At 69.6% G+C, this 47,437-nt stretch carries 40 protein-coding genes (1 of these 40 running past the window's edge); 11 read left to right on the top strand and 29 right to left on the bottom strand.

All coding sequences use genetic code 11. The features are described 5' to 3' along the window. Nucleotides 1-416: 416 nt before the first annotated feature. Nucleotides 417-1,172 (bottom strand): SAM-dependent methyltransferase, encoded by a 756-nt coding sequence (locus ACZ6QQ_RS09250; RefSeq protein ID WP_465875414.1) that lies wholly within the window; start codon nt 1,170-1,172, stop codon nt 417-419. A gap of 341 nt (nt 1,173-1,513) precedes the next feature. Between ACZ6QQ_RS09250 and ACZ6QQ_RS09245 the strand changes: the two genes are divergently transcribed. Next, on the top strand, nt 1,514-2,299 hold the full coding sequence (locus ACZ6QQ_RS09245; RefSeq protein ID WP_465875412.1) for a hypothetical protein: 786 nt from the start codon (nt 1,514-1,516) through the stop codon (nt 2,297-2,299). Between the two features lie 35 nt (nt 2,300-2,334). Here the strand turns inward: ACZ6QQ_RS09245 and ACZ6QQ_RS09240 are convergent, their stop codons facing one another. The 4 genes from ACZ6QQ_RS09240 to ACZ6QQ_RS09225 all read right to left on the bottom strand — a co-directional run bounded on the left by ACZ6QQ_RS09240 (nt 2,335) and on the right by ACZ6QQ_RS09225 (nt 4,731). Further along, complete coding sequence (locus tag ACZ6QQ_RS09240; RefSeq protein WP_465875410.1) at nt 2,335-2,523, bottom strand: DUF397 domain-containing protein; 189 nt, start codon at nt 2,521-2,523, stop codon at nt 2,335-2,337. Beyond that, nucleotides 2,495-3,196: a DUF5753 domain-containing protein gene (locus ACZ6QQ_RS09235; protein ID WP_465875409.1), complete on the bottom strand. Its 702-nt coding sequence runs from the start codon at nt 3,194-3,196 to the stop codon at nt 2,495-2,497. Before ACZ6QQ_RS09235 ends, ACZ6QQ_RS09240 begins: the two co-directional genes overlap by 29 nt. Nucleotides 3,197-3,272: 76 nt before the next feature. Then, the gene (locus tag ACZ6QQ_RS09230; protein ID WP_465875408.1) at nt 3,273-3,803 is read right to left on the bottom strand and encodes a hypothetical protein; all 531 of its coding nucleotides are present in this window, start codon (nt 3,801-3,803) and stop codon (nt 3,273-3,275) included. Nucleotides 3,804-4,008: 205 nt separating this feature from the next. After that, a complete protein-coding gene (locus ACZ6QQ_RS09225; protein WP_465875406.1) occupies nt 4,009-4,731 on the bottom strand; it encodes a DUF4232 domain-containing protein in 723 nt (240 codons plus the stop codon). A 129-nt stretch (nt 4,732-4,860) separates the two neighbouring features. On the opposite strand from ACZ6QQ_RS09225, the gene ACZ6QQ_RS09220 reads away from it, so the two are divergent. Both ACZ6QQ_RS09220 and ACZ6QQ_RS09215 read left to right on the top strand, forming a co-directional pair. Beyond that, nucleotides 4,861-6,051 (top strand): hypothetical protein, encoded by a 1,191-nt coding sequence (locus ACZ6QQ_RS09220; RefSeq protein ID WP_465875404.1) that lies wholly within the window; start codon nt 4,861-4,863, stop codon nt 6,049-6,051. After that, nucleotides 6,048-7,535, top strand: coding sequence for a hypothetical protein (locus ACZ6QQ_RS09215; protein ID WP_465875403.1), 1,488 nt, complete (start codon nt 6,048-6,050; stop codon nt 7,533-7,535). Before ACZ6QQ_RS09220 ends, ACZ6QQ_RS09215 begins: the two co-directional genes overlap by 4 nt. Nucleotides 7,536-7,618: 83 nt before the next feature. On the opposite strand, the gene ACZ6QQ_RS09210 is transcribed toward ACZ6QQ_RS09215, so the two are convergent. Together ACZ6QQ_RS09210 and ACZ6QQ_RS09205 are read right to left on the bottom strand one after the other, a co-directional pair. After that, on the bottom strand, nt 7,619-8,959 hold the full coding sequence (locus ACZ6QQ_RS09210; protein ID WP_465875402.1) for an ice-binding family protein: 1,341 nt from the start codon (nt 8,957-8,959) through the stop codon (nt 7,619-7,621). Nucleotides 8,960-9,279: 320 nt separating this feature from the next. Beyond that, nucleotides 9,280-9,870 (bottom strand): helix-turn-helix transcriptional regulator, encoded by a 591-nt coding sequence (locus ACZ6QQ_RS09205; protein ID WP_465875400.1) that lies wholly within the window; start codon nt 9,868-9,870, stop codon nt 9,280-9,282. Between ACZ6QQ_RS09205 and ACZ6QQ_RS09200 the strand changes: the two genes are divergently transcribed. Then, nucleotides 9,759-10,109 (top strand): epoxide hydrolase N-terminal domain-containing protein, encoded by a 351-nt coding sequence (locus ACZ6QQ_RS09200; RefSeq protein ID WP_465875398.1) that lies wholly within the window; start codon nt 9,759-9,761, stop codon nt 10,107-10,109. The genes ACZ6QQ_RS09205 and ACZ6QQ_RS09200 overlap by 112 nt on opposite strands. A 9-nt stretch (nt 10,110-10,118) precedes the next feature. Further along, on the top strand, nt 10,119-10,961 hold the full coding sequence (locus ACZ6QQ_RS09195) for an alpha/beta fold hydrolase (RefSeq protein WP_465875397.1): 843 nt from the start codon (nt 10,119-10,121) through the stop codon (nt 10,959-10,961). Nucleotides 10,962-11,082: 121 nt separating this feature from the next. Here ACZ6QQ_RS09195 and ACZ6QQ_RS09190 read toward each other — a convergent pair whose 3' ends face one another. Continuing rightward, on the bottom strand, nt 11,083-12,165 hold the full coding sequence (locus ACZ6QQ_RS09190) for an epoxide hydrolase family protein (protein ID WP_465875395.1): 1,083 nt from the start codon (nt 12,163-12,165) through the stop codon (nt 11,083-11,085). A gap of 112 nt (nt 12,166-12,277) precedes the next feature. Between ACZ6QQ_RS09190 and ACZ6QQ_RS09185 the strand changes: the two genes are divergently transcribed. After that, nucleotides 12,278-12,757 carry a MarR family winged helix-turn-helix transcriptional regulator gene (locus ACZ6QQ_RS09185; protein ID WP_465875393.1) on the top strand — a complete coding sequence of 160 codons (480 nt, stop codon included), beginning with the start codon at nt 12,278-12,280 and terminating at the stop codon, nt 12,755-12,757. Between the two features lie 189 nt (nt 12,758-12,946). Here the strand turns inward: ACZ6QQ_RS09185 and ACZ6QQ_RS09180 are convergent, their stop codons facing one another. The 4 genes from ACZ6QQ_RS09180 to ACZ6QQ_RS09165 form a co-directional block, all read right to left on the bottom strand. Continuing rightward, nucleotides 12,947-13,876 carry a hypothetical protein gene (locus ACZ6QQ_RS09180; protein ID WP_465875392.1) on the bottom strand — a complete coding sequence of 310 codons (930 nt, stop codon included), beginning with the start codon at nt 13,874-13,876 and terminating at the stop codon, nt 12,947-12,949. Nucleotides 13,877-14,089: 213 nt separating this feature from the next. Beyond that, a complete protein-coding gene (locus ACZ6QQ_RS09175; RefSeq protein WP_465875391.1) occupies nt 14,090-15,130 on the bottom strand; it encodes an enediyne biosynthesis protein in 1,041 nt (346 codons plus the stop codon). Then, nucleotides 15,127-17,100, bottom strand: coding sequence for a CRTAC1 family protein (locus ACZ6QQ_RS09170; RefSeq protein ID WP_465875389.1), 1,974 nt, complete (start codon nt 17,098-17,100; stop codon nt 15,127-15,129). Before ACZ6QQ_RS09170 ends, ACZ6QQ_RS09175 begins: the two co-directional genes overlap by 4 nt. Before the next feature lie 490 nt (nt 17,101-17,590). Further along, nucleotides 17,591-18,241: a MerR family transcriptional regulator gene (locus tag ACZ6QQ_RS09165; protein WP_465875388.1), complete on the bottom strand. Its 651-nt coding sequence runs from the start codon at nt 18,239-18,241 to the stop codon at nt 17,591-17,593. A gap of 685 nt (nt 18,242-18,926) precedes the next feature. Here ACZ6QQ_RS09165 and ACZ6QQ_RS09160 point away from each other — a divergent pair. Continuing rightward, nucleotides 18,927-19,727, top strand: coding sequence for a helix-turn-helix domain-containing protein (locus ACZ6QQ_RS09160; RefSeq protein ID WP_465875387.1), 801 nt, complete (start codon nt 18,927-18,929; stop codon nt 19,725-19,727). Between the two features lie 106 nt (nt 19,728-19,833). On the opposite strand, the gene ACZ6QQ_RS09155 is transcribed toward ACZ6QQ_RS09160, so the two are convergent. From ACZ6QQ_RS09155 to ACZ6QQ_RS09085, 15 genes are all read right to left on the bottom strand, one after another. Continuing rightward, nucleotides 19,834-21,192 (bottom strand): cytochrome P450, encoded by a 1,359-nt coding sequence (locus tag ACZ6QQ_RS09155; RefSeq protein WP_465875386.1) that lies wholly within the window; start codon nt 21,190-21,192, stop codon nt 19,834-19,836. A 26-nt stretch (nt 21,193-21,218) separates the two neighbouring features. Further along, complete coding sequence (locus ACZ6QQ_RS09150) at nt 21,219-21,734, bottom strand: flavin reductase family protein (RefSeq protein WP_465875385.1); 516 nt, start codon at nt 21,732-21,734, stop codon at nt 21,219-21,221. A gap of 22 nt (nt 21,735-21,756) precedes the next feature. Continuing rightward, complete coding sequence (locus ACZ6QQ_RS09145) at nt 21,757-22,200, bottom strand: acyl-CoA thioesterase (RefSeq protein ID WP_465875525.1); 444 nt, start codon at nt 22,198-22,200, stop codon at nt 21,757-21,759. Nucleotides 22,201-22,205: 5 nt separating this feature from the next. Next, entirely contained in the window at nt 22,206-28,007 is a 5,802-nt protein-coding gene (locus ACZ6QQ_RS09140; protein WP_465875384.1) for a type I polyketide synthase, read from the bottom strand. A 69-nt stretch (nt 28,008-28,076) separates the two neighbouring features. Next, nucleotides 28,077-29,051 carry a DUF1702 family protein gene (locus tag ACZ6QQ_RS09135; protein WP_465875383.1) on the bottom strand — a complete coding sequence of 325 codons (975 nt, stop codon included), beginning with the start codon at nt 29,049-29,051 and terminating at the stop codon, nt 28,077-28,079. Nucleotides 29,052-29,232: 181 nt separating this feature from the next. After that, nucleotides 29,233-30,219, bottom strand: a complete 987-nt coding sequence (locus ACZ6QQ_RS09130) for a DUF1702 family protein (RefSeq protein ID WP_465875382.1) — start codon at nt 30,217-30,219, stop codon at nt 29,233-29,235. Between the two features lie 225 nt (nt 30,220-30,444). Next, nucleotides 30,445-30,969, bottom strand: a complete 525-nt coding sequence (gene tpx / locus ACZ6QQ_RS09125; protein ID WP_465875381.1) for a thiol peroxidase — start codon at nt 30,967-30,969, stop codon at nt 30,445-30,447. A 37-nt stretch (nt 30,970-31,006) separates the two neighbouring features. Then, nucleotides 31,007-32,194 (bottom strand): acyl-CoA dehydrogenase family protein, encoded by a 1,188-nt coding sequence (locus tag ACZ6QQ_RS09120; protein WP_465875380.1) that lies wholly within the window; start codon nt 32,192-32,194, stop codon nt 31,007-31,009. Nucleotides 32,195-32,393: 199 nt separating this feature from the next. Next, nucleotides 32,394-32,873, bottom strand: a complete 480-nt coding sequence (locus tag ACZ6QQ_RS09115; RefSeq protein ID WP_465875379.1) for an SgcJ/EcaC family oxidoreductase — start codon at nt 32,871-32,873, stop codon at nt 32,394-32,396. A gap of 82 nt (nt 32,874-32,955) precedes the next feature. After that, entirely contained in the window at nt 32,956-33,411 is a 456-nt protein-coding gene (locus tag ACZ6QQ_RS09110; RefSeq protein ID WP_465875378.1) for an SgcJ/EcaC family oxidoreductase, read from the bottom strand. Between the two features lie 33 nt (nt 33,412-33,444). After that, nucleotides 33,445-33,912 (bottom strand): SgcJ/EcaC family oxidoreductase, encoded by a 468-nt coding sequence (locus ACZ6QQ_RS09105; RefSeq protein WP_465875377.1) that lies wholly within the window; start codon nt 33,910-33,912, stop codon nt 33,445-33,447. 344 nt (nt 33,913-34,256) lie between these two features. Next, a complete protein-coding gene (locus tag ACZ6QQ_RS09100; protein WP_465875376.1) occupies nt 34,257-35,414 on the bottom strand; it encodes an epoxide hydrolase family protein in 1,158 nt (385 codons plus the stop codon). An 86-nt stretch (nt 35,415-35,500) separates the two neighbouring features. Next, nucleotides 35,501-36,682, bottom strand: coding sequence for an acyl-CoA dehydrogenase family protein (locus tag ACZ6QQ_RS09095; protein WP_465875375.1), 1,182 nt, complete (start codon nt 36,680-36,682; stop codon nt 35,501-35,503). Nucleotides 36,683-36,947: 265 nt separating this feature from the next. Next, nucleotides 36,948-38,405, bottom strand: coding sequence for an aldehyde dehydrogenase (locus ACZ6QQ_RS09090; RefSeq protein ID WP_465875373.1), 1,458 nt, complete (start codon nt 38,403-38,405; stop codon nt 36,948-36,950). Between the two features lie 294 nt (nt 38,406-38,699). Beyond that, nucleotides 38,700-39,395 carry a winged helix-turn-helix transcriptional regulator gene (locus ACZ6QQ_RS09085; RefSeq protein ID WP_465875372.1) on the bottom strand — a complete coding sequence of 232 codons (696 nt, stop codon included), beginning with the start codon at nt 39,393-39,395 and terminating at the stop codon, nt 38,700-38,702. A 185-nt stretch (nt 39,396-39,580) separates the two neighbouring features. Between ACZ6QQ_RS09085 and ACZ6QQ_RS09080 the strand changes: the two genes are divergently transcribed. Both ACZ6QQ_RS09080 and ACZ6QQ_RS09075 read left to right on the top strand, forming a co-directional pair. Next, nucleotides 39,581-40,237: a DUF899 domain-containing protein gene (locus ACZ6QQ_RS09080; RefSeq protein WP_465875371.1), complete on the top strand. Its 657-nt coding sequence runs from the start codon at nt 39,581-39,583 to the stop codon at nt 40,235-40,237. A gap of 254 nt (nt 40,238-40,491) precedes the next feature. Further along, nucleotides 40,492-41,922, top strand: a complete 1,431-nt coding sequence (locus ACZ6QQ_RS09075; protein ID WP_465875370.1) for a DHA2 family efflux MFS transporter permease subunit — start codon at nt 40,492-40,494, stop codon at nt 41,920-41,922. 195 nt (nt 41,923-42,117) lie between these two features. On the opposite strand, the gene ACZ6QQ_RS09070 is transcribed toward ACZ6QQ_RS09075, so the two are convergent. Next, on the bottom strand, nt 42,118-43,416 hold the full coding sequence (locus tag ACZ6QQ_RS09070; RefSeq protein WP_465875524.1) for an NAD(P)/FAD-dependent oxidoreductase: 1,299 nt from the start codon (nt 43,414-43,416) through the stop codon (nt 42,118-42,120). A 407-nt stretch (nt 43,417-43,823) separates the two neighbouring features. On the opposite strand from ACZ6QQ_RS09070, the gene ACZ6QQ_RS09065 reads away from it, so the two are divergent. Beyond that, nucleotides 43,824-45,410 (top strand): GMC family oxidoreductase, encoded by a 1,587-nt coding sequence (locus tag ACZ6QQ_RS09065; RefSeq protein WP_465875368.1) that lies wholly within the window; start codon nt 43,824-43,826, stop codon nt 45,408-45,410. A 70-nt stretch (nt 45,411-45,480) separates the two neighbouring features. Beyond that, a complete protein-coding gene (locus tag ACZ6QQ_RS09060; RefSeq protein WP_465875523.1) occupies nt 45,481-46,845 on the top strand; it encodes an aminotransferase family protein in 1,365 nt (454 codons plus the stop codon). A 112-nt stretch (nt 46,846-46,957) separates the two neighbouring features. On the opposite strand, the gene ACZ6QQ_RS09055 is transcribed toward ACZ6QQ_RS09060, so the two are convergent. Next, on the bottom strand, nt 46,958-47,437 hold the 3' portion of the coding sequence (locus ACZ6QQ_RS09055) for a MerR family transcriptional regulator (protein WP_465875367.1). Its footprint extends 174 nt past the window's final position; 480 of the gene's 654 nt are visible here — the last part of the coding sequence; its start codon lies off the right edge, out of view; it ends in the stop codon at nt 46,958-46,960.

Below are 47,437 nucleotides of genomic sequence, written 5' to 3'. Positions count from 1 at the left end.
GGTTTTGGGGGGGGCTGTGTGGGTGGGGGGGTCAGGTGACTTTCTTCGGGGGGGGGGGCGGGGGTTGTGTTCTCCCCCCCCCCCCCCCCCCCCCCTTTCCCCCCCCCCCCCCCCCCCGCCCGTGCTGCGACGTGGTGCCGACGTGCAGCAGGTCATCGGTGCAAAAACACGGCAGGGGCCGCTGTTGAGGCGTGCGCTGCGGCGCAAATTGCACTCGTCGGGACAACTATCCGCCGTCAGCGGTGGCTGATGGTCAGCCCGAGCGGCAAAGAAGACGGCGGCACGTCGGATGTGCGTTGTCGGGATGTCTGCCGTCCTACCTGTCCCAACACGAAGAGTGACGCGTCACCCTGGCGTAGAGCGGACCGGTGGGCAGCACCATCGCGTGGGAGTCGACGGTGGACCGCCGGTCCGCGCTACCGGCCCGGTGCGAGAGTCGGACGGAGCACGAAGACGCCCCAACCGAAGTAGCGGCGGCCGTACTCCAGGTGCCAACGGCGGGACAGGTCGCGGAACTCGCGTACCTGCTGGGCGCGCGGGTCGTGCGGGTACGCCCGCAGCCACTCGGTCAGCGTCCACCACTGCTGGGCCACGTACCGGTCCCAGCTGTCGGCGTCGGCGAGCACCACCTCGACCAGGTCGGTGCCGGCGGCCTCGAACCGGTCCAGGGTGCCGCCGAGCGAGGTGAAGTCGTCCAACCCGAACCCGTAGGCCGAGTACGCCCCAGGCGGCGGCGGGTCGATCCAGTACGGTTCGCCGACCAGCAGCAGCCCGTTGGGGCGGACCGCGCGCCGCATCAGTTCGATGGTGCCGGCCAGGCCACCGCCGATCCAGGTCGCGCCGAGGCAGGAGACGATGTCGTAGCCGGCGGGCTCGGCCCGGTATTCGGCGGCGTCGCCGTACTGGAAGCTGACCCGGTCGCTGACCCCGAGTTCGGCCGCGCGTTTGCTGGCGGCGGTCAGGAACACCTCGCTGATGTCCACCCCGTGTCCACGGATGCCGTAACCCTGGGCCCAGCGGCAGAGCAGTTCGCCCTTTCCGCACGCGAGGTCGAGGACCCTGGTCTGCGGGCCGACCCGACTGGCCGCCCCGAGCAGCATCAGCTTCTCGTGGGTGAACGGGTTGAGGATGCGGTGTTCCGCCTCCGACAGCTCGTGCAACCAAAGCGACATCGGGCCAGGATTACCCGTTTTCTGGGTCGTGTCGAGCCCCATCTTTCGGGCCAAGATCAAGTGCGATCGGCGTACGTCACTCCGGCAGCACCGACCGAACCGTTCCGGTGCGACCCGCCCGCCCGCGACCCGCACCGTTTGTGCAGGTCAGAGCCAGAGCATCGGGTACGCCGAGCGCGCCCGTCACCGAGCCGTGAATCGCACAGACTAGACCGGCTTCGATTCGTCACGGCAAAAACCGCGCCGGCCGTCGTCGCGTGGTGGGAAAGTTCACGGCGCCGTCGGTGTCCGGCGCCCAGGTGGGTCGACACAACCGTCCCCGGTCGGGCAGGCTGTCCGCCGTGCAGCCCGAGGTGTTCATCGCGATCGGATCGGCGGTCGTCTCTCTCCTCAGTGTCCTGTTCACCACCCTCTCCGCGCGACGGGTGACGGTGTTGCAGTACCAACTGGAGGAGCAGCGGCACCGGCAGAGCAAGGCGGAACTGGCCGAGCAGTTGCTCAGCCGCTACCGGGAACCACTGCTCTGGTCCGCGCACGCGTTGCAGGGCCGGATGTTCAACGCCGTACGGCCGGGTTTCCTCTCCGCGTACCTGCACTGCGGTGACCCGGACGACGAGCGGTACACCCGCGACTACACCGTCTACACGCTGGCCGAGTACCTGTGCTGGGTGGAGATCATCCGCCGGGACCAGCAGTTCCTCGACCTCGGCGACGTCGAGCGGAACAAGCGGTTCTTCGGCTACCTCGACCGGATGACGCAGATCGTCGCCGCGCTGGACACCCCGCCGCCGCTGCGCCTGTTCCGGGGCCAGCAGCGCGCAATCGGCGAACTCCTGCTCGTACGCGTCGAGGACAGTGCCGGCACCCGGTACGAGTCGATGGGCTACGCCGACTTCTGCGCGCGGCTCGACACCGACGACCGCTTCAGGTCCTGGTTCATCCGGCTCCGGGCCGACGTCGATGTGATCGCGACCTCGGACTTCGACGGCAACGCCCGGCTGGTGAAAATACAGCACGAGCTGATCGCGCTGATCGATTTCCTGGACCCGGACCGGGCCCGGTTGGCCACCCCGAACCGGGCCCTGATCGACCGGGACAAGATGGGCAAGCACATCAGCGAAACCTGAGCGGCCCGCCCCCGAACCCGACGAGGGGTCTGCTGTCAGTGCTGCTTCGCGAGCCCCACGAACGCCCGCCACGCCATCGGGCCGAAGGTCAGTGTCGGGCCGGACCGGTCCTTGCTGTCCCGAACGAGGACACGACCAACGATGTTGTCGGCAACCTCGACGCAGTTCCCGCCGCTCTGGTTGCTACGGCTCGACTTACCCCAGGTCGGCCGCTGTGTCGTCATGATCATCCACCAGCCTCAGGATAAGGTCTCTTGACTGGTCGCAGGGCAGCGCGACCGAGTTTATAGCGCGCCACGTGTGGTCCATGGCGGTTACCCGGGTGGGCTCCACTTCCACCCTGTCTTCGAAGAAGTCTTCCAGAAGACCGACCATGCTCCCGCCCTCGATGTTTGCCAGGGTGATGGAACCGCTGCGGCCCGCGTGCATCGCGGCGTGGTCGGGAACGACGTGGACGAAGATGTTCGGTCGGGCTCCTACGTCGGCCAGGTGCGGCAACTGCTCTTTGGCGATCTCGGGAGGGCCGCACCGTAGGGTGGCGGCATCCAGAATGAAGACAAATTTGGGGCGGTCCCCTCGGTCGAGGATCGCGGCTTGCCGCTCCATCCGTGAGGCGACCATGCTCGCCACCTCTTCATCCGTGTGCAGACCCGTGCAGGTGAACATCGCGGCGGCGTAAGCCTCTGTTTGCAACAGGCCGGGGATCAGGGTTGGTTGGAAGTAGCGCAGGGCTGCCGCCGTCTCTTCCACCTTCCGCCAGGGCAGGAACCAAGTTGGCGCTGGGCGCCGGTTCTTCCGGGCCTCGGTCGACGCTCGCTGAATCTCGTCCCCGGTCCCGAAGTACTCGTCCAGCGACTCGTAGGCACGGATGACCGACCTCGTGAAGGTCGCCGTCAACCTCGACCCTCGTGCGGTGGATACGATCGAGTCGGCCAATGCGGGTAGGGAAAGTGCGTTCCCGCTCGCCCCGGCGTCATCCCAACTGGCCGTCCGAAGGCGGGCGTCGATCGCCCGTGGTGGGAGCATCGCCGGGCCGGCCGGTCAGGAGCCGGTCGGCGCGGCGCAGCAGGGCCCAGCGCTGGGCCGCCAGCGTGACCGCGAGATAGAGCAGGAGGCTGACCGTGCCGAGGTCGGTGGCGGCCGGTGCGACCGCTTCGAGCGCAGCGTCGCTGGCGATGTGGATGCCCAGACCGATGATCCACAACGAGACGGTGGTCCAGTTGCCCTGCCGGACCAGGATGCCCCGGTCGCGCCAGAGGTGCGTGAGGCGGGCCCGAGCCACCCCGAACCCGGCGCCGACCAGCAGGCTGACCACCAGCAGCCCGTACGCGACGGCCGGGACGCTGGTCCGGCCGGCGTAGCCGCTGATCTGCACCACGCCAATCACCCCGAGGATCAGCGCCAGCGAGTACGGCCGACGTTCCCGGACCGGACGTTCCCGCAGTTGCCGGCTGATCAGCCAGCCGACGATCAGGATCGCGACGACGATGTTCATCGCGCTCATCGCGGTCCTCCCTCCGTTGTCACCGCCCGGTTGCCCCCTGGCCGACCCGACGACCGCGTGGCAGACCAATCCGCTCGCCATCCTCGTCCAGACATATGCCACCTGGCTCGGCGATCGCCGAGTTCGGGGACATTGCTTTCCTCGCCGGGCCCGACGTGGAGACGGAGTTCGCTCGGCGGTTCGATCCGTCCGGCGCAGACCCGCGTCAGGAGGTGGTCCAGGCGTGTACCTCCAGCCGGCCGGTGGTGCCCAGGTCCAGCCGCTTCGCCACGACCTGGGTCGGCCGTCCGGCGGCCGGGGCGACCTCCAGATATTCGCCCTGCGCGGCGTCGCCGTCGGTGACCGTGTTCCGCCAGCGCACCGACGCGTGCGCGGTGCCGCCCGGATACACCGTGATCTCCTTCGGGCCGGGGTCCTCGCCGGTCGACCGGGAGCCGTTCTCGACCCGCACCGGAAGCGGCTCGCGCTGCGCGTCGAGTACGCGTACGACCGGGTAGCCGTACAGCGAGAAGGGTTTGGTGCCGCAGTTGAACAGGACGATGCCCATTCCGCGCAGCCCCATCGCGGCGTCGGTCGGGCTGGTGCTCAGCAGGACACCCGACGCCGGGCAGTAGGCGGCCTCACGAGCCCCGCCGGTCGCGGTCGCCACCGGAAGACCGGTGCCGGACGGCGCGGGCGAGCCGGTCGCGGGTCCGCTCGGAGCGCCCTGCGAGGGCAGGTCGGTGGCACCCGTCCAAGGGCCGGCGGTCCCCGGGGGCAGGGGCGCCTGCCGGGTGGCGTCCGGCGGGGTCGGCGCCGGTAGGACGATCGGCTGACCGGGTACGGGACCGGTGCAGCCGGCGCCGAGCAGCAGCGCCACGGCGATTGTGCCGACCAGTGGGCCGAGCCGGCGCAGGGAAGGGTGGCGGCGAGCGGGGTACGTCTGCACCCGGCGATCCTCCTACACCGCTCGGTCCGGCGGAGAACCGTCAGCGGGTGCCGTGGAGAGCGTGTGTGCGAGTTGTGTTCGCGGGTGGCGATCGCCGGTGATCCGACCGTGAGCTTGTACGCTGCGTCGATGCCGGATTCCAGGTTGATGCGGGATTCCACCGAGCGTTGGTTGGAGCGGCTGCGTGGCGCGGTCGCACCCCGGCGCCACAACGCCCGTACGATCGCCGCCCTGACCGGCAATCCCGGCTGCCACCGGCGGTCGGTGCTGGACGCGGCCGGGGTCGACAAGCTGCGGCTGGCCGAGCACGTCGGCTTCCCCGCCCGGTTCGGTCAGTCCCGGTTCGCCATCACCCGGGGCAACTCCTTCGAGCGGCAGGTCAAGGCGGACGGCGGAATCGAACTGCTCCGGCTGCTGCGCGAACGGCTCGGGCTGCCGATCCCGGACGCGGAGTACACCGACCTCGACGCCGGCACCCCGGACGCAACCACGGCGACGGTCGACACCAATGCCGATCCGGTCCGGCCCACCGAGAGCAACGAGGAGCGCTACGAGCGGTCCCGGCGACTGCTCGCCGAGGCGGCCGGGGCGCCCGCGTCCGGCGACGCCCTGATCTTCGATCACCCGCTGCTCCGGCTGGAGGTCGCCGGCCAGCCGGTCTACCTGGAGCCGGACCTGATCGCGTTCCGGGTCGACGGCCGGTTCCACGTCGTGGAGATCAAGTCGTTTCCGGTGATCGACGGGCAGGCCGACCCGAGCAAGGTGTCCGCCGCAGCGGTGCAGGCGGCGGTCTACGTCCTCGCGATGCGGCAACTGCTGACCGACGGCGGGCACGACCCGGCCATCGTGTCGCACGACGTACTGCTGGTCTGCCCGCGCGACTTCACCAACGAACCGGTGGCCGCGCTGATCGACGTACGCAAGCAGTTGTCGACCCTGCGCCGGCAACTGACCCGGATGGCGCGGGTCGAAGAGCTGGCCGCCGCGCTGCCGGCCGACCTGACCTTCGACCTGGCCCCCGACCGGGCCGGCCGGCCGACCCGGTCGCCGGCCGCGCTGACCACCGCGCTGACCGTCGTCGAGGCGCGGTACGCGCCGGACTGCCTCGCCAGCTGCGAACTCGCCTTCTTCTGCCGGCACGAGGCACGCGGCCGAACCGGCAGCCTCGGCAAGTCCGTCCGCGAGGAACTCGGCGGCGTCGAACAGGTGCCGACCGTGCTCGCCCTGGCCAGTGGCGAACTGGCTCCGGCCGACGGGCAGGCCGAGGCCGCCGCGATGCTCCAGGCCGCCGCGCGGCTGCGGGCCGAGGCCCTGTCATGAGTACGCTCACCGCCCTCGCCCGCGCGCAGGCCCTCGCCGCCGGGGTGGCCCAGCCGACCGCCACCGTGCGGCACCTGCACCTCGCCCGGCGGCCCCTGGTCCTGGTGCCGCTGACCATGGCCGGGGAGGCGAACGCCCCGCTGGCGATGCTGGTCGGCACGGCACCCGCACAGCCAACGCTGCTGGTGGTGCCGCAGCCGCGCAACCGGGACCAGCGACTCGACTTCGTCACCGCGTTCGGACGGGTGCTGCTGCCGTACCTGGACGGGCACCGGGGCGTGTCGGAGTCGGTGCCGGTCGACCGGGGACGCGACGTGCGCTACCGGTACGTCGAGGCGCCGCAACTGCTCGTACCGAACTCCGGCGGGATCACCTTCCTGCGCCTGCTCGGCCGCAACCTCCGGTTCCGGCGTACCGACGGGGACTATCCGGTGGACGCCTCGGTGCCGCTGCTCGGCCGGTGGCTCACCTTTCTCGCCGAGCGGGCCGAACACCCCGGCTCGTCGATGCTGGTGGCGATGACCGACGCGCTCGGCCTGCACTGGGCGACCGGGCAGAGTTCGGTGGAGGACCTGAACCTGGCCGCACAGCTCGGCTGGATCGATCCGCCGCCGGGCGTGCCCGGCCCGGTCGCCGCCGCCGAGGCGGAGGACCCGTCGATCTGGCCGCCGTCCGGCCCGGCCACCGACCCCGAGTTCGACAACAGTGTGCTAGCCCCGGCGATGGTGGCGTACCAGGCGGCGGTGGCGGCGGACGACGAACCGGCCCGGCAGCGGGCGTACGCGACCCTGACCGAGGCGTTGCGCGGCCAACTGGAGCCGACCTGGCGGCTGATGTGGCGGGGCCTGTCGCTGCTGCGAGCCCTGCCGCCGGGGGTGCGGGTGGCGGGGCGCTGGGACGCTGACCGGGACGCGTTCACCGACTATGCCGGTTACACCGACGAGGGCGGCCAGCCCCAGCCCCGCCGCGACGGGGCGGTCGCCGCCGCACAACGCCTGCACCGGCTCGAACGCGCCCTCGCCTCGTACGCCGTCCAGCGCGCCTACGACGACCCGTTGGTGATGGCCGACCACCGGCTGACCGGGGAGGCGTTCGTCGGCGAGGTGACCCTGGCCGACCCGACTCGGGTCGACGACAGCGGCAAACGCCCGGTGCTACGTCCCCGGATCATGGTCGTCACCACGGACCCGGTGCTGGTCCAGCCCGGCGCGACGCTCTCCTCGCCGACCCGGCCGGCACAGAAGGCCCGGGTCATGTTCGTCACCCGGACCGGCGACGGGTCGAAGACCGAGGTGGTGCTGGAACTGTCCGGCGGGATGGGGCGGGGCCTGACCGCGCCACCCGGCACGGTTCCGGAGGTGGGGGAACGCCTCTGCTACACCACCCTGACCGACGGTTACGTCCCGCCCGGCACCTTCCCGTCCCGCGAGGACACCCCCTGGACTCACGGCGGCCCACCGGCCGACGGGTCGGCCGAGTCGTAGCACCCGCCGATCGGCGACCGCACCTATTCCGAAAGCCCCACGCTCGGTCCGACGTGGCCGCGCTGTGGGCGGAGTGGCCGCGCTCAGTCCAGTGCGGCCAGGCTGCGGGCGGAGTGGCGTCCCGTCGCTACGGACACGGCGCTGGCGGGGGTCGTGATCGTGTTGCTGTCGAGGGTGACGGCGGCGTTGCGGGCGAGTGCGCGGCCGTCGATGGTGACGCCGGTGGTGACGGTGATCGAGGCGAGGGCGAGGATCGTGCCGCGCAGGATGGAGTAGGTGCCGAGGGTCGCGGAGCTGCCGACGAGCCAGAAGACGTTGGCCGCCTGTGCGCCGTTGACGAGGTTGACGCTGCTGGCGGAGGCGGTGATGAGGGTGGACGCGGCCTTGAAGACGAAGATGGCGTCGGAGTCGCCCTGGGCGTCGAGGGTCAGTACTCCGGTGATCCCGAAGGTGCCGGCGAGGGATTCGTAGACGCCGGGAATCTTCGTCGTTCCGCCGAGTTCGACCGGGGTGACGGTGCTCGGGCGCGCTGCCGCGTCGTCGTACGCGGTGACCAGATCGGTCTTCGCCTGTGCCGCGACCGCGTCGGCGACGTGTGAGGTGCCGTTGACGACTCCCGGCGGGAAGCCGGTCACCGAGGCGCCGGGACTCAGCCCGAGGTCACCGGTGATCGTCGTGGGGCCGGTGTTGGTGACCGTCGAGGCGGCGAGGACCGCGAAGAGGGCCGCCGTACCGAGCGCCACCGGTTGGGGATCGGTGGGTACGGGCGGATCGCCGCCGGTGACGGTGATCGAGTTGCTGTCGAGGGTGACGGCGGCGTTGCGGGCGAGTGCGCGGCCGTCGATGGTGACGCCGGTGGTGACGGTGATCGAGGCGAGGGCGAGGATCGTGCCGCGCAGGATGGAATGGGTGCCGAGGGTCGCGGAGCTGCCGACGAGCCAGAAGACGTTGGCCGCCTGTGCGCCGTTGACGAGGTTGACGCTGCTGGCGGAGGCGGTGATGAGGGTGGACGCGGCCTTGAAGACGAAGACGGCGTCGGGGTCGCCCTCGGCGTCGAGGGTCAGCGCACCGGTGATCCCGAAGGTGCCGGCGGGCGACCCGTAGACGCCGGGAGTCTGGGTGGTGCCGCCGAGTTCGACCGGAATGGTGCCGGTGCTCGGCCGTCCGGCCAGATCGTCGTAGGCGGCTGCGAGGTCGGTTTTCGCCTGTGCCGCGACGGCGTCCGCGATGTGCTGGGTGCCGTTGACCTGTCCCGGTGGGAAGCCGGTGACCGAGGTGCCGGGGCTGAGCCCGAGATCGCCGGTGACGGTGGTGGTGCCGGTGTTGGTGACCGTCGAGCCGGCGAGCACCGCGAACTGGGCGGCCGTACCCAACGACACCGCCGCTGTGGCCGCGCTCGTTGCGCTGTCTGTTGTCTCGCTCATGGGGTGGGTTTCCTCTCGTGAAGATCCGGTAGGGGCGGGATCTGCCCATGGTGGAGACCGGCTCGGTGGCCGTCGGTCGGAGCAGAGTGGAGGGGCCGCCAGGAGAGCCTGGGATTCGTACCGGAAAGCGGACGTTTCGACTGTAGTTACGTAGCGTAATTGCTGCTTGTCAAGCCTGTCGAGGGGTGAGCTGCGGATTGGCACGCGCCGCCCGTGTCGAATGTGACGATCAGTAATGCATCCCGGCGGGATGGTCGCCCGGCCACCGGCTGCCCCGGCGGTCCGCACCGGTCCACACCCGGCCGCAGAGGTCGGCGGCGTCAGGCTCGTCCGCCGCGAGAGGACTCGGCCGCTCGTTCGAACCGGGCGGCAACCGCGTGCAGGTGGTCCACCATCGTCGGTGGGGACTCGACGGTGAAGTCGACGTCGAGCACACTCAGCAGGTAGGCCAACATCCGTGGCGTCTCGACGCCGAGGCGCAACCGGCAGGTCTGCCCGCCAACCGGCTCCAGCCGTCCGTGCAGCGGCCAGATCCGGTCCCGGACCGTCTCGGCGGGCGCGCGGAGCAGGACCGACGCCTGGATCTCCCAGACGTCCGCGACCGACCGCGACAGGAAGGCCGCCGCGTCACCGTTGTCGGGCGCCTGCCGGGTGCCGACAAACCGGGGCCCGACCGGGACGTACGGCCGCAGCCGGTCGAGCCGGAAACTACGCCAGCTCTCCCGGTCGACATCCCAGGCGACCAGGTACCACCGCCGTCCCCACGACACCAGCCGGTACGGCTCGGTCCGGCGCACGGATGCCGTGTCGTCGTAGGAGCGGTAGTCGAAGCGCAGCAGTTGCCGGTCCCGGCAGGCGGTCGCGACGAGGGTCAGCAGGTCCGCGTCGACCGCCGGCCCGTCCGCCGCCACCGGCACGGTGTCGATCTGGAGGGCGCCGACCGGTGCCGCAGCCGCGACGGCAGCACCTGTTCGAGTTTCATCAGCGCCCGCAGGGCGGTCTCGCCGATGTCGGTCACGCCGCCACCGGCGACCGTACGCAGCGCCACGGCGACCGCTATCGCCTCGTCGTCGACGGGCACGACGTACATTTTCTGCACGTCCGCTTGGCGCAGCCCGGCGCGTTGCCGCTGCTGCTCACCCACGGGTGACCCGGTTCGGTGGTCGAGTTCCTCGACGTGACCGACCCGGCCGCGCACGGCGGCGACCCGGCCGCGCACGGCGGCGACCCGGCCGACGCGTTCGACGTGGTCGTCCCGACCGTGCCCGGCTTCGGCCTCTCCGGGCAGGCGGCCGGCTGGTCGGTGCAGCGGGCGGCACCGGCCTGGGCGGAGCTGATGCGCCGGCTCGGCTACTCCCGATACGTCGCGCACGGCGGCGACACCGGTGCGCTGATCTCCCGACAGCTCGGGCTGATCGACCCGGATCACCTGGCGGCGGTGCACCTGACGCTGATCCCGTCGGCGGCGCTCACCGCCGACAACGCCGATCTCTCCGACCCGGCCAAGCAACGGGCGGCCGAGCACGCGGCCCGGTTCGACTACGCGCTTGGCGCGTACGCGCTGCTCCAGGCGACCCGCCCGCAGAGCCTCGCGTACGGGCTCACCGACTCTCCGGTGGGGCAGCTCGCCTGGATCGTGGAGCGGTTCAAGGACTGGACCGACTCCACCGACGTACCCGAGGACGCGGTCGACCGGGACGCGATGCTGACCAACGTGATGATCTACTGGCTGAACGCCACGGCCGGCTCGTCCGCCCGGTACTACAAAGAGGAGACCTCCAACTGGGGTGAGCCGGAGCCACCGTTGAGCGTGCCGACGGCGGTGGCGGTGCTGCCCCGCGACATCGGCGCCCCCGTACGCCGCCTCGCCGAGACCAACCACAAGATCGTCCGCTGGACCGAGTACGAGCGCGGCGGCCACTTCTCCGCCCTGGAGGTCCCCGACCTCCTCGTCGCCGACCTCCGCACCACCTTCCACCCCTACCGCTCCGCCCCGCGCTGATACAGAGAGTGGTTATTCCGGGGCTGACGCCGGAGCGGCGAGGTGGTCGAAGCGCCAGCCGTTCGTGGTGCGGTGCTGGTTGTGACGGCCTCCTCATGGAGTTCGAATACCTGCGTTCGGGTCACTCGATGTGGGCGAGGAAGAAGTCGTGGATGTCCTCGGCGAGCAGGTCGGGGACCTCCATCGCGGCGAAGTGGCCGCCGCGCTCGAACTCCGACCAGTGCCTGATGTCGTAGAGCCGCTCGGCCAGCGGTCGCACCGACTGGGTGATGTCGTGCGGGAGCACGGCCACGCCGACCGGGACCGGGCATCGCTCGGCCCGCTGCGGGGTCTCGCGGGACAGCCGCGCCGAGGACGCCGCGGTGGCGGTCAGCCAGTACAGCGAGATGTCGGTGAGCATCCGCTCGTCGTCGATCGCCGTGCGGGGGTCGGTCCACTTCGCGAAGCGCTCGGCGATCCAGACCAGCTGACCGACCGGTGAGTCGGTCAGCGGGTAGCCGATGGTCTGCGGGGTGAGGGCCTGCAGCGCCTGGTACGGCGGGCGGTTCGCCATCATCTGCCGGACCTTGTCCAGTCGGATCTCGTCTGTTTCGGACAGTTCGATGTCGGCGTCCGGGGCGGGTCGGGTCGGCAGGTAGTTGACGTGCACCCCGACGACCTGTTCGGGCGCCACCGCGCCGAGTGCGAGGGAGATGCCCGCGCCGAAGTCGCCACCCTGCGCGCCATAGCGCTCGTATCCGAGTCGGCGCATGAGCTCGGCCCAGGCCCGAGCGACCCGGACGATGTCCCAGCCGCGCTCGTGGGTCGGGCCGGAGAAGCCGAACCCGGGGATAGATGGAATCACCAGGTGGAAGTCGCGCGACAGTGGCTCGATCACGTCGAGAAACTCGAGGAACGAGCCGGGCCAGCCGTGGGTGAGGATCAGCGCGAGCGCGTCCGGTTTTGGCGACCGGACGTGGACGAAGTGGATGTTCTGGCCGTCGATCTCGGTGGTGAAGTGCGCAAGCTCGTTGAGCTTGGCCTCGTGTGCGCGCCAGTCGTAGCCGGTGCGCCAGTATTCGGCCAGGTCCTTGAGTCGCGCCAGGGGGAACCCGTAGTCCCATCCGGCGTCGGCGACCTCGTTGGGCCAACGGGTACGGGAGAGCCGGTCGGCCAGGTCGTCGAGGTCGGCCTGGGGGATGTCGATCCGGAACGGCTCGATCATGGTTGCTACCTCCAGTAGATCGTTCGTGTCATAAACGTTCATGCGGCTAACGTTTACGTCGCCAACGGTATCAGGATCGTTGGTGGTCCGAACGATTTGTTAGACTTGTCATATGGAGAACCCAGTCGAGACGACGCCCGCCCGCTGGGAGAGCCTGCCCAGTTGGCTGCTCACCCAGACCGCCAGCCACGCGCAGCGCCTGGTAGGCGACGGGTTCTCGTCGGTGGGCGCCCGCGGCTACCACTACCGCCTGCTGGCGACACTGGAGCAGTTCGGCCCGGCCAGCCAGGCCGCGCTGGGCCGGCGCAGCGGCATCCACCTCAGCGACATGGTCGCGACGATCAACGAGCTTGCCGACCGTAACCTGGTCGAACGCGCCCCGGACCCGGCCGATCGGCGGCGCAACACCATCTCGCTGACCGCCGCCGGAAAGCGGCAACTGCGGCGACTGGAGAGGCGACTGGCCGAAACCCAGGACGAACTACTGGCTCCGCTCTCACCCGAGGAGCGACAGCGGTTGACCGAGCTGCTGGCCAGGCTGTTGGACCATCACGACCGACGCACCGGCACCACTGACGAGTCGCGGCGCTGAGTGGGCCGCGTCCAAGGATGGGCTGGTCAGGAACGGTAGGACCTGGCCGACCCGAGGTTCACCGCGTACCACCAGAAGATCAGGCGCGGCATGACGGCCTACCTGAGCGCGATCACCCGGGCGTGCGGACCGGGTACGGGAACCGGCGGCGTGCTGCCCGCCGGTCCCCGTACCGTGCCGCGACCGGTGTCAGTTGTTGTACGGCAGGACCGGGAACCAGCCGAAGCCGAACATCGACGGGACCCGGATGTCCCAGTAGACGACGGTGAACACGCCGAGCGCGATGAGCAGGCTGCCGGTGATGACGGCCATCCGGACCGGGTTGCGGGCCATCCAGGTCAGGAACCGGCCCCGGGTGACGGCGACGACGAGGGCGAACAGCACCGCGACGATCACGATGTTGCCCAACGACTGGAGGACGAACGCCGCCGCGCCGTAGAACGGGTTGCCCGAGTCGACCGCCCAGTGGAACAGCTTGTTGAACAGCGGGTACGGCCGCCCGATGAGGAAGCCGCCGACCAGTGCGCCCAGTACGACGACCCGGGCGACCGGCCGGGTCGCGAACGGGTCGGGCAGCACACCGAGCGCGGCGAGCCCGAGGTAGGTCAGCGCCAGGCCGATCACCCCGAAGACCACCGACGACTGGAGGATGCGTACGGGCATGTCGCCGACGAGTTCGGTGGACAACTGCGGGAGGCGGTCGCCGAGCAGGACGCCGACGAACCCGTAGACCGCCGACACGGAGACCATGCCGAGCGTCAGCCAGCCCACCGGCCGCAGCATCGTACGCAGGGCTCCGCTGGTGCCGCCGGTCGCGCCGGCCTGGCTCATCGGCCCGATCGCGGCGGCCATGGCGATGTTGCAGGCGGTGAACGTGCCGGCGAGCCCGGAGACGAAGGCGAACACCAGACCGGCCGCGGTCCCCGCGATGGCGGTGGCCTTCGCGTCGTGGCCGAGCAGGGCGTTGGCGACGTTGTCGCCGATCACCGCGTCGACGAAGTGGTAGGACCAGACCAGGGCCAGCAGGACGCCGGCCAACGCGCTGAGCAGGACGACCCGACCGGTACGCGGTCGGGTCGCGGTGGGCGGTGCGGTGACGAGTGGGGGTGAGACGCTCACGAGTTCTCCTTCTCGGGGGGTACGAGAACGGGCTCCGACGACTGCACGGGTACGAGAACGACCCCCGACGGCAGTGTCGGGGGACGACGTATACGTCCTCCGACCGCGATGTCGAGGGACGCGTAACGTCCCCCGACGGCAGTGTCGGGGGACGCGAAACACCTGTGCGCCGGTACGGGCCCCGGCTAGCCGGGGCCCGTACCGGTCCGGGGGTCAGGCAGGTGCGGGTTGTGCCACCGCTGCCACCGGGACAGTCGCGCGTTCCTGCCGGCGCTCACGGAGCCACCGCATCCACCAGTAGGTGCCGCGGCTGAGGCAGACGATCGTGACGGCGAAGAACAACGTGTAGACGATGTTGAATACCATCAGGATGCCATAGACCGTGGCCACACTGGCACCGAACATGAACTGGTCTCGGAACCGGCTCGGCGTGGTGCCCGGGTCGGTGACCATGTAGTTGGTGAACAGGATGAAGGCGACACCGGTCATCGGCACCAGCGCGCCCCACAGGGAGACGTCCCAGATCCAGTGCCGGATCAGGGCCTGGAGTACGAAACCGCCGGCCCAGCCCATGATCAGGCCGACTTTCTTGGTCAGGGCGGCGTTGAGCACCGTACCGGCGGCGAGGATGACCACCGGGATCACGATCCGGATCACGTCCGGCACGTTTTCCGTGAAGTGGTACGGCGGCGCGATGTTCACCCAGGAGAAGGCGACCAGGGTGATCGTGATGCCGAAGTTGGACGGGTTCATGAAGTGACGGAACCGGCCCTTGATCGGCGCGCGCAGGACGTACTTCTGGCCCACCGACACCACGACGGCGAAGGCGATCGGCCAGAAGATGTCGTTCGCGTAGAGCAGCATGTTCGCCGCGAGCGAGGTGATGTGGGCGGGCAGCAGGAAGGTGTAGACACCCCAGGCCCCGTTGCCGGAGTACTCCGCGGGCCGGTTGCCGGCCCAGGCCGCGATGGTCTCGGAGACCAACTCGGTGGTGTAGCCGATCGCCAGGGCGAACAGCGGCCACGTCCACGGCTGCTCGAATCCGAAGACCGAGTAGCCGAGGATGTTGAAGATGCTCATCGAGATGGCGAAGTTCCGCAGCGCCAGGTAGCGCGGGTCGGTCGGGTCGATCCGGTTCGTCCTGGCCGGTGTGCCGGTCGCGGTGGCGGCCACCTGGTCGGTACGGGTCGGCGCGGTGGCGACCGGGGTACGGACGCCCACACCGGTGGTACTGATTCGTTCGACGTGGGTCATGAGCCCGCTACCTCCTGGGCCTGATCGGTGAGCATGAAGTCGTGCCAACCGGGGCTCAGGTTGAGCGTCTGCTTGTGCATCGTGCCGTTGAGGTCACGCCAGCAGATCTCGGCCGAGACCGGCTTGTTCGCCTCGTCGCCGAGCCCGAAGAAGATGTCGAAGCTGCGCTTGCCGGAGTGACCGCTGCCACCGTCGAGTTGGGCCACCTGGGTACGACCGTCGGCGGTGACGATCTTCACCAGCGCCCCGTACGCCGGGGTGCCGATCGGGCCGGCGGCGCCCGGTGTCGCACCGGCCACCGGTCGGTGCAGCCGCAGGCCGAGGAAGTTGCCCTCGGCGGGCGTGGTGTTGCGGTAGTAGGCCGGCGGTCCCCACTGGCGGGCGACCGCGAAGTCCTGGCTGCCGTCTTCGTTGACGTCGGCGACCGCGACCCCGCGCGACGGGGTGGTGTCGGTCATCCCGAGGTCCGGGGCGAGGTCGACGTAGCGGCCGTTCTCCTCCCGCACCCAGAAGGCGAACGGGGAGGAGCCGGCGATGTCGTCACCGGGTTCGGCGTTCGGCCACATGTGCGGCTCGGCGAGCATGAGGTCGTTGGCCATGGCGAGTTCCTGGAGCCAGTTCCACCGGTTGATGTGGCCCTTCACGAAGCCGGTGGTCTGGACCACGGTGAGCTGGCCGCTGTTGTCGAAGTCGGCCATCTTGGAGTCCCAGCCCCAGCCGACCCAGGCGATGTTCGCCTCGGCGGCCTTGTTGTCGAACGGGGCGATCCCTCGGGTGAGCTTGTCCTTCGCCTCCTCCACCGTGTCCGCGGTGTTCTTCCAGAGGAAGTTGCTCTCCTCGATGCCCCAGCTGGTGGTGATGTTGCTGACGAACATGTCGAACCGGCCGGTCGAGTTCAGGTCGCCGAACTCGATCGACATGCCCTTGAAGGAGTCGTGCCCGACCACCAGCGACTTCGGGGTGAAGGCGCCCCGTCGTCCCTCGGCCACGTTGAACTTGATGGTGCCCGGGGTGGAGACGTTGTGGAAGAACCGGTCGTTGCCGAAGTCGTTGGCGACGTACAGCTCGGGCAGCAGGTCGCCGTCCAGGTCGGCCGAGCCGGCACCGAGGGTCCACCCGGTGGCCAGGTCGGGGTCGATGGCGACCTGTTCCTTGTACGTCACGGACGGGTTGGCGCCGACGGTGGCGGCCTTCCAGTGCATCATGTGCGCCCCGCCGGCGTTCTGGGCGCGGGACATGGAGTGGTTCATCGTCACGCCCTTGAGCCCCTGCGGGTCGAGCACGGCGGTGTCCGGGAAGTAGTTGAACACCCCGATGTCCGGGTGCCCGTCACCGTCGAAGTCGGCGATGTTCACCGCGTTGGTGTTCCACTTCGGGCCGTGGTAGAGCCCGTCGGGCGAGGTGCCGTACTGGACCAGCTCCTGCGGGACGTAGGAGGCCAGGCTCAGCGGCGCGGAGGTGCCGCGCTGCATGTACAGCACCGGGGTCCGTCCCCAGAAGTAGACCAGCAGGTCGTTCCAGCCATCCTGGTTGAAGTCACCGGGGGTGCAGCCCATCGGCGCCATCGTCCCGTTCATCGGGAGCGGGGCGGGGTTGAGCACGAACGGCGGGTAGGTGCCGCCGCTCTCCGGTGCCGGGGTGACGATCACCGAGTCACTGCGGGTGTCGACCAGGCAGAGGTCGTTGGCGACCCTGCCGCCGTCCAGGTCGTTGACCGAGATGGCCGCGCCGACCGAGGAGATCCACGACTTGATGTGCTCGTACTCGGGGTTCACCTCGCGGACGTTGCGCATCGGCAGCCCCTCGGGCAGCGCGATGGGCAACTCGGCGAACTTGAACCGTGAGGCCATCGAAGCACGATCTTCGGCCGACGCCTCCGGTAGTTGAGCGGCCACGAACAGGGTGCTCGTCAGGACGAGCACGAACAGGGCCGGGGTTAACCGGCGAAGGACGCCGGGTTTCGATGGCATCGTTTTCCCCTCGAAATAGACGGCACAGGGCAGCGCTCCACAACCGGCGATCGCGTAGGAGCGATCCACGGCTGCGGTTTGCGTGCGGGCTTACTGGTGGGTTTGTCGGTCCGGCGGGGCGTCCGAAATCCGTACGCCGCTCGTCGGTTCCGCCGCCAGCTACGCGAGGCCCCACGGCGGGTCGGCCCGTGGAACCGGGTGGATGACCGGCCGCCGCCCGGTGAGTTATGGACTGCACCCGGGCGGCCACTGCGTGACGAGCGAGCGTCCTTCCTCCTTTGATTATTCCGTCACGCCCGGACCAATTACCTTCCGACCATCGATATCCTCGCGTCGTGCCCACCTGGTGTCTTCTCAGGAAGTGCTCTAGGCCCCGGTTCCGGCCGACCTGCGCAATATGGGAGAAGGGTGGCGCCCTCGTCCGGGAATAGTCACGGCGGCGGCGAAAGTGGGTTTGCCCCGGTGCGGCGCGGGCGGACGGGGCGACCGCTCAGTCGGTCGGCGGGGCCTGTTCGGGGGCGGCGCCGCCGGTCGAGCGCAGGGCGAGATAGTGCTCGTACGCCATCCGGCGCATGGCGGCGAAGGCCACCTCGTACAGCACGGTGCGGGCCACCGCGGTGGCGGCATTCCCCTGTGGCGACTGGTCCAGCTCGCGCCTGGCCAGGGCGTCGGCGGCGGAGACGTACAGCCTGAAGGCGTTGGCGTCGCCGTCCCAGCCGAGGTACCGCAGTGCGACGAAAACCTGGGCCAGGGTGGATCTGGCGGGTGCGTCCGGCGCTACCCGCCAGCCGACATTGCAGACGAACCGGTCGATACGCAACAGTGCCGATTCGAGGGCGCCGGGCTCCGAGTGCTCCGAGGGGTAGTCCGCGAGGAGTGCCTTGGTGACCACCTTCGCCACCGCCTGGGGCGAGAGGCAATTGTCGTCGATCGCTGCCAGTACCTCTCGAACCGAGGCGATGCTCATCATTCCTATACCGGTCAGTACCCGAATTAGTTTTAGCCGGATAAGATGCTCTTCGTCATACTCGGCCTGGTTCCGGGCGGTGGGCGTACCTGGTGGCAGCAGATGCTCTCTGAGGTAGAACTTGATCGTCGCAACCGGGACCCCGCTCTGCCTGCTGAGTACTGAAATTCTCATCGAACTCCAGAGGTATGTGGCGTCCGCTCAATGCATGCTGCCACACATGATCGAGTACCGCAAGCCTTGCCGGTGACCGCCGAAAGGTGCTCTGACCTGGGATTATGTGGTGTCGTAAGGGGCCCGGAGGCACTGTCTGATGGCTGTCGGTGCCACCTCGGGGGGCCGTCGCGGACAGGAATACAAAAGCGATATTCCGCAAGATTCGCTGTTGAAGCAACGCCATCAGCCCCCAAAGCGGACGCATCGCCCGTTCTGGCGTCGGTCAATGGATACCGGGAATCACCACCATCCTATTTCCAAATTATTGCTCACTTCGGGCGGGTTCGGACCGTACGGCAAGTGTTTTGGCTGGCCAGAGGCTTGTCCAGAAGGTGGGCGACGGTATGTCACCTGCGTAAACACGCTCCGTTGAGCGAGGCGTTGCTGATCGTTACGGATTGGTCTAGCATCGACAACTATCGCTTGTGATGTGTGCGGCCACCCGGACGAGGCTATTTTTCTAGCCAATTCTGCGGACCGGATAGTTGCAGCGATAGTGGGCTTCGGGGATGCACTGTCAGCACGCGGAAACGAATGGTGAGTGTGGGGCCACCCCATTCGGATCGCGCGACGTCAAAGAAGATGCGTTTTGTCGCTGTGTGCTACTCGTCGGGTAACGGATAAGATCCGGGGGAGAATCGCGATGCACGATACCGCCGAACAAGCTGTCGAACGCGTGATCGCCACGATGCTCGACAACCTGAGCGAGCCACTCACGATCGACGACATGGCGCGGGTGGCCATGTTCAGCAAGTTCCACTTCTCGCGGATGTTCCAACGTGCGACGGGCCTCTCGCCGGGGCGTTTCCTGTCCGCACTGCGCCTGCAACGGGCCAAGCAGCTGCTGGTCTCGACCTCGCTCAACGTCGCGGACATCAGCATGCGGGTGGGCTACACCAGCGTCGGGACGTTCAGCTCCCGCTTCTCCCGCAGCGTGGGGCTGTCACCGACCACCTACCGCAGGCTCGGCGGGTTCACGCCGCAGATCCATCCGGACAGCGGCGCCGAGACCGCGTGCGGCACGGTCAGGGGTGTCATCCACCCCCACCCGGCGACCGGACGGCAGGTCACCTTCGTCGGGCTGTTCCCCGACCGGATCCCCGAGGGCCGGCCGGTGAGCTGCGCGATCCTGGACCGCGCCGGGAAGTACGCCCTGGAGCGGGTACCGAAGGGTGCGTGGTACCTGCTGGCGCACGCGGTCCCGGCCGGCACGGAGGACTCGGTCGACGGCGCGGGCCTGAACGCCGACGACCTGTCCGTGGGCATCGTCGGGCCGATCGAGATGTGCCGGGACAGCGTCGTCGACTCGGTCGACCTGCAACTCAAGCCGATGCGGACGATGGACCCGCCGGTCCTGCTGGCCCTGTTCGACGTCCGCAAGGACGCGATGATCCGGGCGGGTGTCCGCAGCGACAGCTCCTACGAGCCGTTCGCGGTGGCCTGACCGTGTGAACCGGCGAGCGCGGGCCGCTGACCCCGGCCGCGCTCGCCGGAAGCAAGAAATTGCCCGCCGGCGCGAACGCCGGCGGGCAATCAGTGCATTCGGTGTCTCAGCGCAGGCTGCGTACCGTCATCGGCAGCCCGTCGCGCATCCGCAGCGACAGCATCGGCTCCGGCACCACCTCGTGCTCCGGGGCCTTCACCAGCCGCAGATCACGGGCCAGCATGGCGAGTACGAACGCCGCCTCCATCATGCCCAGGTGGTTGCCGACGCAGAACCGGGGCCCGGCGCCGAACGGAATGTACGCGTACCGGGGCCGGTCGGCCGAGCGGGCCGGGTCGAACCGGTCCGGGTCGAACCGGTCCGGCGCGTCCCAGAAGTCGGGGTGACGGTGCAGCGTGTAGGTACACACCACCACGTCTGCCCCGGCCGGTACGTGGTAACCGCCCACCTCGTCGTCCTGCAACGCCTTGCGGGGCAGCAGCCACACCGGCGGGTAGAGGCGCATCACCTCCTCCACCACCATCGCCGTGTACGTCAGCCGGCGCAGGTCCTCGTAGACCGGTGGCCGGTCGCCGAGCACCTCCACCGCCTCGGCGTGCATCCGCTCCCACACCTGCGGGTGCTTGTCGATCAGGTAGAGACTCCAGGTCAGGGTGCTGGCCGTGGTCTCGTGCCCGGCGAGCAGCAGGGTCACCAGCTCGTCGCGCAACCGCTCCCGACCGACCCGGGGGTCGACCTCCTGCCCGGCCGAGATGATCAGCCGGGACAGGACGTCGTCGCGGTCCTCGGTGCTCGCCCGGCGTTCGGCGACCAGCTGGTCGACGATCCGCTGGAGGTCCCGCCGCGCCCGGCGGAACCTGAGCTGGGTCGGCAGCGGGATCCAGGTCGGCACCGCGCTCAGCGTCTCCAGCTCGAACATCGCCTGGTCCTGCACCGTCCCGAAGGAGGCGCCGATGGTGCTGAAGGCACCCAGGTCGGCGTCGAGCAGCGTACGCCCGAGCACACCCAGGGTCAGGCCGGTCATCTCCTTGACCACGTCGACCGGCCCCCGGCCCTCGTACGCCCGCAGTCGCTCGACCAGGGCGTTGGCCTCCAGACCGATCGCCCCGGCCTGGGCGGCGATCCGCTTGGCCTGGAACGCCGGCTGGATGACCGACCGCTGCTTGCGCCAGAGTTCACCCTCGCTGGTCAGCAGACCGTCACCCAGTGCCCGCCGGGCGTGCACCAGGCCGATTCCCTTGTGATAGTTCGCGTTGTTGTCGGCGAGCACGTGCTTGGCGTAGTCGGGATGGTTGAAGAAATAGAGCGACTTGGGTCCGACCGGTATCCGGACCGCGTCCCCGTAGGCCGCGGCCGCGTCGGACATCATGCCCAGCCGGTCCCGGTTCATCACCGCGAGCATCCGCATGGCGGAGCTGCGCGGCGGACCGGGCGGCACCCGTCGTGCTCGATCCACAGTTGTCATGTCGCCACGTCACCTCACTCGGACTCTCACTCGGAGTCGAACTGATGGAACCTGCCCAGGTGGAACAGCAGGGCCTTGTCGTCCAGATGCCGGTCCAGCGAGAGCAGTTCGCCGACGAAGATGGTGTGGTCACCGCCGTCGTAGGCCGAGTGCAGCTTGCACTCGAAGTGGGCCAGGGCGCCGCGGATCAGCGGCGCCCCGGTCACCTGGCCGGCCACGCAGTCCACCCCGTCGAACTGCTCCGCGCCCAGGGGGCGGCGCTTGTCGGCGAAATACCGGGCCACCGCCTCCTGGCCGGCGGCGAGCACCGAGATGGCAAACGTGCCGGTCTCGCCGAGCAGCCCGTGCATGATGGCCTCCCGGCCCACGCAGACGAGCACCAACGGCGGGTCCAGCGACACCGTCGTGAACGAGTTCGCGGTCATGCCGTGCGGCGCGTCGCCACCGACGGTCACCACCGTGACGCCGGTGGCGTACGCGCTGAAGCAGCGGCGCAGCAGCTGGAGCTCGGCCGTCGAGGACGGTTTTGCCTGAACATCCACGGTTGTCCTCCACGCCGTCCGGTCAGGCCCGAGACGCCGCGAGCACGTACGGCTCCAGCGCTCGGACCAGTGATTCCGGCACACGGGCCGGGAGAGTGCGGGTATTCGGGCCGCGCATGCACGCCACCCGCTGGTTGCCACGGGCGATCAGGGTCTCGCCCCCGCCCGGGTCGAGCCGGACATAGTCGAATCCGAACTGGATCTGCGTCTGGGCCAGCTCGACCAGCCGCATCCGGACCGACAACTCGTCGAACGCGGTGATCTCGGCGAAGAACTCGCAGTCCACCTTCAGGGTGAACAGCTTCAGGTCGTCCCGCAGGTCCTCCAGCACCGCCGGCGCCCGCTCCTTGAGGAACATCTCCCGGCACCGCCCCTGCCACCGCAGGTAGTTGACGTAGTACACGTTGCCGACGAGGTTGGTTTCCTCGAAACCGACCGTGTGCCGGTACTCGTAGTACATCTCCATCACGCTCAACGCCCTTCGGTCAGGATGGCGAACGCCACGGGTCCGGCGACGTCGCGCACCGTGGTGACGAACACGGCGATCCGCAGCTCGCCCGAGGTGAGCACCGTCCAGCCGGCGCGCTCCGAGGGCAGCAGCGACAGCGGGGCGTCGATCGTGCGTCCCGCTTTCTGCAGGCACTCGACCGCGGACCAGACCCGGGTGGCCGCGGTGTCCGCGTTCTCCCCGGTCATGTCCGAGATGAGACCGGCCAGCTTGTGGTGCGCACCGAGCAGGTCCTGCCAGACCGAGGCCGGCCGGGCTTCGACCGCCTCGACGTCGCACCCCAGCGCGCCGGTCGCGGCCACGCAGACGGTCAGCCCGGCGCCGTGGGCGCTGGACAGTGTCCGGTCGCCGTCGACCTCCGGGCGGCCGTCCGGGCGGTAGCGGATCTCCACCGGGTGCCCGAACGCCCGGCCGGCACCGAGCGCGGTGTGCGCCCGGCGGGTCGCGACCGCGTCGCCGTCGCCGCGCGGCTCGTCGGCCGGGTCGGGTTCGACCGCGACCGCGACCTGCGCGCCGAGCAGGTCACCGACGGCCCGCTCCAGGTACGACCCGAGCAACGGGGCCGCCCACGGTCCACGCGCGTCGTTCTTGCGTACGGCCCGCAGCGACAGACCCTCCCACCGCTCGACGACCGCACCGGTCCGGTCGCGCAGGACGATGTCGTACACGTAGGTGTCGCCGTCACGGCTGCGCTCGGTGGCGCAGTACCGCAACTCCTCCGTGCCGGACATCCGTGCCCCCGCCGGGTAGACCCGCTCGATACCGGCCGGCAGCAGGGTCGCGTCGGGTACGCACACCTGGTTGCCGTGCATCAGCGCGTCCCGTACGCCCGGGTCGCCGAGCAGCAGCTCACCGGGGAGGAACCCGGCGAACCAGTCCACCGACGCGTCGGCGGCCAGGTCGGCGTCGACGTCGCGGGCGGCGGAGCGGTGGTACCGGCGTACCCGCTGGAACCGGGCGCCCTGGAACAGGACGTCCCCGTACAGGTCCCGGTCCGGCTCCAGCGGCACCACCGGCAGCCCGTCCGGTACCTGCTCCGGCGGCCCGTCCGGGATGGCCCCGTCGCCGCGCCGCAGCCGGGCCCGGAAGTGCTCGGCGGCGAACGCCGTCTCGGCGCTCTGGATCACCACGTCCACCGTGTCGGTACCGGTGACCACCGCGGCGACCCGGATCCGGGTGCTGCCGTCCGGCGGCACCACGATCGGCCGCAGGAACTGCGCGTTCTCGATCACCGGCGTCTCGGTCCAGCCGGTCAACGCGGCCGTCACCTGGGCCATCGCCTCCATCCCGAACACCGCCGGCATCAGCAGGTTGCCGTCGAGCAGGTGGTCGGGCAGGTAGAGGTCGGTGCCACCGTTGAGGTCGATCTCGGTGACCAGCTCGACCCCGTGGTAGTGGACCAGCGGCCGGTCGACGAAGCGCAGCAGCGGCAGCGTCGGCACGTCGTAGCGGACGGTGCCGATGCCCTCGGTACGCCCGCTGATCACCACCACCCCGGGGGTCTCCGGGTCGGCCAGCAGCCGCCGGAGGATCGCGATGCCCTGGTCGGGCGTGACCGGGGTGATGCCGTCGCGGGTCAGCGACTCCACCACCGACAGCCGCTCGCCCATGCCCACCCCGGACCAGACCGACCACTCCAGGCAGATGCTGCGGCACTGCGGGTACTCGCGCCCGACCTCGGCGGTCAGGTCGGCCAGCCACTCGTTGGCGGTGGCGTAGTGCGCCTCGCCACGCAGACCGGCCCGGCCGATGATGCTGCCCAGCGTCACCAGCAGGCGCAGCCGCTCCGGCCCGACCGCGTCGAGGACGACCCGGAGACCGTCCAGCTTCGGCGCGAACGTCTGGCGGAACGCCGCCATGTCGAGACTGGTCAGCCCGGCCGGCTCGTTGCGCCCCGCGCCGTGCAGCAGCGCGGTGATCGGACCCAGGTGCAGGGCCAGTTCCGCGACGGCGGCGGTCACCTGCTCCGGGTTCGTCACGTCGGCCCGCGCGTAGCGTACGTTCACTCCCAGGTCGGCCATCCGCTTCAGGTTGGCCGCCAGTTCCTTGTCGGCGGCCGGGTCGGAGCGACCCAGGACGGCGAGGCTCGCCCCGCTGTCCTGCACCATCGCCAGCGCGCACTCGGCCGTGATGCCCTTGCCGCCACCGGTGACCAGCAGCACGTCGGTGGCGTCCAGCGGGGCCACCGTGCTGGCCGGTTCGACCGGCATCACCCGCAGCGTCGGCACCCGCCGTACGCCGGCCTCGTCGTAGTACACCTCGGTGTACTCCCCGGTCGCGGCCACCTCGGCCACCACCAGGTCGACCGCCGCCGCTGCCGTCGCCGGCAGGTGGACGATCGTGGTACGGACCTTCGGTGCCTCCAGGTGCAGCGTCTTGGCCAGCCCGGCCGCGCCCCGGTCGTGCTGCACCAGGACGAACCGGTCACCGGCCGTACCGCCGAGCACCGTCTGGGCGCCGCGCAGCGCGAACTCCAACTGTTCCTCGGTGCAACCCTCGGGCAGGCAGACCAGCACACCCGAGCCGAGGTTCGCCCGCTGCAACGCGTACCGCAGCGGCTCGGCGAGCGGGTTGTCGGGGCTGCTGAACAGCTGCCACTCGCCGCCCGGCGTACCGGATCCGGTCGCGCGGGCGGGCAACGGCAGCTCGTCCAGGTCCAGCGTCCACGGCCGGGCCCAGGCCGCGGCACCCGCCACCACCTGGGACTGCGTCTGGTCACCGGTGTGCGCGGTCGAGGCGAGCGCCTCCAGCGCGTCGGCCAGCTCCCGTACGGTCGCGGTCGCCAGGTTGGTCGGCGTCTGCGCCGCCGGCATGCCCAGCTGGGTGGCGACCTGACTGACCACCTGTCCCACCGTGATCGAGCTCAGGTGCAGGTCGTCGAGGAGCCGGCTGGATTCGTGGACCAGTTCCAGCGGCAGTTCGGCCCGTTCGGCCGCCAGCCGCCGGATCAGGTGGGTGGTCGACTCGCCGGCCTGCCCGGTCACCGGCTCGGCGGTTGCGGCCGGTGCGGCCGGCGCGCTGGGCACCCGTTCCCGGGTGGCGATGTCCAGCGGCGGGGCCGCCTCGCAGGGGCTGGCGAAGAACTTGAACTCGGTGCCGACCTGCAACGGCCGGATCAGCCGACCGTGGAACAGCGCCGAGTCGACCGGGCTCGCGCCGACCACGTACGCCGCACCGACCACCCGGAGCAGGCCGCTGATCGACTCGTCGTCGGTGTCCAGCGCGACCGCGGGCACCTCCGTCGTGCTCACCAGGCCACTGAGCACCCGGCCCGGCCCGACCTCCACGAACAGGTCGACCTCCTTGGCCGCGACCCCGATTGCCTGGCTGAACAGCACCGGGTCGGTGATCTGCCGGTGCAGCAACGCCGGCACGTCGGTCTCCGCGCCCAGCGTCTCGCCGGTCACCGTGGAGATGACCCGCCGGTCGACCCGGCCGAAGTCCTCGTCGGCCAGCGTCGAGGCGAACGCGGCCGCCGCCGGTGCCACCAGCGGCGAGTGGAACGCGTGCGACACGTTCAGCCGGGTGGCGTTGACTCCCGCCGCCCGCGCCCGCGTGCAGGTCTCCTCGACCGCGTCCACCGGACCGGCGACGACGGTCTGCTGCGGGCCGTTGTAACCGGCGATGACCACCGGCAGCCCGGCGGTCAGCTCGGCGGTCACGGCCGGCGACGCGGCGAGACCGGCCATGGTGCCGGTCGCGCTGTTCTCGGCCATGGTCTGCCCGCGCAGCGCCGCCACCCGCAGCAGCGTCCGCTCGTCCATCGCACCGGCCCACTGCAACGCGGAGATCTCGCCGAGGCTGTGCCCGACCCCGACGACCGCTTCGAGACCGAGGGTGGAGAGCACCCGGACACCGGCCATCGAGCCGGTCACGATCCGGGGCTGGGCGACCGAGGTCGCCACCATGTCGCCCGAGGTGGGCAGCGCGGCCTGGTCGTACATGTCGGCGGCCTCGGCGAACCGGCGGCGCAGCGCCCCGCCGCTGGTGCCACGGCCCGAGCCCTGACCGGGGAAGAGGTAGCCGATCCGGCCGGGTCCACGGACGTGGCCGAGCAGGATGCCGCCGTCGGCGGCGAAGAGCTGGGTCTCACCCGCGTCCAGCGCGTCGGCGACCCGGCGCAGCCGGGCCTCGGCCTCCTCGGGCGAGGAGACCACGACGGCCGCCCGGTACGGCAGCTCGCGCAGCTCCCGGTGCAGGGTGGCGGCCAGGTCGCCCAGCTGGGCGTACGCCACCTCCGGCACGAAGTCGATCAGCCGCTGCACCCGCTCCCGCAGCTCGGCCGGGGAACCGGCGTCGACCAGCAGCAGCTCGGCGTCCTGCGACGACGAGGCCAGGGCCTTGGTACGGGTGTCGAACCGCACCCGGCGGCGCGGCTGGTCGTTCTCCAGCACGATGTGGGTGTTGATGCCGCCGAAGCCCATCGCGGTGATACCGGCCCGGACCGGGGCGTCGCCGTCCCACGGCTCGGCCTTGCGCAACGACCGCAGCGCGGCGCCCTTGCCGTCGAGCAGCTCGTGCGGGTCGACGCAGCCGATCGTCGGCGGGATCACCTCGTGGTGCACCGCCATCGCGGCCTTGATCAGGCCGGCCACCCCGGCCGCGGCCTTGGTGTGCCCGATCATGCCCTTGACCGAGCTGAGTGCCGCCGGTCGGGCGTTCGGGTCGGCCTCCCGCCGGGCCTGGGTCAGCGCGGTCAGCTCGTTGGTGTCACCGACCTTGGTGCCGGTGCCGTGGCCCTCGAACATGCTGACCGTCTCGATCCCGAAACCGGCCCGCTCGTACGCCCGGCGCAGGGCCAGCCGGTAGCCGTTGACCTCCGGCCGGGTGATGCTGCCCTTGCCGTCGGAGGAGATGCCCCAGCCGGCGATCGAGGCGTAGATGCGGTGACCGGCCCGCCGGGCCTCGTCCTCGCGCATCAGCACGACCATGCCGCAGCCCTCGCCCGGCCAGAAGCCGTTCGAGTTGCGGTCGTAGACCCGCATCTCACCCTTGGCGAGCGCACCGGTCTTGGCGAAACCGATGATCTCGAACGGGTCGATCGAGAGGTCCACCCCACCGGCCACCATCACGTCGAGGTCACCGTCGAGCAGGGCCTTGCACGCCGTGGCCACCGACAGCAGCGACGACGAGCAGGCACCGTCGACTGTGTACCCGCCGCCCTTGAGGTCGAAGTGGTTGCAGATCCGCCCCGAGATCGTGTTCGACAGGCCACCGGCCAGGGTGTCCTCGTCGATCTCCGGGAACGGGCTCTTGAAGGTGGCCTCGAAGTCGTCCAGGAACGAGCCGAGCTGGTCGTCGTCCCACTCCTGCTCCTTGAGCGCCGCCGCGACCATCCGCCGCACGTACGGCCAGCGCAGGCGGAGCTGGTTGGCGCGGGAGAACTCACCGGTCAGGGTGTTCCCGACCACCACACCGGTCCGCTCGTGCGGCACCCCCTCCGCCATCGGGAAACCCGCGTCGGCGAGCGCCAGGGCGGCGGTGTCGAGCGCGAGCCAGTGGGTGAGGTCGGTCGAGCGGTACGTGCTGCCGGCGACCTTGTAGGCGATCCGGTCGAACTCGTACCCCTCGATGACGGCGGCGTTGCGGGCGTAGAAGCGGTCCGGCGTGCTGGGATCCGGGTCCCAGTAGTCGTCGAGCCGCATCCGCACGTCGGGCAGCCGGCGGAACGCGCGCCGACCGGCGACCGCGTTCTCCCAGAGTTCTCTAGGTGAGGTGGCGTCCGGATACCGGCACGCCATTCCCACGATGGCAATTTTGGACATGGACACGACCTCTTCTCCTGCGGACGCCCGCCACTGCGCGCTGTCCGCGACCGAATGAGCGAAAGGCGATCAGGGAGCGGTGTCGAGGGAGTCGAAGTGGGCGGCGATCCGGTGCCGCCACACCTCCCACGCCGGGACGTCCCCGTCGGCCGGCAGGTCCACCAGGGCGTCGTCGGTCACCCGCTTGGCCTCGTACGGGGTCATCCCACAGAAGATCTGGGTGGCGACCTCGTTGTGCGGCACCACGAGTCCGGCCCGTACCCGGGCACCGGCGGCGAACGCGGAGCCCTGCGCCACCTGCCGCGCGTACGGCCCGGCGTGCTTGGCGAACCAGCGCAGCTCGGTGTCGTCACCGCCACCGGCGTACGTGGCCGCGAGTCCCGCACCGCTGTACAGGTCCGAGCGGCGCTCCTCGGGGAACCGGTCGATCAGCCCGGCGACCACCTCGGCCTCGGTCCCGCCGACGAACCACAGCGCCCGACCGATGCCCTGGTCGATGGCGCGGTTCGCGTACCAGCGGGTGCGCCCGGCCGGCCAGGGGAAGTTCTCCTCCTGGTACGCCTGGTACACGTACTGCTCGGTCTTGAAGTACGCCTGGTGGAAGCCGTAGCCGTCGAGCACCAGCCAGCGCAGCAACGGGTCCGGTGCGGTCAGGGTCGACCAGCGGAACCTCGGCAGCCGGGCCATCGCCCAGCCCACACCGACGTACGCCATGTAGATGTGGTCGTCGCCCCGGCCGGCGAGGAACTCGTTCACCATTCCGCGGCCGCCGATCGGCAGTCCCTCGCGGACGGCGAAGCCCATCGCCGCACCCTCGTACGCGAATCCGCGGAAGCGGGTGGGAACGCCTTCGAGGCGTTCTTCCGCTTCCGCGACGGTGGCCGCCTCGGCCGCGTAGGCGTAACCGGTCAGGAATGACCGGCCGACGGTCTCCAGCATTTCTTTGGCCTCGGCGTCCTTCACGTGGAAGCCGCGGACTTCGAGCTTGGTTTCGGACATGTCCGGTGTCAGGATTCGGCGCCTCAGCGCCCGGTAAGATTTCATGAACGCTCCCCAACGTCTATTGGTCGACGCTTATCAATCCTCGCAGTAGTTGGCCGGCATTTCTTCTTCGGAGTTGCCCAGCCAAACCGTCGGAGTGAATGCCGACCCATTCCAGGACAATGATGTGGGCCCGCCGTTGCGCCAACTGGCCGGCGGGCCGGGGTCCGATGTGGTCTGCCGTTCAGCGGCGATCGAGAGCGCCGACCAACTCCCGTACCTTCGTCCGCCAGACTTCGTATTCGGGTGTTCCGTCGGCGTGGAGGCCGTTTTTGGCGACGTCGTCGGCGAGGGTCGAGGCGTTGTCGACGGTGAGGTCGGTGAGTGCGCCGAGGGCCGGTTCGGTGTGCGGTGGGATGTGGCCGGAGAAGTCGCGGGCCTTGGCGGCGAAGACGGCGCCCTGGGCGAGGTCGGGTGCGTACGGTCCGGCGTTGTGGCGCAGGGTGGTGAGGTCGGTGGGGTGGGCGCCGCCGGCGAAGGTGGCGGCGAGTCCGACGCCGCTCCAGAGGTCCGACCGGCGCTCGGCCGGGAATTGGTTGACTGCGGTGGTGACGTTGGTGGTGTCGGCGCCGTGGATGAACCAGAGGGCCCGGCCGATGCCCTGGTCGAAGGCGCGGGGGAAGTATTCGGGGTGGTTGTCCCAGGGGTAGGGAGCGGGCAGTTTCTGCTTGGTGATCCAGGTGTCGGTGTCGAAGTAGGCGCGGTCGAAGCCGAGGCCGTCGACGGCGAGCCAACTCATCGTGGGGTGGTACGGGATGCCGGTGAGGTCGGGTAGGACCTTTTTCCAGAGCGGGCGAGGCAGCCGCGCCATGGCGAAGCCGATGCCGATGTAGGTGAGGAAGATGTGCGGTCGGCCGGGGCCCTGGAGAAGTTCTCGGGCGAGTTTTCCTCGGCCGCCGGCCATGGCGTCACGAATGGTGTAGGCCATGGTGACGCCCTCGTAGGCGAACCCGCGTAGTTCCGGTTCGACGAGTTCGACGCGGCGTTCGATTTCCCATAGGTTGCGGGAGTCGATGCCCCATTCGAATCCGCAGATCACCGACTGGGGTATAGCTTCGAGTTTGCGGGTGGCGTCGCTCGGGGTACTGGGGAAACCTCGTCCTTGGAAGCTCACCTGCGCCAGCGTTGGTGTCATGAGCAGGTTCCGGAGCGAACCCAGGACGGTGGCCATGATGTCCTCCTACACGGGAATTGCGTCACCGACGACGGTGGGCAACTCCATCGTGAACCGGACCGGCCACGCCCTACGTCTCTTCGTGTGCGTTGTTCACCTTCGGTGCCCGTCACCGCAATCCGGGCTGGTATATCCGCCGTGATCGCCGGGTCCCGCCCGGCGAGACGACCCGTACACGTCAGTGGACCGGCCCCGGTGGGGCCGGTCCACTGTGACCGGTCTTCAGGCGGCTGCCTTCTTCGCCGCTTCGAGGGCCGACTCGTAGTCCGGGTGCTGGCCCACCTCGGGCACGTACTCGACGTGCACGACCCGGTCGGCTGCGTCCACCACGAAGACGGCGCGGGCGAGCAGCCGGAACTCCGAGATCACCACACCGTACGCCAGTCCGAACGACAGGTCGCGGTGGTCGGAGGCGGTCTCGATGCCGTCGATGCCGGCCGCGCCGCACCACCGCCGCTGCCCGAACGGGAGGTCGACCGAGATGGTCAGGACACGTACACCGCCGATGGCCGCGGCTTCCTCGTTGAACCGTCGGGTCTGCTGGTCGCAGACGTCGGTGTCCAGCGACGGCACCACGGAGATGATCCGTACGGACCCGGCGGACGAGGCCAGGGTCAGCGGTGAGAAGTCGTTGGCCAGAACCGTGAAGTCCGGCGCCGTGCTACCCACCGCGACCTCCGCGCCGAGCAGCGTGATGGGCCTGCCCCGGAAGGTGGTCACACCGCTGCGCTCCACCGTGACAGTCATGATTGTCTCCTGCGGGTCTAGTAACGGGCGGGCTCGGTCAGATGTAGGGCGTGTTGGGTTCGAGACCGCAGAGCACCCGGCCGTAGACCTCGAAGTTGGGCTCCGGCGCGAAGAGCGCGTGCAGGTTGAGCGCGTGGATGTCGTGGGTGATCCGCTGCATCGGGACCTTGGTGTAGATCGACGATCCGCCGCTGGCCAGGCTCAGCACGTCCACCGCGGACTTGGTCAGCTGGGAGATCATGCCGACGTCGGCGCGGGTACGGGCCCGTTCCTCGATCGTCCACGGCTCGCCGCTGGCGCCCTTGCTGTCCACCAGCCGGGTGATCCGGTCGGCGTGGAACTTGGCCTGGTCGATCTTCATCGTCGCCTCGGTCACCTTGTAGTGGGTGATCGGCGCCTCGGCCTGGTGCGCGTAGGTGGTGTAGGTGATCTTGCGGTCACCCAGCCGCTCGAAGAACAGCTCCCTGGCCGCCTCGGCCAGCCCGATCGCCGTACCGACGGAACTGGCGTTCGCGACCCCGATCAACGGGTTGCGGTACATCGGGATCCCGGCGTTGAGCGCCGACACGGTCTGCCCCGCCAGGACCACCGGCATCGGCAGGATGCGCTCCTGCGGCACGAAGAGGTCGGCGGCGACCGTGGTGACGCTCCCGGTGCCCTTCAGACCCGAGGTGAACCAGTCGTCGACGATCTGGAGATCCGAGATCGGCACCAGCGCCATCACCGGCCACTGGCTGACCCCGTCCGGCGCCGGCGCCATGGCGATGATCTCCTGCCAGTGGCTGTGCAGGGCGCCGCTGATGAAGTTCCACCGCCCGTTGATCACCATGCCGCCGTCGGCCGGCGTCGCCACCCCGGCCGGACTCAGCGTCCCGCAGACCCGGACGTCGGGGGTGGAGTAGATCTCGTCCTGGACCTCGTCCGGGAACATGCCGACCATCCACCCCGGAATGGTGTATACCGACGCCGTCCAGGCCACCGAGCCGTCGCCCCGGGCGAGCTGCACCATGACGTCGTTCAGGGTCTGGGCGTCCGCCTCGAAGCCGCCGTACCGTGCGGGAACCCGCAGCCGGAAGAGACCGGCGGCGGCGAGTCCCTCGATGACCTCGTCGTGCAGCCGCCGGTTCTCCTCGCTCCACGGGGCGTGCTTGCGGAGCAACGGCACCAGGTTGGCGGCCCGCTGAACCAGCTCGTCCCTCGGCGGTGCCTCTGTCGTACTGGTCATTTTCCCTCCAGCAGTCGCGGTCACGGATTCACGGACGGCGCCACGGCCTGGTCCGCGCGCTTTCTGTAGGACAGGCATCGGGTACGTCCCGTCCGCCGCACGCGACAAGGCTGAGGTGACGTCGTTACCCGTGCCGTCACCTCAGCCATCGTCGCGCCGGTCGGCACTGGTCGACCCGTGCCGAACCGGCCTTGTCGTGTCAGCCCTTGACCGGGCTGCTCTGGTGAGAAACGAGGTTCAGCTGGCCATCGGGCTGCTTGACGATGATCCAGGTGGCCCGGATGAAGTTCCCGGCCGAGATGTCGGTGTCGCCCGGCATCAGGATCCCGCCCTCGGTGATGACCATGGCAACCTCGTCGGTGAAGAACTTGACCTCGATCGGCCAGCCCTTCACGTGGGCTCCCTTGAGTGGGCCGTTGAAACCCTCGGTCATGTACGACCGGATCTCCTCACGGCTCTTCAACTGGTTGTCCCGCATCAGCAGGCTGCCGTTCTCGGTGAACACGTCAGCGAACGTGTCCGCGTCGTTGGTCTTCCAGGCCGCCTGAATCCGTTTCGCCACCGTGAGTACGGCCTTTTCGTCTTCCCCGGTGAACTCGCGGTAGTAGGAGGGATCCTCCTTGACGCCCGCCGCGACGAGGATGGCCGACGCGTCCCCCCACGATTTCGGCGCGGTCATACTGATCTCCCTTGTCGTCGTGGGTGGAAGTGACCGGCAGGGGCAGTGCCCCCGCCCGTCACTCCGCTCCGGTGGTCGGGAATCAACCCTTGATCGGGCTGGTCTGGTGCGATGCGACGCGCCAGTAGCCCTCGTGCTTGACGAGCACCCACATGGTCCGGACCTCGTCCTTGGGGGCGAAGGTCTCTTCCCCGCTGCGGATGATCCCGCCCTCGGTGATCGCGACGGCGACCGAGTCGGACAGCAGACGGATCTCGCGCGGCTCCTCGGACAGCCGCGATCCGCCGTAGCCGCCGCCGAAAGCGTCGGCCATGTACGACCGAATCTCCTCGCGGTTCATGAGTTGCCGGTCGCCGACGAGCATGCTTCCGTTCTCGATGAACATGTCGGCGAACGCGTCCGCGTCGTTGGCCGCCCAGGCGGCCCGAATACGCAGCGGAGCGGTCAGGACGGCGCCTTCCTCCCCGTTGGGGAAGTCACCGTAGTAACTGGCCCATTGCTTAGCGCCCGCGACAAGCGCGGCGGCCTCGTTGGTCATGATGCCCTCTCGGTATCGTCGTCGGTCAGGTTGTCACCAGCGCAGCGTCGCGCCTTCGCCCCGCGGGCTGTTCTGGTAGCCGGCGAGCTGCCACTGGCCGTCCTTCTTGACGCACACCCAGGTGGAACGCACCGCGAGCTCGGGCGCGATGTCGGTCTGCCCCGGCGCCAGGATGCCGCCGTGGGTGCGCAGCAGCGCGACGTCGTCGGAGACGAAGCGCACGTCGACCGGGTTGCCGGTGACGCCGGTGCCCTTGAACGGGCCCGCGTAGGCCGCGGCCATGAAGACCCGGACCTCCTCGCGGCCCTTCTTGTACACGTCGCCCGGCAGGATCAGGATGCCGTCCTCGGTGAAGACGTCGGCCACGCCGTCGGCGTCGTTGTGCGCCCACGCCCCGACCAGCCGCAGCGGTACGCTGAGCACCTCCTTCTCCCGCTCGCTGGTGAACGGGCCGTAGTAGGCGTTCAGTTGTTCTTCCTTGCTGAGGGTGCTTGTGGACATGACAGGTACTCCATTCGTACGGCAGTAATGGGACTGTCGGCAGGATCCGGGCCGGTTGCCCGGGCCCGCCACCGTCACCACCAACACCACAATCCTGTCCACCATCAGCAGCGACTGCATCTTCCTGCTTGCCGAGCCGGTACGCCCAGTGACGGCGGTCGACGGCCGAAACCGGGCCGACCCTGCCATGGCGGGTCGGCCCGGTATCTCGCGCACAGCACGATGGAACAGATCAGCGGTACGCCACAGATCGGCGCGCGAATGACCCGTCGGGGGTGAACGGGTGGGTACGAACGATGCGGGACGAGCCGGTTCGGCTGCGGGGAACCGGATCTCCTCGGGGGTTACTGGTCCTTCAGAATCCGGCGGAACTCGCGGAGGTCACCGACGAACAGATCGGGCTCCTCCATCGCGGCGAAGTTTCCACCACGATCGAACTCGGTCCAGTGCACGATCGTGGAGAACTCCCGATCCGCGAATCGGCGTACGGGCTTGAACGGGGCGTGCGGGAATACCGCCACCCCGAGCGGGACCGAGAGGGGGAAGTAGCGACCGGCGCCCGGCGAGATCGGCAGGAAGTCGACGCTTTCGTAGTAGAACTGGGCCGACGACCCGGCGGTAGCGGTCAGCCAGTAGATCGTGGCGATGCTGAGGAACCGGTCCCGGGCCATCGCGTCCTCGGGGACCTCCGGCGCGTCCGCCCAGTCCTTGTACTTCTCGACGACCCATGCCAACTGGCCCACCGGCGAGTCGTTCAGCCCGTACGTGACCGTGTGCGGCCGCGTCGCGTGCACCTTCATCGATCCGGACAGTTCGCGGACGAAACGCGCCGAGCGTTCCATCCGGGCGTGATCCTCGTCGGTGAGGCCCACCAACTCCTCGGGGTCGTCACCGGGGGCCGTCACCAGCGTGTTGAGGTGTACGCCGGCAACGTGTTCGGAGTCCTGCATGCCGAGCACCAGGGCGACCCCCGACCCGAAGTCGCCGCCCTGTGCCACGTACCGGTCGTAGCCCAGGCTCCGCATCAGCTCGGCCCATGCCGCGGCGACCCGCTGGGTGGTCCAGCCCGCCTCGGCCGGGCCGGAGAACCCGAATCCCGGCATGGAGGGAATCACCAGGTGGAACGCGGTGCTCGGGTCGCCACCGTGGGCGCGGGGGTCGGTCAGCGGCCCGATGACGTCGAGGAACTCGTACACCGAGCCCGGCCAGCCGTGCGTGATCACCATGGGGACCGCGTCCGGCTCGGGGGAGCGGACGTGCAGGAAGTGCACCTTCGCCCCGTCGATCTCGGTGATGAACTGGGGGAATTCGTTCAGCCGCGCCTCGGCCGCCCGCCAGTCGTACGTGGTACGCCAGTATTCGGCTAATTCCTGGATGTAGTCCACCGGTACGCCCCGGGCCCAGCCGGCCTCGGGAAGCCCCACCGGCCAGCGGGTCTCGGCGATCCGACGCTTCAGATCGTCCAGATCAGCCTGGGGAATGTCAACGCGAAAGGGTTGCATACTGACTCCAATCAGGATTACCGCCACTGATTCGGGCGTCGTCGGAAACCGCTACGGAAACGTCGCCGAACGGGCGGTCACCGACCTCACAGGTAGTTGGTGTTCGGTTCCAGCCCGCAGAGGAGCCGGCCGTAGAGTTCGAGATTCGTGGTCGGGTCGGTCAGCGCGTGAATGGTGATGGCGTGTACGTCCCGCTGGATGCGCGAGATCGGCACCGCCCGGTAGATCGACGAACCACCGCCGGCCGACCCGATGATGTCGACGGCGTTCTTGGACAGCTGGGCCACCCGACCCAACTGCACCCGGGACCGGACCCGCTCGTCCTGGGTCCACGGCTCGTTGGTTCTGGTCTTCGCTTCGATCAGGTCCGCGAAGCGGTGCGCCCGTGCCTCGGCCTCCTCGGTCAGCAGCGCCGCCTCGCCGACCCGCAGATGCGTGATCGGCGCCTCCCGTTGGCTGTCGTAGCTGGTGTAGGTGATCGGCCGACCGGGCAGCCGCTCGAAAAAGCTCTCCATGGCGTACTTGGCCGCGCCGATGAGCTGCCCGCAGGTGGCCGCGGTCGAGGTGACCAGCATCGGGACCTGGTAGATGGCCTTCTTCGCGTTGGTCTTCGACTTGCACTGGTCGGTGAAGAAGTCCATGGTGGCGATCACCCGGTTCTCCGGGACGAACACGTCCCGGGCGATCGTGGTGACACTGCCCGAGCCGGGCAGCCCCAGCGTGTCCCAGTCGTCGACGATCTCCAGGTCGGCGACCGGAATGAGCGTGGTGATCGGCACGCTCTCCTTCCCCGGCTCGGTGAGCATCGCGGCCGTGACCTTCCACTGGCTGTGCAACACCCCGCTGTTGAACCGCCAGCTCCCGTTCAGCAGGTAACCACCGCTGGTACGGGTGGCGGTGCCGGTCGCGGCAAGGGTGCCGGAGACCCGGGCGTTGGGTACCGAGAAGACCTCGTCCTGCACCTCGTCCGGCCAGAGCCCGGCCATCCAGTTGAGCAGGGACCAGACCGACACGCAGAAGGCCGCCGAGCTGTCGCCACGGGCGAGTTCCGCGTGCACGTCGACCAGGGTCCGCGCGTCGCTCTCGTAGCCGCCGTACTGGGACGGCGCCTGCATCTTGAGGATGCCGGAATCGGCCAGCGCCTCGATGACGTCGTCCGGCAGCCGGCGGTGCTCGTCGATCCAGAGCGACCTGGACCGCAGCAGCGGCACCAGCTCCGACGCGCGACCGACGAGCTCCTCCCGCGTGGGCGCCTTCGTTTGCAACATCAGATCCTCCCAAAATGGCAAAAGGGGGTGCGCGATCCGTAGCCGATTGAATGGCGGTGAGTGTTTATGTGACGGGTCTATTCGCCGTCCGAGGTGCGCATCACGCTAACGCGACGGCGACCGGGCGGGCATCTCCGAGAATGCTCTCGCCCGGTCGCCTGTTCGTTGTACGAGTACCAGTCCGGTGTGCATTCACCGGTCGTTTGCGGAGAGTCTCAAAGGCGACAAATAATTTGGCCGGTTGGCGGGAATTTCCGACCGGAAGTCATGACTTCGGGCGCCGATCCGGCAGATAGATGGATTTGAACTTGAAGTAGGCGGCAAAGCCCTCGGGGCCGAGTTCACGACCGACCCCGCTGTTCTTCACCCCACCGAACGGGGCACCGAGGTCGAGGTCGACGAAGTTCACCCCCACGCTGCCCGTCTCCATCCGGCGGGCCACGTCCGCGCCCCGTTCCAGGTCGGAGGTCCAGATGGTGCCGCTGAGCCCGTACTCGGAGTCGTTGGCGAGGGCCACCGCCTCGTCCAGGTCGCCGTACGGCTGCACCGTCAGCACCGGGCCGAAGATCTCGTCGCGGACGATCGGTGCGTCGTTGTCGACGTTGGCGAAGACGGTGGGCTCCACGAACCAGCCGCGGTCGCGGTCCGGGCGCCCGCCACCGGTGACCAGGGTCGCGCCGCTCGCCTTGCCGAGGGCGATGTAGGACTCGACCCGGTCCCGTCGGGCACTGCTCACCAGCGGGCCGATCTGGGTTCCGGGATCGAGCGGGTCGCCCACGACGAGCCCGGCGGCCAGCGCCGCGACGGCCTCGACGACCTCGTCGTGACGCGGTCGCGGCACCAGGATCCGGGTGGACAGGTAGCAGACCTGACCGTTGTTGAGCAGTGCCGCACTGGCGAAACCGGCCACCGTGGCGGCGAGGTCGGCGTCGTCGAGGACGATCGCGGCGGACCTTCCGCTCAGTTCGAGGGTGGCCGGGCGCAGCAGCCGGCCGCAGACCTCGCCGATCCGCCGCCCGACCGGCGTGCTGCCGGTGAAGGAGATCTTGTGTACGCCCGGGTGGGCGACCAGGTACTCGCCGATGTCCGGACCACCGGTGACCACGTTCAGCACACCGGCGGGCAGACCGGCCCGTTCGGCGGCGGCGGCGAGTTCCAGCGCGTCGAAGATCGTCTCAAGTGCCGGCTTCAGGACCACCGCGCAACCGGCGGCGAGGGCCGGGGCCACCTTGAACATGGTCAGCGCCTGGGGGAAGTTCCACGGCACGATCACCGCCACCACGCCGACCGGCTCCCGCCGTACGATGGTCTCGCCCTGGCCGTTGACCCGCGGCCGGCGGTCCTCCAGCGGTGTCGCGCGCGCCAGCGCCGCGTGGTATCGGAGCAGGCCGGACGGCGCGGCGCCCTCGGTGTGGACGGCGATCGAGATCGGCATGCCGTTCTGGGCGCTGACCAGCGCGGCCCGTTCGGCCCCGGCCTTCTCCATCTCGTCGGCGAACCGTTCGAGCAGTACGGCGCGCTCATCGGGGGAGAGCCCCGCCCACTGCGGCGAGCGCAGCGCCCGCCCGGCCGCCGCCACCGCGGCGTCCACATCGGCCGGGTCGGCGAGTGGGGCGGTGCCGATCGGCTGCTCGTCGGCGGGCGACACCATCGTCCTCGTCCGGCCGCCCGCGGGCTTCTGCCACCGACCGCCGATATAGAGGGAATCGTATTCGTACGTCACTGGCGCTCCTCCAGGCTGGATCGGCTCGCACGGGTCGGCGGGTGCCACCGCGCGGCTCGGACGAGCGCGTCGGGCCGGGTTGCTCCGGGCAGGTTCACTGCCGAACCGCAGGTCAACCGATCTGCGGGTCCGGACCTCTCCGCGGTCCGCTCGGCCCCCGACTCCACGCTCATTGTCTGAGCCGCCGTTGCGACCAGCTACTTTCCACGTGCGCTACCGGCGCCAGTTTGCGCGCGCGCCACCGACCTCCCCGCCCGTCGCACGGCGACCGTGTTCCGGGGCGCGGCGGGCGGCTCAGCCGATGCTGGTACGCGGCGCCGGCATGGCGGTCGGCCGACCACTCACCGTGCACGCGTCGAGAAGGTGCTGAGCCGACGCGAACTCCCCGGTGAGCGTCAGGCTTCCGGCGGCGACCGCCGCTGCCAGCTGCTGCTGCCCGCTCAACAACGCGCCCAGGGTCATCGAGTCGGTCTCGATGACCGTGTCGGGGCGGTCGTGCGTCTGTCCCCGGGTCAGCTCCGCGAGTCGGCCGTCGACCACCCGGGCGGCGAAGATGTCGCGGCCCAGACGGATCTCGTAGCTCGCCGTCCAGACCCTCGTGGGCTGCGGATCGAACTGGCTGCGCAGCGAGAGCATCGTCGAGTCGGCCCGGACCTCGCCCGTGCGCGGCACGATCGGCGAGCGGGAGCCCCAGAACCCCATCGCGGTGACGATCGGTCCGAGCTCGGTGCCCCACTCGGTCAGCTCGTAGACCTGGGAACCGGCGGGCGGGGCCAGGGTCCGCCGCCGCACCACGCCGACGTGCTGCAGATCGCGCAGACGCTGCGTCAGGACGTTGGGCCCGGCGCCCGGCAGACCGGCCTGCAGATCGGTGAACCGCTTCGGGCCGAGCAGCAGGTCACGGACGATCAACAGCGCCCAGCGCTCGCCCACCATGTCCAACGAGTGCGCGACCCCGCACCCGTCATCGTATCTGCGTTTAACCGCCACGTTGCCGAGTGTACGCCACTACTATGAATCGAGAGATAGATACTTCATTTTCAGTAGTATCTGCTACCGTAACGAAGCCATGCCACGATGTGTGGCATGAGCCCGGGCCCGCACAGCGGCTCCACCGCCACGCCCACGCGCGGCGTGAGCAGCCACAACCCGACAATCCATGTTCAGGAGATGCCATGAACCTCCCGCGGATCGTGTCACCGGACGAGTGGCAGGCTGCGCGAGACGCGCTGCTTGTGAAGGAGAAGGAAGCCACCCGCGCCCAGGACGCGCTGGCCGCCGAACGGCGGCGGATGCCGATGGTGGCGTTCCCGAAGGAATACATCTTCGAGACTCCCGACGGCAAGGCGAGCCTGACCGACCTGTTCGACGGGCGCCGTCAACTCATCGTCTACCACTTCATGCTGGACCCGGGCTCGGACCACCGCTGCCTGGGCTGCTCCAGCTTCACGGACAACATCGGGAACCTGGCCCACCTGCGGGCCCGCGACACCAACATGGTGCTGGTGTCGCCCGCGCCGCTGGCCGAGATCCAGCCGTACAAGGCGCGGATGGAGTGGACGGTGCCGTGGGTTTCGTCGTACGGCAGCGACTTCACCCCCGACTGCGGGCTGGACGGCGGCTTCGGCCTGAGCGTCTTCCTGCGCGACGGTGACGACGTGTACCGCACCTACTTCACCACCAGCCGTGGCGTCGACCGGCTCCGGATGGACCTCAACCTGCTGGACATGACCCCGTACGGCCGGCAGGAGATCTGGGAGGACTCGCCCGCCGGGTGGCCGCAGACGCCGCCGTACCAGTGGTGGCGCCTCCACGACGAGTACGACAACTAGCCGGATCGCCCCTGATGGACGGCTCGATCCCGGGCCGGACATCAGGGGCGCCCGTTCACCGACGCGGCAGCGCCCACGCTCCTGTTCCGGAGCCGGGGTCGGGCTGCGGCGCCGGCAGCCGCGTGAGTCCGGCGCGGCGAGTTCGCCCGTATCTCTGACCCATCGGGCTGGCGCACCGGGCGCCGTCCCGCGTATGTGAAACGGAGTGGCGATGACCTGGAGTCTGCCCGACGGTCCCGCTCGGAGGTGCCGTCGTGAGCACTGAGACCCAACGTCCCGTACGGGCGGGCTGGGCGCTGGCGCTGGTCTCCGTCGGCGCGTTCCTGACCTCACTGGACGTCATGGTGGTGGTGACCGCGCTGCCGACCATCCAGAAGGACCTCAACGCGAGCCTGGCCGACCTCGAATGGACGATCAACGCCTACAACCTGGCGTTCGCCTGCCTGCTGCTGACCGGAGCCGCCCTCGGCGACCGGTTCGGCCGCCGACGGATCTACGTGTACGGCCTGGTCCTGTTCACCCTGGCCTCCGTGCTGGCCGCCGTGGCCACCTCGGTCGAGGTGCTCATCATCGGCCGGGTCATCCAGGGCATCGGCGCCGGCATCGCGATCCCGGTCAGCCTGACCCTGCTCAGTGACGCGGTCCCGCCGGAGCGGCGCGGTTGGGCGATGGGCATCTGGGGCAGCGTCTCCGGTCTGGCCGTCGCCGCCGGTCCGGTCGTCGGCGGCCTGATCACCGAGGGCCTGTCCTGGCACTGGATCTTCTGGCTGAACGTGCCGTTCGGGCTGGCCGCGGCGGTTCTCTCCGCCGTACTGCTGCGGGAGAGCTTCGGTCCCCGACCGAAGCTCGACATCGTCGGCCTGCTGCTGGCCTCGGTCGGTCTGCTCGGCCTGGTCTGGGCCGCCGTACGGGCACCGGCCGCCGGCTGGGGCAGCGGCGAGGTGGTCGGCGCGATCGTGCTCGGTGTGGTGCTCCTGATCGCGTTCATCGTCTGGGAGCGGCGGGTGCCGGAGCCGATGCTGCCGCTGCGGTACTTCCGCAGCCGTGGCTTCACGATCGCCAACATCTCGGCGTTCTTCCAGCACTTCGCGCTGATCGGGGCGCTGTTCATCCTCTCGCAGCTGTTCCAGATCGGGCTCGGCAACGGCCCGCTCGACACCGGTCTGCGCCTGATGGCCTGGACCCTGATGCCGCTGCTGGTCGCCCCGATCGCCGGCTCGCTCGCCGACAAGTACGGAAACCGGCCCTTCATGGTCGGCGGTCTGCTGCTCCAGGGCATCGGACTCGCCTGGGCCGCCGCGGTCGCCGCGCCCGGTGTGGGCTACGGCAGCCTGATCGTGCCGCTGGTCCTCGGCGGTGTGGGTATCTCGATGTCCCTGCCGACGACGATCAACTCGGTCTTCGGCTCGGTTCCGCAGAACGACGTCGGCATCGCCTCCGGTGTCAACAGCTCGCTGCGGGAACTCGGCGGCGTGTTCGGCGTGGTGTTCCTCGGCGCCACCTTCGCCGCGTACGGCAGCTACGCGTCGCCGGAGGCCGCCATCGACGGGTTCCGGGCGGCGCTCGTGGTCGGAGCCGCAGCGTCCATCATCGGCACGATCTTCGCGCTGTTCTCGCCGGGGAAGGCATCGGCGAGCGCCCCCGCCGCGTCGGAGCCGACCCTGGCCCCGTCCGGCGTCAAGTAGCGGTAACCGCAAGCGGTCCGTCCCGCCAACCGGCGCGGCGGACCGCTTGCCGTTCGTCGACTGCCCGGTGGCGTCCTGAGCACCGGCCCGCAGTCACCGCGACGCCCCGACCACCGAACAACCCCCGAACGCGGTCCGGCGGCGCACCAGTCGGTGCGCCGCCGGATCATGTCGTGCGGAACGTCGTCCGCCTGTCTACGCCGAGGCCGTGTTCCGCCCTCCGGAGCGGAGCACCCGCATGGCGAGTGCCGGACGCATCAGCGACTCGGGCGGATCCACCAGACCGGCCACCCGCAGGAAGGCGTCGACGAGACCGACATCGCGGGTGGCGGCGCTGTGCAGCCGCGCCATGTAGGCGTTCCCGAACCGGACCTTGAAGGTGCGGCGACCCTCGACGCCGGGGAAGGCGAGATCGGCACCGGCGGCCATGTCCCACGGCACGTCCACCGCGCGAGCGATCTCCTGGAAGTACGACAGCGGTTGCGGCTCCCCGTGCACCCGCAGGTGATCCCGCAGGGTGAGCGCCTGGATCCCGGCGATGGTCATGCCCTGCCCGTACACCGGGTTGAAGGTGCACACGGCGTCGCCGATCACCAGCAGGCCGTCGGGGAACGTCGACAGACGCTCGTACCGACGGCGGATGCTCGCCGGGAAGGTGAAGGCGACCGGGTCGTTGAGCGGTTCCGCGTCGCGGATCCCGTCGTAGACGTCCGGCACCGGCAACGACCGGGCATAGTCGAGGAAACCGTCGGGATCGGTCGGGGCGCGGTCACCGAGGATGCCGGTCAGCGACACGACGCACCGGTCACCGCCGATGGTGTGGAAGAACGAACCCCGAGGGTGCTCCGGGGTGGCGATCACGTTGACCGACATGTCTCCCCGGAACGGGTCGGTACGCCACCGGTACTGGCGGCTGGTGTAGGTCAACCCGACCTTCACCCGTTCCTCCTCGACCCTCGGCAGTCCGAGGGACTCCAACCAGGTGGGCGTACGGGAGGCACGGCCGGTCGCGTCGACGACCAGGTCGGCCTCGATCACCTCCGCCACACCGTCCGAACCGCGCCCGTGGATCCGTACCCCGGTCACCCGGCGCCGATCCGCGGACAGCACCGGGCCGACCACGTCGCTGCCCTCGACGAACTTCACGTTGGGCAGGTCGGACACCCGGGTCCGGACGTGGTGCTCGATGGTCGGCCGGGTGGCGCCGATCAGCACGAGGCCGGTCTGCGCCGGTTGGAGCAGCCGTCCGTTGAAGTACCACCGCACCTGGCCGCCGAGATCACCGTTGGGCACCCCGGCCGCGGCGAGCTGCGCCGTGTAGCCGGGGAACAGCTCCTCCAGGATCATCTGGCCACGTGCCAGCAACCCGTGGGCATGGTGGCCCTGGGGTACACCCCGGCGCGGCTGGTCCACCCCGGCCAGGTGGTCCCGGTCGATCACGATCACGTCTTGGTAATGGTCCGCGAGGACCCGGGCGGCGAGCAGCCCGGCCATGCTCCCACCGAGTATCACCGCGCGCTCTCTGACGTTGGCTCCCACGCAGTCACCTCCCTCGTTCGCGCTTGTTATGGACGCGGCTGGCGCGTGAGTCGATCTCCCGTGGATCACTCCCACGACATCGTCGCGCTCCGTGTGGTGGGTTGCATCTCATGGATTGCGGTGGTGCTCGCGGGCGCGGGGCAATCGCAACTTGAGAGATGCGCCGGGGTTCGGCGCGGGTTCAGGATGCGTTGTAGCCGACCGACCGACTGACCCGCCGAACAGGTGCGGTCGTGGTGGCACGAGCGGCGTCTTCTCGCCAACCGTCCAGTCCCATCCAGGAATGCGAGTTCTCGTCGACCCGTGGCGCCTGCCATCGGGTCTGTGGCTCTCATTGCCGGCACTACAGCAAGGAGGATCGGGTGTACGACTATGTGATCGTCGGCGGCGGTTCGGCGGGCTGCGTCCTCGCGGCGCGGCTGACCGAGGACCCCGACGTCAGGGTCTGCCTCGTGGAGGCCGGTCCGATGGACACCGAACCGAACATCCACATACCAGCGGTTTTCGGGGAACTCTTCCGTACGCGCGTCGACTGGGACTACGACTCCCACGAGGAGCCGTACCTCGACCGTCGTCGCATCTTCCTGCCCCGGGGGCGGGTTCTCGGCGGGACCAGTTCGATCAACGCGATGCTCTACCTGCGGAGCAACAAGCTCGACTACGACAGCTGGGGCCAGCCGGGATGGTCGGCGAACGAGCTGCTGCCGTACTTCAAGCGGTCCGAGGACAACGAGCGCGGGGAGTCGGCGTACCACGGTGTCGGCGGCCCGTTGAGCGTTTCCGAGGGCCGCTCGAAGAACCCCATGTCGGCGGCGCTGGTCGAGGCCGCACTGGAGGCGGGGTACTCCTTCAACGAGGACTTCAACGGCCCCAGCCAGGACGGCTTCGGCTTCTTCCAGGTGACCCAGCGCAACGGCCGGCGGTGCAGCACGGCCGTCGCCTACCTGCACCCGGCCCTGTCGCGGCCGAACCTCACCGTCGAGACCAACCTCCAGGTCTTCCGCATCCTGATCGAGAACGGCCGGGCGGTCGGCGTGGTCGGCGCGCGACTCGACGAGGAGATCGAGATCCGGGCCGAGCGGGAGGTCATCCTCTCCGGCGGCGCGTACAACACCCCGCAGTTGCTGATGCTCTCCGGGATCGGCCCGGCGGACCACCTGACCGACCTCGACATTCCGGTGCTCGTCGACCAGCCGCAGGTCGGCTCCAACCTGCAGGACCACCCGCTGGTGCCGCTCATCTTCATGCACTCCCAGCCGGTCAGCCTGATGATCGCGAACCAGGAGCAGTACGTCCGGGAGTGGGAGGAGGAGGGCACCGGCCCGCTGACCTCCAACGGTCCGGAGGCCGGCGGCTTCGTCCGTACGCTTCCCGATCTGCCGGCCCCCGACGTGGTGTTCTTCGCCGGCCCGATGATGTTCGTCGACAGTGGTCTGGGTGAGGTCACCGACCACGCCATCACGTACGGGCCGGTGATGCTCACCCAGCAGAGCCGGGGTACGGTCCGGCTCGCCTCGGTCGACCCGTTCGCGAAGCCGCGCATCTCGCACCAGTACTTCTCGGTGGAGGAGGACATGGCGACGGCGGTCCGGGGCGTCCGGATCACCCTCGACATCGCCCGGCAGCAGGCGATGAAGCCGTACAACGAGAAGCTGTTCAGGGCGCCGGCGTCGGAGTCCGACGCGGACCTGCGGACCTACATCCGGCAGAACACGAACTCGATCTTCCACGCCAGCTGCACCGCGGCGATCGGGCAGGTCGTTGACGCCGAACTGCGCGTGATCGGGGTCGAGGGACTGCGGGTCGCCGACGTCTCGATCATGCCGATCGTGGGTCGCGGCGCCCCCAACGCCTCCGCCATCGTCATCGGCGAGAAGGCGGCCGACCTCATCCTCGGCAAGGCGCCGCTGCCGGCCGCCCAGCCCGAGAGCCTGACCGCCGCGCACTGAACGACGCCCGCGCGTCGATCCGTACCCCCGATTTCGAGCCAGGAGGAGACTCGTGACATTTACCCCTGAAATGATGGCGCGGCCGGTATCAGCAGCAGAGCTGGAGAGACTGGACAAGCGGCATCTCATCCGTTCCATGCACCGGGGCGACATCCAGGAACGTGTGGTCATCGTCCGGGGCAAGGGCTGCCTGGTCTGGGACTCGAACGGCAACGAACTGCTCGACGCGGCCGGCGGCGGTGTCTGGCACTCGCCGATCGGTCACGGCCGTCGGGACATCGCCGAGGTCGCGGCCCGGCAGATGGAGGAAATCGAGTACTTCACCAGCCTGATGGAGTTCTCCAACGACAAGGCCATCCTGCTCGCCACCCGGCTCACCGAGCTCGCGCCGGAGGGGATCAACCGGGCCTTCTTCGCCAGCGGCGGGTCGGAGGCGGTCGAGACCGCGATCAAGGCGGCCCGGCTGTTCCACTTCCGCCGGGGCGAGCCGGACCGTACCTGGATCCTCGCCCGGCACTACGCGTTCCACGGTGCGACCTACGGCAGCGGCACCGCCACCGGCTTCCCGCCCATGCAGTTCGGCGTTGGCCCGAACCTGCCGAACGTCGAGAAGCTCTCCCCGGCCTACCTGTACCGGGCGAGCGAGCTCTACGGCAGTGAGGACCCGACCGACTTCCTGGTCCGCGAACTGGAACAGACGATCGAGCGGATCGGCGCGAAGAACATCGCGGCCATGATCGGTGAGCCGGTGATGGCCGGTGGCGGTGTGCTCGCGCCGCCGTCGGACTACTGGCCCCGGATCCAGGAGGTGCTGCGCAAGAACGGCATCCTGCTGATCGCCGACGAGGTGGTGACCGCCTTCGGGCGTACCGGTGCCTGGTTCGACTCCGCCCAGCGGGACATGAAGCCGGACATGATCACCACCGCGAAGGGCATCGCCGGCGGGTACATGCCGCTCGGCGCCACCCTGATGACGGACGAGATCGGCGACACCCTCATCGGTGACGGCGGCTTCTTCCACGGCTACACGTTCCAGGGCCACCCGGTGGCCTGCGCGGTCGGCCTCGCCACCCTCGACATCATCGAGAAGGAGGGGCTGCTCGCCAAGGCGCTGTCCATCAGCGACTGGCTCCGGGCCGGCCTGGCGCCGGCCGCCGACCTGCCCACGGTGGGCGACATCCGGGTGGAGGGCGCGATGGCCGCCCTGGAGCTGGTCACCAACCGCGAGACCCGCGAGCGGATGAGCTGGCCGAATGTGGACGCCGTCGCCTTCGAGACGCGTCGGGCCCACGGCGTCATCGCCCGGCCGTACGGAAACATGCTGGTGTTCGCCCCGCCGCTGATCCTCGACCAGGAGCAGGCGCGTCGGGCGACCGCGGCTGTCGTCGAGGTGCTGTCCCGGCTCGGTACCGACGGCCAGATCGCCCCGCGCTGACCTGCACCGTCACGGCGTCGGACGGGAGGAACCCCTCCCGTCCGACGCTTCGGCGTCCTCGGGGTTGGGGTGGGTGCGCGGGTTCGGCGCCGAACCGGGGGAGTGGGATCGTTCAGTCGTTCCGCGCGGCCGGGGCGGGCGCCGGGCCGGTGCCGGCGCGGAGTGCGAGATGGTGTTCGTACGCCATCCGACGCATGGCGGCGAAGGCCACCTCGAACAGCACCGTACGCGCCACCACCGTGGCGGCGCTCTCCTGTAGCGGTGTGGCCGCCTCGCGGGCGGCCAGGGACTCGGCGGTGGAGACGTACAGCTCGAAGACACCGGCCTCGTCGTCCCAGCCGAGATACTGCAACGCGGCGAAGACCTGCGCCAGGGTGGCCCTGGACATCGCGTCGGGCTCGACCCGCCACCCGACGGTGCGAACGAACTCGTCGATGCGCGCGTGCGCCAGATCCATCGCGCCGAGTTCCAGCTCCTCCTCCGACGGGTAGTCGGACAGCAGCGCCTTCGTGACCACTTTTGCCAGGCCCTGCGGCGAGAGGTAATTGTCGTCGATTGCCGCCAGTACCTCGCGAACGGAGGCCAGGCTCAT

The organism is Micromonospora sp. NPDC049529, assembly GCF_055586685.1.
The sequence above is the reverse complement of the archived record's forward strand: the minus strand, read 5'-3'. Positions and strand labels throughout refer to the sequence as shown.

Excerpts from the sequence above, each read along its gene's own strand:
- ACZ6QQ_RS09250 (WP_465875414.1), bottom strand. The coding sequence starts at position 1,172 with ATGTCGCTTTGGTTGCACGAGCTGTCGGAGGCGGAACACCGCATCCTC.
- ACZ6QQ_RS09240 (WP_465875410.1), bottom strand. The coding sequence starts at position 2,523 with ATGACGACACAGCGGCCGACCTGGGGTAAGTCGAGCCGTAGCAACCAG.
- ACZ6QQ_RS09230 (WP_465875408.1), bottom strand. The coding sequence starts at position 3,803 with ATGAGCGCGATGAACATCGTCGTCGCGATCCTGATCGTCGGCTGGCTG.
- ACZ6QQ_RS09220 (WP_465875404.1), top strand. The coding sequence starts at position 4,861 with ATGCCGGATTCCAGGTTGATGCGGGATTCCACCGAGCGTTGGTTGGAG.
- ACZ6QQ_RS09215 (WP_465875403.1), top strand. The coding sequence starts at position 6,048 with ATGAGTACGCTCACCGCCCTCGCCCGCGCGCAGGCCCTCGCCGCCGGG.
- ACZ6QQ_RS09210 (WP_465875402.1), bottom strand. The coding sequence starts at position 8,959 with ATGAGCGAGACAACAGACAGCGCAACGAGCGCGGCCACAGCGGCGGTG.
- ACZ6QQ_RS09200 (WP_465875398.1), top strand. The coding sequence starts at position 9,759 with ATGCCGTGTCGTCGTAGGAGCGGTAGTCGAAGCGCAGCAGTTGCCGGT.
- ACZ6QQ_RS09190 (WP_465875395.1), bottom strand. The coding sequence starts at position 12,165 with ATGATCGAGCCGTTCCGGATCGACATCCCCCAGGCCGACCTCGACGAC.
- ACZ6QQ_RS09185 (WP_465875393.1), top strand. The coding sequence starts at position 12,278 with ATGGAGAACCCAGTCGAGACGACGCCCGCCCGCTGGGAGAGCCTGCCC.
- ACZ6QQ_RS09175 (WP_465875391.1), bottom strand. The coding sequence starts at position 15,130 with ATGACCCACGTCGAACGAATCAGTACCACCGGTGTGGGCGTCCGTACC.
- ACZ6QQ_RS09170 (WP_465875389.1), bottom strand. The coding sequence starts at position 17,100 with ATGCCATCGAAACCCGGCGTCCTTCGCCGGTTAACCCCGGCCCTGTTC.
- ACZ6QQ_RS09165 (WP_465875388.1), bottom strand. The coding sequence starts at position 18,241 with ATGAGAATTTCAGTACTCAGCAGGCAGAGCGGGGTCCCGGTTGCGACG.
- ACZ6QQ_RS09160 (WP_465875387.1), top strand. The coding sequence starts at position 18,927 with ATGCACGATACCGCCGAACAAGCTGTCGAACGCGTGATCGCCACGATG.
- ACZ6QQ_RS09155 (WP_465875386.1), bottom strand. The coding sequence starts at position 21,192 with ATGACAACTGTGGATCGAGCACGACGGGTGCCGCCCGGTCCGCCGCGC.
- ACZ6QQ_RS09145 (WP_465875525.1), bottom strand. The coding sequence starts at position 22,200 with ATGGAGATGTACTACGAGTACCGGCACACGGTCGGTTTCGAGGAAACC.
- ACZ6QQ_RS09140 (WP_465875384.1), bottom strand. The coding sequence starts at position 28,007 with ATGTCCAAAATTGCCATCGTGGGAATGGCGTGCCGGTATCCGGACGCC.
- ACZ6QQ_RS09135 (WP_465875383.1), bottom strand. The coding sequence starts at position 29,051 with ATGAAATCTTACCGGGCGCTGAGGCGCCGAATCCTGACACCGGACATG.
- ACZ6QQ_RS09130 (WP_465875382.1), bottom strand. The coding sequence starts at position 30,219 with ATGGCCACCGTCCTGGGTTCGCTCCGGAACCTGCTCATGACACCAACG.
- tpx (WP_465875381.1), bottom strand. The coding sequence starts at position 30,969 with ATGACTGTCACGGTGGAGCGCAGCGGTGTGACCACCTTCCGGGGCAGG.
- ACZ6QQ_RS09120 (WP_465875380.1), bottom strand. The coding sequence starts at position 32,194 with ATGACCAGTACGACAGAGGCACCGCCGAGGGACGAGCTGGTTCAGCGG.
- ACZ6QQ_RS09115 (WP_465875379.1), bottom strand. The coding sequence starts at position 32,873 with ATGACCGCGCCGAAATCGTGGGGGGACGCGTCGGCCATCCTCGTCGCG.
- ACZ6QQ_RS09110 (WP_465875378.1), bottom strand. The coding sequence starts at position 33,411 with ATGACCAACGAGGCCGCCGCGCTTGTCGCGGGCGCTAAGCAATGGGCC.
- ACZ6QQ_RS09105 (WP_465875377.1), bottom strand. The coding sequence starts at position 33,912 with ATGTCCACAAGCACCCTCAGCAAGGAAGAACAACTGAACGCCTACTAC.
- ACZ6QQ_RS09100 (WP_465875376.1), bottom strand. The coding sequence starts at position 35,414 with ATGCAACCCTTTCGCGTTGACATTCCCCAGGCTGATCTGGACGATCTG.
- ACZ6QQ_RS09095 (WP_465875375.1), bottom strand. The coding sequence starts at position 36,682 with ATGTTGCAAACGAAGGCGCCCACGCGGGAGGAGCTCGTCGGTCGCGCG.
- ACZ6QQ_RS09080 (WP_465875371.1), top strand. The coding sequence starts at position 39,581 with ATGAACCTCCCGCGGATCGTGTCACCGGACGAGTGGCAGGCTGCGCGA.
- ACZ6QQ_RS09070 (WP_465875524.1), bottom strand. The coding sequence starts at position 43,416 with ATGGCCGGGCTGCTCGCCGCCCGGGTCCTCGCGGACCATTACCAAGAC.
- ACZ6QQ_RS09060 (WP_465875523.1), top strand. The coding sequence starts at position 45,481 with ATGATGGCGCGGCCGGTATCAGCAGCAGAGCTGGAGAGACTGGACAAG.